Origin of the sequence: Sphingobacterium bovistauri, assembly GCF_020295405.1 — a bacterium.
Lineage (GTDB): Bacteria > Bacteroidota > Bacteroidia > Sphingobacteriales > Sphingobacteriaceae > Sphingobacterium > Sphingobacterium bovistauri.
In genome coordinates this window covers 1-57,671 of the sequence record NZ_JADEYP010000007.1, presented here as the reverse complement: position 1 = coordinate 57,671, position 57,671 = coordinate 1, and the positions used below count along the sequence as shown (strand labels likewise).

43 protein-coding genes (1 of these 43 running past the window's edge) are annotated in these 57,671 nt (G+C 35.6%); 17 read left to right on the top strand and 26 right to left on the bottom strand.

All coding sequences use genetic code 11. From position 1 onward, the window contains the following. From IPZ78_RS05580 to IPZ78_RS05520, 13 genes are all read left to right on the top strand, one after another. Positions 1-348, top strand: the end of a protein-coding gene (locus tag IPZ78_RS05580) for a RagB/SusD family nutrient uptake outer membrane protein (protein ID WP_225552008.1). The gene continues 1,587 nt to the left of window position 1, outside the view; only the last 348 of its 1,935 coding nucleotides appear in the window; its start codon lies beyond the left edge, outside the window; its stop codon occupies positions 346-348. Positions 349-367: 19 nt separating this feature from the next. Continuing rightward, positions 368-3,223: a SusC/RagA family TonB-linked outer membrane protein gene (locus IPZ78_RS05575; RefSeq protein ID WP_225552007.1), complete on the top strand. Its 2,856-nt coding sequence runs from the start codon at positions 368-370 to the stop codon at positions 3,221-3,223. Positions 3,224-3,245: 22 nt separating this feature from the next. After that, entirely contained in the window at positions 3,246-5,015 is a 1,770-nt protein-coding gene (locus tag IPZ78_RS05570) for a RagB/SusD family nutrient uptake outer membrane protein (protein WP_225552006.1), read from the top strand. Positions 5,016-5,049: 34 nt separating this feature from the next. Continuing rightward, entirely contained in the window at positions 5,050-6,063 is a 1,014-nt protein-coding gene (locus IPZ78_RS05565; RefSeq protein WP_225552005.1) for a DUF5627 domain-containing protein, read from the top strand. Between the two features lie 15 nt (positions 6,064-6,078). Further along, complete coding sequence (locus IPZ78_RS05560) at positions 6,079-7,803, top strand: endo-1,4-beta-xylanase (RefSeq protein ID WP_225552004.1); 1,725 nt, start codon at positions 6,079-6,081, stop codon at positions 7,801-7,803. Positions 7,804-8,358: 555 nt separating this feature from the next. After that, complete coding sequence (locus IPZ78_RS05555) at positions 8,359-11,526, top strand: SusC/RagA family TonB-linked outer membrane protein (RefSeq protein WP_225552003.1); 3,168 nt, start codon at positions 8,359-8,361, stop codon at positions 11,524-11,526. An 11-nt stretch (positions 11,527-11,537) separates the two neighbouring features. Beyond that, entirely contained in the window at positions 11,538-13,445 is a 1,908-nt protein-coding gene (locus IPZ78_RS05550) for a RagB/SusD family nutrient uptake outer membrane protein (protein WP_225552002.1), read from the top strand. 26 nt (positions 13,446-13,471) lie between these two features. After that, positions 13,472-16,345 (top strand): SusC/RagA family TonB-linked outer membrane protein, encoded by a 2,874-nt coding sequence (locus IPZ78_RS05545; RefSeq protein ID WP_225552001.1) that lies wholly within the window; start codon positions 13,472-13,474, stop codon positions 16,343-16,345. Positions 16,346-16,366: 21 nt separating this feature from the next. Further along, on the top strand, positions 16,367-18,133 hold the full coding sequence (locus IPZ78_RS05540) for a RagB/SusD family nutrient uptake outer membrane protein (RefSeq protein WP_225552000.1): 1,767 nt from the start codon (positions 16,367-16,369) through the stop codon (positions 18,131-18,133). A 19-nt stretch (positions 18,134-18,152) separates the two neighbouring features. Further along, the gene (locus tag IPZ78_RS05535) at positions 18,153-19,187 is read left to right on the top strand and encodes a DUF5627 domain-containing protein (RefSeq protein ID WP_225551999.1); all 1,035 of its coding nucleotides are present in this window, start codon (positions 18,153-18,155) and stop codon (positions 19,185-19,187) included. Between the two features lie 33 nt (positions 19,188-19,220). Then, on the top strand, positions 19,221-21,395 hold the full coding sequence (locus IPZ78_RS05530; RefSeq protein WP_225551998.1) for an endo-1,4-beta-xylanase: 2,175 nt from the start codon (positions 19,221-19,223) through the stop codon (positions 21,393-21,395). Positions 21,396-21,497: 102 nt separating this feature from the next. Beyond that, positions 21,498-22,328, top strand: a complete 831-nt coding sequence (locus tag IPZ78_RS05525; RefSeq protein ID WP_225551997.1) for a sialate O-acetylesterase — start codon at positions 21,498-21,500, stop codon at positions 22,326-22,328. Between the two features lie 87 nt (positions 22,329-22,415). After that, on the top strand, positions 22,416-22,781 hold the full coding sequence (locus IPZ78_RS05520) for a winged helix-turn-helix transcriptional regulator (protein WP_225551996.1): 366 nt from the start codon (positions 22,416-22,418) through the stop codon (positions 22,779-22,781). 53 nt (positions 22,782-22,834) lie between these two features. Here the strand turns inward: IPZ78_RS05520 and IPZ78_RS05515 are convergent, their stop codons facing one another. The 4 genes from IPZ78_RS05515 to IPZ78_RS05500 all read right to left on the bottom strand — a co-directional run bounded on the left by IPZ78_RS05515 (position 22,835) and on the right by IPZ78_RS05500 (position 28,104). Beyond that, a complete protein-coding gene (locus IPZ78_RS05515; RefSeq protein ID WP_225551995.1) occupies positions 22,835-23,464 on the bottom strand; it encodes a YceI family protein in 630 nt (209 codons plus the stop codon). Between the two features lie 101 nt (positions 23,465-23,565). After that, complete coding sequence (gene murA / locus IPZ78_RS05510) at positions 23,566-24,891, bottom strand: UDP-N-acetylglucosamine 1-carboxyvinyltransferase (protein ID WP_225551994.1); 1,326 nt, start codon at positions 24,889-24,891, stop codon at positions 23,566-23,568. Positions 24,892-24,981: 90 nt separating this feature from the next. Then, entirely contained in the window at positions 24,982-25,764 is a 783-nt protein-coding gene (locus tag IPZ78_RS05505) for a DUF4290 domain-containing protein (RefSeq protein ID WP_225551993.1), read from the bottom strand. 63 nt (positions 25,765-25,827) lie between these two features. After that, positions 25,828-28,104 (bottom strand): ATP-dependent helicase, encoded by a 2,277-nt coding sequence (locus IPZ78_RS05500; RefSeq protein WP_225551992.1) that lies wholly within the window; start codon positions 28,102-28,104, stop codon positions 25,828-25,830. A gap of 122 nt (positions 28,105-28,226) precedes the next feature. On the opposite strand from IPZ78_RS05500, the gene IPZ78_RS05495 reads away from it, so the two are divergent. After that, positions 28,227-28,904, top strand: coding sequence for a M15 family metallopeptidase (locus tag IPZ78_RS05495; protein ID WP_225551991.1), 678 nt, complete (start codon positions 28,227-28,229; stop codon positions 28,902-28,904). A 12-nt stretch (positions 28,905-28,916) separates the two neighbouring features. Here the strand turns inward: IPZ78_RS05495 and IPZ78_RS05490 are convergent, their stop codons facing one another. From IPZ78_RS05490 to IPZ78_RS05410, 17 genes are all read right to left on the bottom strand, one after another. Further along, a complete protein-coding gene (locus IPZ78_RS05490; RefSeq protein WP_225551990.1) occupies positions 28,917-30,428 on the bottom strand; it encodes a M14 family zinc carboxypeptidase in 1,512 nt (503 codons plus the stop codon). Next, positions 30,425-31,477 (bottom strand): S66 peptidase family protein, encoded by a 1,053-nt coding sequence (locus IPZ78_RS05485; protein WP_225551989.1) that lies wholly within the window; start codon positions 31,475-31,477, stop codon positions 30,425-30,427. The genes IPZ78_RS05490 and IPZ78_RS05485 overlap by 4 nt, the downstream gene beginning before the upstream one ends. Then, the gene (locus tag IPZ78_RS05480; RefSeq protein WP_225551988.1) at positions 31,477-32,811 is read right to left on the bottom strand and encodes a dihydroorotase; all 1,335 of its coding nucleotides are present in this window, start codon (positions 32,809-32,811) and stop codon (positions 31,477-31,479) included. The genes IPZ78_RS05485 and IPZ78_RS05480 overlap by 1 nt, the downstream gene beginning before the upstream one ends. Before the next feature lie 132 nt (positions 32,812-32,943). Further along, positions 32,944-33,576: a gluconate 2-dehydrogenase subunit 3 family protein gene (locus tag IPZ78_RS05475; protein ID WP_225551987.1), complete on the bottom strand. Its 633-nt coding sequence runs from the start codon at positions 33,574-33,576 to the stop codon at positions 32,944-32,946. An 11-nt stretch (positions 33,577-33,587) separates the two neighbouring features. Further along, positions 33,588-35,012 (bottom strand): Gfo/Idh/MocA family protein, encoded by a 1,425-nt coding sequence (locus tag IPZ78_RS05470; RefSeq protein ID WP_225551986.1) that lies wholly within the window; start codon positions 35,010-35,012, stop codon positions 33,588-33,590. A gap of 16 nt (positions 35,013-35,028) precedes the next feature. After that, positions 35,029-36,720: a GMC oxidoreductase gene (locus tag IPZ78_RS05465; RefSeq protein WP_225551985.1), complete on the bottom strand. Its 1,692-nt coding sequence runs from the start codon at positions 36,718-36,720 to the stop codon at positions 35,029-35,031. A gap of 33 nt (positions 36,721-36,753) precedes the next feature. Further along, the gene (locus tag IPZ78_RS05460; protein ID WP_225551984.1) at positions 36,754-37,989 is read right to left on the bottom strand and encodes an MFS transporter; all 1,236 of its coding nucleotides are present in this window, start codon (positions 37,987-37,989) and stop codon (positions 36,754-36,756) included. Positions 37,990-38,009: 20 nt separating this feature from the next. Further along, positions 38,010-38,930 carry a hydroxypyruvate isomerase family protein gene (locus IPZ78_RS05455; RefSeq protein WP_225551983.1) on the bottom strand — a complete coding sequence of 307 codons (921 nt, stop codon included), beginning with the start codon at positions 38,928-38,930 and terminating at the stop codon, positions 38,010-38,012. Positions 38,931-38,958: 28 nt separating this feature from the next. Further along, positions 38,959-39,951 (bottom strand): FAD:protein FMN transferase, encoded by a 993-nt coding sequence (locus IPZ78_RS05450; protein ID WP_225551982.1) that lies wholly within the window; start codon positions 39,949-39,951, stop codon positions 38,959-38,961. Between the two features lie 3 nt (positions 39,952-39,954). Next, positions 39,955-41,268 (bottom strand): Gfo/Idh/MocA family protein, encoded by a 1,314-nt coding sequence (locus IPZ78_RS05445; protein ID WP_225551981.1) that lies wholly within the window; start codon positions 41,266-41,268, stop codon positions 39,955-39,957. 35 nt (positions 41,269-41,303) lie between these two features. Beyond that, complete coding sequence (locus IPZ78_RS05440) at positions 41,304-42,299, bottom strand: formylglycine-generating enzyme family protein (RefSeq protein ID WP_225551980.1); 996 nt, start codon at positions 42,297-42,299, stop codon at positions 41,304-41,306. Between the two features lie 94 nt (positions 42,300-42,393). Beyond that, a complete protein-coding gene (locus IPZ78_RS05435; protein ID WP_225551979.1) occupies positions 42,394-43,308 on the bottom strand; it encodes an AEC family transporter in 915 nt (304 codons plus the stop codon). A gap of 130 nt (positions 43,309-43,438) precedes the next feature. Further along, positions 43,439-44,059, bottom strand: a complete 621-nt coding sequence (locus IPZ78_RS05430) for a lipoprotein (protein ID WP_225551978.1) — start codon at positions 44,057-44,059, stop codon at positions 43,439-43,441. 9 nt (positions 44,060-44,068) lie between these two features. Beyond that, a complete protein-coding gene (locus IPZ78_RS05425) occupies positions 44,069-44,710 on the bottom strand; it encodes a hypothetical protein (protein ID WP_225551977.1) in 642 nt (213 codons plus the stop codon). 280 nt (positions 44,711-44,990) lie between these two features. Beyond that, positions 44,991-47,135 (bottom strand): TlpA family protein disulfide reductase, encoded by a 2,145-nt coding sequence (locus IPZ78_RS05420; RefSeq protein WP_225551976.1) that lies wholly within the window; start codon positions 47,133-47,135, stop codon positions 44,991-44,993. Between the two features lie 361 nt (positions 47,136-47,496). Then, positions 47,497-48,375: an OmpA/MotB family protein gene (locus IPZ78_RS05415; RefSeq protein ID WP_225551975.1), complete on the bottom strand. Its 879-nt coding sequence runs from the start codon at positions 48,373-48,375 to the stop codon at positions 47,497-47,499. 229 nt (positions 48,376-48,604) lie between these two features. Continuing rightward, positions 48,605-49,636, bottom strand: coding sequence for a quinone-dependent dihydroorotate dehydrogenase (locus tag IPZ78_RS05410; RefSeq protein ID WP_225551974.1), 1,032 nt, complete (start codon positions 49,634-49,636; stop codon positions 48,605-48,607). A 103-nt stretch (positions 49,637-49,739) separates the two neighbouring features. Between IPZ78_RS05410 and IPZ78_RS05405 the strand changes: the two genes are divergently transcribed. Further along, positions 49,740-51,653, top strand: a complete 1,914-nt coding sequence (locus tag IPZ78_RS05405; protein ID WP_225552057.1) for an ABC-F family ATP-binding cassette domain-containing protein — start codon at positions 49,740-49,742, stop codon at positions 51,651-51,653. Positions 51,654-51,706: 53 nt separating this feature from the next. Then, positions 51,707-52,216 carry a hypothetical protein gene (locus IPZ78_RS05400; RefSeq protein ID WP_225551973.1) on the top strand — a complete coding sequence of 170 codons (510 nt, stop codon included), beginning with the start codon at positions 51,707-51,709 and terminating at the stop codon, positions 52,214-52,216. Positions 52,217-52,232: 16 nt separating this feature from the next. On the opposite strand, the gene IPZ78_RS05395 is transcribed toward IPZ78_RS05400, so the two are convergent. The 5 genes from IPZ78_RS05395 to ubiE all read right to left on the bottom strand — a co-directional run bounded on the left by IPZ78_RS05395 (position 52,233) and on the right by ubiE (position 55,486). Further along, entirely contained in the window at positions 52,233-52,595 is a 363-nt protein-coding gene (locus IPZ78_RS05395; protein WP_225552056.1) for a GNAT family N-acetyltransferase, read from the bottom strand. Between the two features lie 94 nt (positions 52,596-52,689). Beyond that, positions 52,690-53,139 (bottom strand): GatB/YqeY domain-containing protein, encoded by a 450-nt coding sequence (locus tag IPZ78_RS05390; RefSeq protein ID WP_225551972.1) that lies wholly within the window; start codon positions 53,137-53,139, stop codon positions 52,690-52,692. Between the two features lie 7 nt (positions 53,140-53,146). Continuing rightward, positions 53,147-53,908 (bottom strand): SDR family NAD(P)-dependent oxidoreductase, encoded by a 762-nt coding sequence (locus IPZ78_RS05385; RefSeq protein WP_225551971.1) that lies wholly within the window; start codon positions 53,906-53,908, stop codon positions 53,147-53,149. 1 nt (position 53,909) lies between these two features. Continuing rightward, positions 53,910-54,749 carry a hypothetical protein gene (locus IPZ78_RS05380; RefSeq protein ID WP_225551970.1) on the bottom strand — a complete coding sequence of 280 codons (840 nt, stop codon included), beginning with the start codon at positions 54,747-54,749 and terminating at the stop codon, positions 53,910-53,912. Then, on the bottom strand, positions 54,746-55,486 hold the full coding sequence (ubiE, locus tag IPZ78_RS05375) for a bifunctional demethylmenaquinone methyltransferase/2-methoxy-6-polyprenyl-1,4-benzoquinol methylase UbiE (protein WP_225551969.1): 741 nt from the start codon (positions 55,484-55,486) through the stop codon (positions 54,746-54,748). Before ubiE ends, IPZ78_RS05380 begins: the two co-directional genes overlap by 4 nt. Positions 55,487-55,896: 410 nt before the next feature. On the opposite strand from ubiE, the gene dnaB reads away from it, so the two are divergent. Further along, positions 55,897-57,489: a replicative DNA helicase gene (gene dnaB, locus IPZ78_RS05370; protein ID WP_225551968.1), complete on the top strand. Its 1,593-nt coding sequence runs from the start codon at positions 55,897-55,899 to the stop codon at positions 57,487-57,489. The last annotated feature ends 182 nt before the right edge of the window (positions 57,490-57,671 follow it).

The window sequence follows — 57,671 nt, the reverse complement described above, 5'->3', positions numbered from 1 at the left end:
TTAAATGTAGGACATGTTGCTTCTAAATTTTTAGCATCTCAAACTGCTTTCCGCTCAGAATATAGAAGAGAGCGCGCTGTTGAACTTTCATTCGAAGGACATCGGTTTAATGACTTAAGACGTTGGTTACTATTGTCAGAAAAACCTTATGTATATAAAAAAGGAATCGACTTTGACAGAGGTATGCCTAATGATCAAGTATATGCAGACCCTATCAACGCGAGAGTCTTAAATTTCAGACAGTATACCATTTTCGAAAGAAAATATGAAAAGAGACATTACTGGTTTCCTTTCCTAGTGTCGGATGTCAATATCTATGAAGGTTTTTCGCAGAATCCTGGATGGTAAAATTTTAAATATTGGTAAAATGATAAAAAATAATATAAAAGTTTGTTGGATTCTCTTAGCTCTTACAGTAAATCTATCGGTTTCCAATGGACAAGAAAATTCATCACAGATTCCAAATGCTTCTGGAGATAGTATTATAAATGTAGCCTTCGGAAGTATTAAGAAAAAAGATGTTATTGGAGCGATCTCAAGTATTAATGTTAAGGAACTAATCGAAAAAAGTTTTGGTACATATAGCCTTGATAACTTGCAAAGCTTTATAGGAGGTTACACAGGCAATATCTGGGGACAAAGTCCACTAATACTTGTAGATGGTGTTGAACGCCGTGCATCCGACGTTCGCTTAAACGAGATTGAGACAATATCTATTATTAAAGATGCAAGTAGCCTAGCCCTATACGGTTCCGCTGGCTCTAGAGGAGTTGTATTAATAAAAACAAAACGTGGTGAAATAAAACCATTAGGCGTTGATATTAGGCTCAATACAGGTGTATTTGTTCCAAAAATATATCCATCTTATTTGAATGCATCTGAATACATGACATTGTACAATGAAGCTCTTCGCAACGATGGATTAACAGAAAAATATTCGAATGAAGAAATATACAATACTTCAATTGGAACAAACAAATACAAATATCCTGATCTCAATTTATATTCAGATGAGTACTTGCGTAAATTGAGTTATAAAACTGATTTGACAACAGAAATCAGTGGAGGTAACGATCGTACGACATACTATACCAATATTGGTATGGCGTACAACAATAATATTGTAAAATATGGCGTAGCTAATAAAAACAATGATTTCTCATTAAATATACGTTCCAATGTCGATATGAAATTGACAGACTGGCTAAGAGCATCGACAGATGCTGTTGCTGTGATGACTGATCAATATTATGCACGAGGAGATTTTTGGGGAATGGCAAGTAGTTTTCGTCCTAATAACGACTGGTTTCATCCTATGGTGCCTATCGATATGCTGGATCCTGATAATGAAGAATTACAAATCCTGGTCAAAAACTCTAATAATATAATCGATGGAAAATACTTATTAGGTGGACTTTCTACAATTCAGACCAATCAGTTGTCCCAAATGATAGCTTCTGGTTATATTAAAAACAAACATAGAACTTTCATGTTCAATGTGGGTGCTGAGGCTGATCTAACAGCTATTACACCTGGTTTGAAATTGAAATCCCAGTTTAGTATGGATTATACCTCTAGGTATACTGAAGGCTATACTGTACCTTATGCGACATATCAACCAGAGTGGGTGACTATTGATGGTAAAGACATCATAAAAAGTCTTCAAAAATTCGGTAATGATGGAAACAGTACGAATGAATTCATCGGAACATCATTGTATGATCAAACATTAACATCTATTACCCAACTTGATTACCAAAGGACCTTTAGCGATAAGCACAATGTTAGTGGTAAATTAGTTGGATTTGGTTACATATCGCAGTTTTCAAGTGATCCTGACACAGATGGAGGAAGTCAATATCATCCATACCGAAATACGAACCTAGGAATACATGCAGGCTATAATTACAGTCACAAATATTATTTTAATTTCAATGGAAATATTGTCCATTCTTCTAAACTACCTGAACACAATAGAAAAGGGTTTTCACCTACTGGAACTATTGGATGGAGAGTTAATGAAGAAAACTTTATTAAAGACAATGTTTCTTTTATTAATGATTTAAAATTAACGGGTAGTTACGCTTCATTAAAGCAAGATTTGGATATTAATGGTCATTACTTATACTCAGGAAACTTTGGAAACCAAGATGGTCTGGGAGGATGGTTTACATGGCGAGATGGGGCAAGTGGAGGCTACACAACAATGTCAGGTAGAGGTGCTAACCATGATCTTTCATTTGTAACTCGTGATGAAATTCGAGCTGGATTTGAGTCTTCACTGTTCAACAATAGCTTAATAATAAGTGCAAATTATTTCAAACAAAACATCAAGGGTTTATTATCTAGAGGATCCACATTATTTCCATCGTATTTTACCGGTCAAGGCGATTTTCTACCAAATTTCAACTTTGGTGAAGAAATGCGCAAAGGCTTTGATTTTTCCGTGAATCTTAATCAAAAGATCAATGACTTCTCGTACAATTTAGGTTTTGTAGGAATGATATATAATTCTGAAGTAATACGCAGAGAAGAAAATTATGAATATGCTTATCAAAATCGCGTTAGTAGACCATTAGATGCATACTTCGGATACATAACGGAAGGATTTTTTCAATCTCAGGATGAAATTGACAACCATGCTAGACAAACATTTGGTGGCACCTTAAAACTTGGAGACATCAAATATAGAGATGTCAATGAGGATGGGCTGGTAGATGGAAGAGATCAAGTTGATTTAGGTCATAATGGTTGGGCAGCAAACCCCTTTAGCTATGGTATCAACTTAACACTTAAGTATAAAAATCTAACATTCTTTGCTATGGGATCTGGTATTCATGGTGCCATAGGCTTTAAAAACAATTCCTATTACTGGGTCAGAGGGCTTAACAAATATTCAGATGTTGTATTGGATAGATGGACAGAGCAAACGGCTACCACAGCGACCTACCCACGATTGACAAGTACAAGTAGTGCCAATAATTTTCAAAATTCTACATTTTGGATGTACGACAATAACCGTTTCAACCTAACAAGAGTTCAATTCACTTATGATTTGCGGGAGCAGCTTTTCAAAAACTCTTCAACTATTAAGAAAATGGGGATTTACGTTAATGGTGATAATTTACTTGTCATATCTAAAGAGCGAAAAATGATGGAAACAAATTTTGGTTCGGCTCCTCAAAATCGCTTTTACAATTTAGGTTTAGTTGCATCATTTTAGGAATCATTAAAATTTAGATAACATGAAAATCAAAATATTTATTTTAGGATTGTGTGCCCTTTCTTTCATGAGTTGTAAAAAGTGGTTTGAGCCCGATCCTGAAAATTTAAAATCAGAGGATCAAATGTATAACGATCCACGGTTTGCACAGGGCTTCTTGAATACGACATATAGGACTATTCCAGCTTATTATAACAATAGTGACATAGCAACAGATGATGCTGTAACCAACGTGAGGACAAACGACTACCTACAGGTAGCAACAGGATCCTGGACAGCAAGTTACAACCCAATCAATTTTTGGAACACAGGATATGGATCGCTATTATATTTAAACCTTTTCTTAGCTAATTCTGAAAAAGTAAGTTGGGCAAACGAGCCAGAAGTAGCTAAATTGTTTAATATGCGGCTACGCGGTGAAGCGTTCGGACTTCGTGCGCTGTATATGTATTATTTAGTACGTAATCATGCTGGCTTGTCTAACGGTGGAGAATTACTAGGTGTACCATTGGTAACAGCATATCAAACTTCATCAAGTGACTTCAATATTCCACGTGCTAGTTTTAAGGATTGTATCCAACAAATACTAACAGATTTAGATAGTGCTGAGTTTTACTTACCTATGGAATACAACGATATTAGTAATGCAAATCAAATTCCAGAAAAATTCAGAAGTATCACCACTAATGTAGGTACATACAGTAGAGTGATGGGTACACATAGTCGCCAATTGTTCAATGCACTGATTGCCAAATCATTCAGAGCACGCACAACGTTATTAGCTGCTAGTCCTGCATTTCAACATGCTACTAATACATTCTCATGGGATGCTGCAGCCAATGTAGCCGCAGAGATAATTAACTTTAAAGGAGGTGCAAATGCTTTACCCGCAAATGGTCATACATTCTATAATAATCAAGGTGAAATTGATGGTCTTTCTCAAGGTTTAAACCCTCCTGAAATCATCTGGAGAGAGAACATTCAGACAAATAATGGAGATCAAGAAGCACAGAATCTCCCTCCTAGTCTATTTGGTAATGGATTTATAAATCCAACCCAAAATCTAGTTGATGCATTTCCAATGACTAATGGCTACCCTATCAATCATCCAAGCAGTGGCTTTAATGCGATAACCCCTTATGCAAATAGAGATCCTAGATTGACTCACTATATTGTCTATAATGGAGCTCCTGTTGGAATAAGCAACACAGCCATATTTACGACTAGCGAATCCGGCACAGTGGATGCATTGAATAATAGAGAGACTTCCACAAGAACTGGCTATTATATGAAGAAAAGATTGAGAATGGATGTCAACAGAAATCCAAATAGCACACTGAATAAAAGCCGCTACCTACCACGTATTAGGTATACCGAGATGTACTTAACATACGCTGAAGCAGCCAACGAAGCATGGGGTCCAACAGGTACAGGTCAACACGCCTTCTCAGCATATGATATTATAAAATCAATTCGAAGAAGAGCTGGTATAGGTCTAACGAATAATGATGCCTATTTAGAAGAGTGCAAAATCGATAAAGATAAAATGAGAGAATTAATCAGAAATGAAAGAAGATTAGAATTATCTTTTGAGAGTTTTCGCTTTTGGGACCTGCGACGTTGGAAACTAAATCTTAATGAGACTGCAAATGGCATTGATTTGATCGGCGGAAATTACAGTCAAATAACTGTGGAAACACGCTCATATCAAGATTACATGCTGTACGCTCCTATACCTCAATCAGAGATACTTAAATATAATCTGATTCAGCAAAATCAGGGATGGGAATAATTCAATATTGTATTCACTCAATATTTAAACAAATATGAAAAGTAAAAAATCTATACTAAAACTTCTAGTATTATCTATTATAGCCATGACTTCTTCTTGTAAGAATTCAGAAATAGTTCATCCTGATTTTGACTATCAATCAGTTTATTTTGCAAATCAATATCCTATACGAACCATAGTCTTAGGTGAGGATAATAATTTTGACAATACACTTGATAATGAACGTAAGGTTGAGATAAAAGCTACATTAGGAGGAACTAGGGATAATACAAAAGATATAATAATAAATTACTCTGTTGATAATAATTTATTATCGAATTTATATTTTGCTTCTAATGGACCAAAACTAACACCACTACCAACTAATTTCTACTCATTACTATCACAGGATATAGTAATTCCAAAAGGAGAAATTATGGGCGGTGTACAAGTTCAATTAACAGATGCCTTTTTTAATGATCCATTAGCTATTTCAAATTACTATGTGTTACCGATTAAGATTAATAACGTAAGTAATGCAGACACAGTACTTGAAGATAAGAATTTTGTATTCTACGCTTTAAAGTTTATTAACCCATGGCATGGAAACTACCTACGTAGAGGTATTGATAATATGAGTGGTAGTGTGTCTAGAAATGTCATTCGTCACAAGGCTTTCGTAGAAAATGACGAAGTCAACATATTAAGAACAAAAGCATTAAATCAAGTAGAGTTTCCTGTTCAATTTAGAGATGCAGATAACGGTAATATTTTCAATTGTACATTACTCCTAACATTTAATGAAAACGGGAATTGCACCATTACTTCTTCATCTAATGGATACACAGCAACAGGTACTGGACAATACACAACAAAAAGTGAAAAGAACAGTTGGGGAAACAAAGATCGAAGCGCTTTATACCTAAACTATGAAATTAATTACACAAATATTAATATTGGAAGTGGGGCGAATGCACGTCAAATTAGTGGAAAAATAGTTACCCAAGACACATTAGTTGCTAGAGACCGTGCGGTAGTCCCTGAATATTTCAACCCAGTACAGAAATAATAAATCTAAACAACTATGAAAACAAATATAAAATTTCATAAAAGCTTTACGTTAGCTATTGCAACACTGGGTATTTTAAATTCCTGTGCTGAATTTGAGAATAGAGAGATGTTTGTTGATAAACCTCAAAGTATCATAGATCAAGAAACCAGAGACAGTTATGAAGTATTAAAAAAATATATTGATTACAGTACTCAACCGAACTTTAAACTAGGGGCTGAGATTAATATAGCAGATATACAAAATAACACATTACTCTACAGATTACTAAATACACATTTTAATGAATACAGCATTACATTAGGTGCGCTAAATCATAATACAAATGTATTGACTGACGGAACAATAAATACAGAAGCAATTGACAATGCATTATCCAAAAATGACACTACGCCAAGATTTATTCATGCGGGGCACTTAGTATGGCATGAAAATCAACAGGATGGTTACTTAAATAAATTGATAGCAAATGTAATATTGCCCGGAATTTCTGGTATTGATAATGTTGTTGATTTTGAAAAAGATGCAGTCGGTACATCCTACCCTACTAATGTTAATAACGCAACGGCCAAAGTAGCCCTTGATCCGATCGCGACAGGTAACAGTGGTAAAGTATTACACATTTTGAAAAATCCATCGACAGTCTTCCCTCAATTTAAGATTACGCTTCCAGCGGGTAGAAAATTAGCTTACTATAAAAATGTGACTATCGATTTTAAAGGTGATGGATGTTGTGGATTTTATGGTTCTGGAATGCGAATGGCCATTACAGAAAATTACGGCAATCCCAATTTGACGGGTTACGGATCTCCGCAAAGTTTTGGCATTCCAATTAATGCTTGGGGAAGAGGAATGATGATTTTGCCGATAGCAAATCTCAATTTGACCCCTGCACAAAAAGAGTTAAATACATTTGTCTTAACTATTGGTTCTCAAACAGGTGCACCTGACTACATGATTGACAATATAAAAATGAATTGGGAAATCCCAGGTCAAACAATCGTAAAAACACCAGAAGAGAAAAAAGAAATTATTACCAATGAAATGGACAAATGGTTAAAATCGATTGGAGAAACTGGCAAAAATAGAATTAATTCATGGAGTGTTGTATACCAGCCTATGGACAATAATAACCCTTCACTATTAAGAGGAAATCCATCTGGAGCAGCCTTGCCTGCAAATACATTTTATTGGCAGGACTTTCTAGGTAAAGATTATGCTGCGATTGCCATTAATAAGATTAAACAATATTCAAATCAATCAGACAAAATTTATATAACTGAAACTAATTTGGATGAATATCCTGATAAAATAGATGGTCTGAAAGATTTTATTGCCTATACAGAACAAAAAGGTGCCAAAGTAGACGGAATTGCTACAGAATTTGCATTAAGCTTTGATTCTGACAAATCAAAAGTAGAAAATGCATTATCAAAATTGGCTAGTACAGGAAAACTTATAAAAATTTCTGCATTAGACATTGGTATTGGTGTCAATATAACTTCTGCAACACCTTCATTCTATGTTCAACAGGCTGAAATGTACAAATGGTTTGTAAAAGTTTATAATTCAAATATTCCAGCTAATCAAAGAGGTGGTATTACGTTTAGAAGTCCCGTAGATCAATTAACATCGTCTACATGGAGACCAAACGAACCTATAGGTATATTTACAAATAGGAATGGATACCAAAGAAAACCAGCATATATTGGCGTAATTGAAGCCTTCCAAAATAAATAAAAACACCATTTTACTATATTATAATAGGGTTCGATTTTCTTTATTCGAACCCTATTTGCATTTCTAATTATTCATAAAATAAATCATATATTATGCCTATTCTGTAATATTATGATGCTACAAAATTACTTGTAGTACATCACTGAATTGAAAAATATTTTTTTATTTCCGACCAATCTTAAAAAAAGGTAAAACCATATAAACCTCCTAATGATATGCTTTTAGACATTATTATCATTCATTTTGACATTCTTACTCTCTCTTAAAACCAACATATCATATTTTTGATATAACAATTATAAACTACAAGGAGAGGTGAAATTCTTTTCATTATACATGAAGTAAGCCTTCTGTGCATTAATAAATGCAATTACACGGAAGTTTATAATTCTATATAGCCATTATAATAACTTATACTTATGAAAAACAAACATGGACCTTGTGTTCTATGTGGTGCACCTTCACTCTGACTATAACAGAGTAGTGGAAACCAGTAGAGAATAATAGAACTTATCTATAATTAATAACCAATTAATTTTAAACTTAAAGAATGCTATGATGATAACATCTACCATCTCGCTCATTATGCATTGGAGGAGTTTTTTAGGAAAAATAATTTCCTACTTATTTATCTTCCTTCTACTATTGAGTATTTCTGTCACGAGTTGGGCGCAAAGCACTAAAAGAGTCCAAGGAACTGTGCTAGATCAGAACAATGGAGCCGTTAGTGGGGCTTCAATTTTAGTCAAAGGATCTAATGTTCAAGTCATCACAGATGACGGTGGAAAATTTTCCATTCAAGTGTCCCAAAACAATAACATCCTAGTTATAAGAAAGGTTGGCCACGAAACAGTGGAAGTAAATGTACAAAACCAAACAAATATTGAAGTACTTCTGAAATCAATTGAAATTGAAATCGAAGAAACAGTTGTTGTTGGATATGGAACACAGAAAAAAGAAACAGTTGTCGGCGCTGTAGCGCAAACATCTGGAAAAGTTTTAGAACGTGCAGGAGGTGTCTCAAGTGTAGGTGCTGCTTTGACAGGTAATGTACCAGGGGTAGTTACAACTGCTAGTTCTGGTATGCCCGGAGAAGAAGATCCTCGTATTGTAATCCGTGGTCGCAGTACATGGAACAATACCGAACCCTTGATTATGGTGGATGGTGTAGAACGTCCGATGTCAAGCGTTGATATTGGTTCAATTGAAACAGTTTCTGTATTAAAAGATGCTTCTGCCACCGCAATTTATGGTGTACGTGGTGCAAATGGTGTAATCCTCATTACAACCAAAAGAGGTCGCGAAGGAAGAGCTTCAGTGCGCGGTACAGTTAACAATATTGTAAAGACAGTATCTCAATTGCCTGGTAAAATGGATTCTTATGATGCGATGATGTTACGTAATCGAGCAATTGAAGCCGAATTAGCCTTATCACCAGACAGTTGGTCATATTATCAGCCACAAAACATAATTGACAAATATCGCTTCCCGGCGAATATTGAAGAAAAAGAACGTTATGTAAATACCAACTGGGCCGAAGAATTATTCAAAGGATATGCTCTCTCACAGAATAGTAATGTTAACATCGCAGGAGGTACAGACAAAGTGAAATATTTTGCTAGTGCAGATTATTTATATGAAGGAGATATGTTCCGCCTAAATGATAATAATCGTGGATATGACGCAGGTTACAATTTTAACCGTATAAACGTCAGATCTAATCTTGATTTTCAATTAACACCTACTACAAAATTCTCTACAAACTTAGCCGGTTCTCATGGCACACGTAAAAGTCCTTGGGGTGGTGGTAACCAATATTCGTACTGGATTGCAGCCTATACAGTTGCTCCTGATGTAATTTACCCACGTTATTCGGATGGCACATGGGGTTTTTATCCACCTGATACGCAAGCGGGTATCAACTCAGCTCAAGTATTAGCACTTTCAGGTGTAGAACTAACTACTACCAATCGCATTACCTCTGACTTCATGTTGGAACAGAAACTTGACATGTTTGTGAATGGATTGACTGCTAGAGGAACATTATCCTTAGATAATACATTCGTAGAAGCTGGTAGAGGTGTAAATGATTTATATAACAATGCGCAATCGAAATGGATTGATCCAACGACTGGTTTGGCTACATACGGTCAAAATATTGACGGAAGTCGTTTTGAATTTGCGGAAGGTATTAACTGGGCACAGCAATCTGGTTCTGTAAATAATGGCCAGACCTATCGCCGAATATTTTACCAAATGCAGTTGGATTATAACAAAAAAATTGCTGAACACCACAACTTCACTGCCATGGGATTATTCAATCGTAATGAATATGCAACAGGAAGTATGCAGCCTTACTTTCGCGAAGACTGGGTATTCCGTACGACATACAATTTCAAGAATAAGTATATGATTGAGTACAATGGAGCGTATACAGGTTCGGAAAAGTTTGCTCCAGAATATCGTTTTGGATTCTTTAATTCGGGGGGTATAGGTTGGTTAGTGTCTGAGGAGAACTTTCTTAAAGGCAATTCGGTATTAAATATGCTAAAACTGAGAGCATCCTTAGGTGATATTGGTGATGACAACGTCGCTGGAAGATGGCTCTATTTGACGCAGTGGGCAATGGGTGGCAACTCCCATATGGGTGTTATTGGTGAATCGCCAGAAAGAAGCTCTTACGTATGGTTCAAAGAGAATGTATTAGGCAATCCAAATGTACGTTGGGAGAAAGTAAGAAAATTGAATTTCGGAGCTGATTTTGGGCTTTTCAATAATTTGTTAACGGGGCAAGTAAATATTTTCAAAGATAAAAGAACCGATGTACTTATTCCTGGTAGTGGTCGTGCAATTCCTGATTATTTTGGTGTGGCTGCTCCCGTTGCCAATTTGGGGATTGTAGAAAACCAAGGATATGAGGTAGAAATAAAAGCCAATAAATCTTTAAACCAGGATTGGAGACTATGGGGGGATTTGAATTTCACCCATGCTAAAGACAAAGTAATTGAAGGGGACAGTCCTATGCTATTACCTGAATACCAAAAAATTGAAGATAAACAAATTAGCCAAACGTATACGCATGTAAGCGCTGGCTATTACAATACTTGGGATGAATTATATTCCAGCACACCACATGATAACAACGATGCAACAAAAATCCCAGGAAACTATCACATTGTAGATTTTAATGGCGATGGTATAATAGATACTAAGGATAATATACCTTATGCATTTCCTTCCGTTCCGCAAAACACGTATAACCTTACTTTAGGTTTTGATTTCAAAAACTTCAGTCTAATGACACAGTGGTATGGGGTTAACAATGTAACTCGACAAGTAGTATTTGATAGCTTTGGACGTCAACGTAATTTGGCTTATGAGGAAGGGAGCTATTGGTCTCGTGACAATACCAATGCAGATGTTCCTATGCCACGTTGGTTATCCATCGCAAGCAGCTATTCTCCTGCGGATAGATTTATGCATGACGGATCCTACGTACGTCTAAAAACTGCAGAATTAGCATACAATCTAACTACTGAGCACAATTTCATCCGCAGAATGGGTCTACAGCATATACGTGTATTCTTAAATGGTCATAACCTCTTGTTTTGGTCAAAAATGCCAGATGATAGGGAGTCAAATTATGCGGGCACAGGATGGGCTTCACAAGGAGCATACCCTACTGTAAAGCGTTTTAATTTGGGTGCTAACATTACATTCTAATCGCAATTATTATGAAATATTCTAAATATATAAAAATCCTTATTTCCTGTGGTATTCTGGGCACTACCGCTCTCGTATCATGCGAGAAATATTTAGACAAAGAAGAAGAATCTATATTATCTCCAGATGATGCTTTCAAAAATTTCGTGAATTTCCAAGGGTATACAGAAGAGCTCTACCATTGTGTTGTAAATTTCAGTAATAATTACTGGACAAATTCATGGAACTGGGGGGAAGATGAAATCACTACAACAGCTGGAGATTATCACTTTATCCACAAGATTGACAATGGAAACTTTTGGGGATGGCAATCGCAACACGATGGATGGGGATCTGGATGGATGGAGCAGGGTGACTTTAGCTCCACTATGGGAGGTGATCGTGCCAGCAAAGATCTATGGAATGCCGCTTGGTTTGGTCTGCGTAAGATTAGTATTGCTCTAGAAAACATGGACAAAATGACCGAGGCTACGCAAGAAGAACGTGACCTTATTAAAGGTCAGTTATTATTTTTTAGAGGCTGGTTTCACCACCGTTTAATGGAGTATTTTGGTGGAATGCCATATATTAATTATGCATTACCCAGCGATGAAAAATTGACATTGCCTCGTCTTAATTATCACGAGTGCGCAGACTTAGCAGCAGCAGATTTTCGGGAAGCAGCTGATTTACTACCCATCAATTGGGACAATACTGCTGCTGGCAGACGCACACTTGGTAAAAACCAATTGCGTATCAACAAAATCATGGCTCTTGCTTACCTAGGAAAGAATTACCTATGGGCAGGAAGTCCTTTAATGAACCAAACAGTAACGGGTAATAGTAATTATCATGCGGACTATTGTAAAAAAGCAGCTGAAGCTTTCGGTGAATTGCTTTCACTAACCGAAAGTGGACAAACTCCATATCAATTAGTAACCTTTGATAAATACTATACTAATTTCTATACCACAAGTGAAAACTGGGCTTTACCAGGCGGTACGGAAGCTATTTTTAGAGGTCCATACAATGCTGCCAATCAAACACATTATGGCTTAAGTAAGCAATATTTCCCACAATTAATTTCTGACGGTGATGCTATAAAATTCAATCCTACGGCGAACTATATACATGCTAACTACGGTATGGCAAATGGTTTACCTATAAAAGATATCACTAAAACCGACCCAGAATCTGGATATGACCCTAATTACCCATGGAAAGGAAGAGATCCTAGATTTTATAACGATATACTTTTTGACGGTGTAAAAGTGATTAGAGGTACAATTACCAATGTTGATGTAACTGAAGATCAAGCGAGATATGCGCAACTATACACAGGTGGAACCTATAGAAATATTCAAAATGGAAGCCGTACAGGATATACATTACGCAAATTCATTCCTTTGTCGACTAATAAATTTGATAGAGCTTATGATTGGGGAACCAATATGCACATTTACATACCATATATGCGATTAGCAGATGTCTACTTAATGTATGCTGAGGCGGCGTTAATGGGAAATAATAGTATCAGTGGTAAATCATCTAACTTTTCAAAAACAGCATTGGATGCGGTAAATGTCATTCGTGAGCGTGCTGATGTATCTCCTATACATCAAAACTTCCAAGTCTCAGTAAATGCTTTCTTGGGTGAATTGAGACGTGAACGTGCTGTGGAATTAGCCTACGAAGGACATCGTTTTAATGACCTCAGAAGATGGTTATTATTAATCGAAAGACCATATACCCTAAAAACATCAGTAGAATTTGATCGTGTAGGTGCATTTGATCCTGAAGATCCAACGAAAAATCGTATTGTGAATATACGTGAAAATGTAATCTTGGAACGTAAACTTTCAGCAAAACATTATTGGTTGCCTTTAAAAGTAAATGATGTGAGTTTATATCCTGAATTTTATCAGAATCCAGGTTGGTAATCTATATATGATCAATTCATTAAATTATGAAGACAATGAAGTATAAAAACCTAAAACTAGCAATGTGCTTAAGTGCGGTTACTTTCTTGGGAAACCAAACCTCGAATGCCCACTTAATAACACATTCGCCAAATCATATATCTTATTTACATAGCGGACAATTACAAGATAGCTCTTTATCAGATAGTACTGATCTCATACAGGTAGCTTTCCGTAAAGTAAAAAGACAAGATTTAATGGGCGAAGTAAACGCTGTTAATCTTAATAACCTTTTAAATAAAAATTATACCACCTACAGTTTGGATAATCTAGATGCTTTGATTTCCGGATACAATGGAAACATATGGGGGACAGGAGGTTACCTATTACTGATTGATGGATTTCCAAGAGATGCCAATAATGTAATGCCTACGGAGATCGAACAAATCTCGGTAATGAAAGGCATAAACGCAGTAGCATTATACGGTAGTAGAGCATCTAAAGGTGTAATTTACATTACAACTAAGCGTGGAACTTCGGACAACCAAAAAATTAACATCCGTACGAATGCGGGTATCAATACTCCAATTAGTTACCCTAAATATTTGGGATCTGCAGAATATATGACGCTTTATAATGAGGCGCGTAGAAATGATGGATTGCCAAATCTATATAGCGAAAAGTCTATATACCATCATGCAGCAGGAATAAACCCATATCGCTATCCTAATGTTGATTATTTTTCATCTGATTACATCAAAAATAGCTTCAATAGATATGATGCTACAGCTGAAGTTTCTGGAGGTAGCGATAGAACCAAATACTATACGAATTTTGGGTATTGGTCAGCGGGATCGTTATTAAATTTTGGAGAAGCAAGAGAAAATAATACTTCTAATAGATTTAATATGCGCGGTAATATTGATGTGAAACTCAACAATATTATGTCACTAAATGTGAATGCAGCAGCGAGCTTCTATACACAAAAAGGCGTAAACACCGATTATTGGGCAGCATCTGCAACGGGAAGACCGCATCGCTTTTCCCCTCTTATTCCCATCAATATGCTGGAAGAAAGTGATGAAAATTCGTGGATATATGTAAATAACAGTAACTTCTTGGTAAATGGACAATATCTATTAGGAGGAAGTCAACTGGATCAATCTAATGCTTTTGCAAGTATTTATTCTGGAGGGAACAGCCGACACATGAATAGACAATTTCAATTCAATACGGGATTAGATTTTGATTTGAAAGGTATTACAGAAGGTTTGTCCTTTGAGACTGCATTAGCAATTGATTACCAAAATCAATACAACCAATCCTACAATAATACATATGCTGTTTACCAAGCTGGGTGGAACAATTACAATGGCGAAGATTTGATAAGTGGCTTAACAAAGTATGGTGAGGATCGTAGAAGTGGTGTTCAGAATATTGGTGGTAGCTCTTATCGTCAAACATTAGGATTTACTGCTCAACTGAACTATTTCCGTACATATAATGACAACCATAACGTATCAGCAATCTTACTTGCCAATGCTTTCCAAATTGGTAGATCAGCAGATTACCATAAGCAAAGTAATGCGAACTTAGGCTTACATATAGGTTATAATTTTGCAAACAAATATTACGTTGATTTTAGCGGTGCTTTGCCTCATTCAGCAAAATTGCCAGAGGGTAAACGAAAGGCTTTCTCCCCTACGCTCTCTTTAGCGTGGCGATTAAGTGAAGAAGAATTTATGAAAGGAGGCATTTTCTCTGACCTTAGACTAAAAGCTTCTGCCGGTATAGTAAATACGGATTTAGATATAGAACAATTCTATATGTACCAAGGCTATTATACTTTTAACAACGCGGCTTGGTATAGCTGGAGAGATGGTGAATTAATAAGAACTTTTGATCGTTTCCGTGGCGAAAATATGAATATGCGCTATCCGCAAAGACGAGAATTTAATTTTGGCTTTGAAGCAAGTATGTTTAATAACTTAATTAGCTACAATGCATCTTATTTCTACAACCAAATGAATGGACTTTTAGTACAACCAAGTACCTTATATCCGATGTATTTTATGTCATATTGGCCAGTTTATTCAGATATGCCTTTTGTAAATTATAATATCGATGAGCGTAAAGGAGTAGACTTTGGATTGAACATCAATAAATCGTTCAATAATAGCAGTATATCCTTTGGTGTTACTGGATTGTATTACGATACAAAAGCTTCGAAACGTGACGAATTATATGAATTCGACTATCAAAACCGCACAGGAAAACCATTAGATGCCATGTGGGGGCTTCAAAGCAATGGATTCTATAATGATCAAGCTGATATAGAAACGTCGGCTGTAAGTACTTTTGGAGAAGTAAGACCTGGAGACATTAAATACATAGATCAAAACGGCGATGGTACAATTGATAATCGCGATGAAGTCTATTTAGGTAAAGGTGGATGGGCTGGTGCGCCATTCTCGTTAGGTTTCAATTTGACTGCAAAATGGAAAAACTTAACACTATTTGCAGTAGCGACAAGTCGTCATGGATCTTACGCGATGCGTAATAATTCTTATTTCTGGGTAGATGGTGAAGATAAATACTCTATTACAGTACGCGATCGATGGACACCTGAGACGAGTTCAACGGCCACTTATCCAAGGCTTACAACTAATAATAGTGACAATAACTTTAGAAGTTCAGATTTCTGGATGTATAAAACCAATCGTTTCGATTTAAGCAAAGTGCAGATATCCTATGATTTTCCAAAATCAATTTTAGGAAAAGGAATTGTTAAAGAATTGGGAACATATGTAAACGGCTTTAACCTGTTGACATTGGCGCAAGAAAAAGAGACCATGCAACTATCGGTTGGCTCTGCACCACAGTCCAGATTTTTCAACTTTGGCGTTAAGGCTTTATTCTAGGACAAGACTAAAAGATAAGACATGAAAAAATTACTATTCATATTAGGTGTTACATCGACTATCACATTCACGTCTTGTGAAGATATGTTTACACCTGCTATTGAGAATATTCTAGACATTGAGACCGCATACGAAAGACCATTGTATGCACAAGGTTTATTACTCAATGGTTATAATCGCGTACCTACAAACAGTTGGTCTTTCAATGATGTAGCAACAGATGATGCGGTAACAAACGATCGTGCCAGCAACTTTTTAAAAATCGCAACGGGTCAATGGACCGCCATGAATAATCCATTAGAGCAATGGCGAAATAGTCGATCGGCAATTCAATATTTAAATAATTTCCTATCGATCAATGACAAAGTAGCTTGGGCTTCATCGCCCGCCGTTACTACAATGTTCAACGATCGAATGAAAGGAGAAGCACATGGATTACGTGCGTTGTTTATGTATCATCTACTGCAAACTCATGGTGGAAAAACGAGTAGTGGCGAAATATTGGGTATTCCAATCGTATTAGAACATGAGACATTGGATTCCGATTTTAATAAACCTAGAGCAACTTTCGAGGAATCATTACAGCAGATCTATTCGGATTTACAGAAAGCGGAAGAATATTTACCGTTAGATTTTGAGGATATTACTAATGCATCTCAAATTCCAACAAAATATCAATCTTTAAACATCACATTGACGGATTATAATCGTGTATTCGGTGAACATTTTAGATTGCGTATTTCAAAACGCATTACACAAGCTATTCGCGCAAAAGTAGCATTACTAGCTGCAAGTCCCGCGTTTAATTCGGGCAATGCAGCAAAATGGGAGGAAGCAGCAAATTTTGCAGGATTGGTTATTCAACAAAAAGGTGGAGCAACAGGCATTGATGCACAGGGTGCCTTATTCTATCAATCGGGTAGTGTCAATCAAATGACCGAAGGTAAAAATACGTCTGAAATACTATGGCGTGTAGACAGAGGTGATGTATCTTCTTCATTAGAAGCGGATCACTTTCCCCCTACACTTTTTGGACGTGGACGTATTAACCCAACGCAGAATTTAGTAGAAGCATTTCCGATGTCAAATGGTTACCCTATTCATGCTGAAAACAGTGGATTTAATACAAACAATCCTTATGAAAATCGTGATCCAAGATTGAAAAACTACATTCTAGTCAATGGTGGTACTGCAGGTGTAAATAATACAGCAATTAATACTGCATTGAATAGTCCTACTAATGATGGGTTAAATAAAGTCGAAACATCTACACGTACAGGTTTTTACATGCGTAAACTATTGCGTCAAGATGTCAATCTTAACCCATCATCTGTATCTGGTCAATATCATATCACACCTCGCCTGCGTATGACCGAAATTTATTTAGCTTATGCAGAAGCCGCTAATGAAGCTTGGGGACCAACAGGAAGAGGTTCATTCACTTTTTCAGCGTATGATATCATCAAAGCTATTCGAATGCGCGCAGGTGTAGGTACTACTAACGGAGACCCATATTTAGAACAAGTAAAAAATGACAAAGATCAAATGCGTCAACTAATTCGTAATGAACGAAGGTTAGAGCTATGCTTTGAAGGGTTTAGATTCTGGGATCTTCGTAGATGGAATGAAAACTTCACTCTCCCTGCACAAGGCATTAGTATAGAAAACAATACGCATAATATTATCACAGTAGAAAACAGAGTATTTGAACCATATATGCAGTACGGACCCATTCCATATAGTGAAATATTGAAGTATTCTAATCTTCAACAAAATAATGGCTGGTAACATTTTCAACATTGAACATATGAAAAGAAAACATATATTTTCAGCTATACTTCTTATAGCTTTAAGCTCTTGTAAAAATCAAGAGTGGGAATTTCCTGATTATGAATATCAGACGGTCTATTTCGCTTACCAATATCCTATACGCACGATTACAATGGGCGAAGATATATTTGACACAAGTTTAGACAATCAAGGAAAGATTAATGTAATGGCTACCACAGGTGGCGTATATAGCTCAAAAGAAGAGGTAAAAGTTGATTTCGTAGTAGATAATGCAATGACACAAAATATGGTATATAGCTCAGGAGGAACTGATATCGTTCCTTTGCCAGCCAATTACTATACATTAGCATCAAATCAAATGATAATTCCAATGGGAAAACCTGCAGGAGGTGTAGAAGTCCAATTTACAGATGCATTTTTCGCCGATCCTAAATCCATTAGCACTACTTATGTATTACCCCTACGTATTACAAGCGTAACCAATGCAGATTCTGTTCTCTCAGGAGTACCTAAGATTGGAAGTCTCCAACGTAGAGCGGTAGCAGATGATTGGGATGTGCAACCAAAAGATTACACTTTCTACGCTGTTAAATATGTCAATACATGGCATGGTAATTACCTAAGAAGGGGGCAAGATGTTATTGTTGGAAAAAACAATAATACATCATTGAACAAAACTCAAAACAGAAGAAATGCATATGTGGAGAAAGATGAAGTTAAAAACATAATAACTGCATCTCGTCAAAATGCGAAACTACCCTTAACTTTTAAAGATGTAGATGGTACGAATATAAATATCGAATTAGTACTAGCTTTCGATAATAATAACAATTGCACAATTAGCTCTGGTTCCTCCGGTGTGACGGCTACAGGAAGAGGAACTTTTGTAAAAAAAGGAGAAAAAAATAGTTGGGGTAATACAGATAGAGATGGTTTGTATCTCGAATACCAGATTGAAATGTCTCAAATGAGCGTATCCACAAAAGATACCTTGGTGATGCGGGATAGAGGTGTGAAAATGGAAACATTCACTGTAGCACTGAAACCTTAAAATATATTCTAACATTATTAATCAATTAGAATTATGAAACGTTTACATACAAAATTAGGTTATGGATTAATAGTAAGTCTCTTACTCTTCTCTTGTGCAAAACAAGAGTTTCTCGACTTTTATGCTGAAAAACCAGAAAGTGTAATCGCACAAGAAGATATTAATTCCTATGAACCCTTAATATCATATATAGATCAAAACATACATCCGAATTTCAAACTGGGTGTGGCTCTCAATATCGATGATTATATCAACAAAGGTGTCATGTATCGATTAGTGAATCGCAACTTTAACGAAATGGTCATGGGCTATGAGATGAAGCATGCTTCCATAGTAAAAGATGATGGAACTATGGATTTGGCACGCGTAGAAAAACTAATCGAGACTGCGAAAGAAAATAATATTGCTTTATTTGGTCATACCTTGACTTGGCACACGGGACAAAATGCTGTGTATTTGAATAAATTAATAGCACCTGTGAAAGTACCAGGCGCCGGAGGTCCTACTTGGGATGCGATTACATCTAATAATTTTGAGTCAGCCAACAATAGCAATTATGAATTCAATACGAATGCAGTCGTATCTTTCACTGCAAATGGTGGGGGAGAAAATGGTGAAGGGCGTGCGCTAAAATTAGTAAATGCTCAAGTAAGAGCAAATGATTGGGATGTACAATTGTTTATCAAGTTTCCAACGGCGACAAAAGTAGGAGAAAAATACAAATTCACAATGTATGCGAAATCAGATGCACCAGCTGAATTCGGATCCCAAGCACATACTGTTCCATACTCCTACAAACACTATGATTTCTTTGGTTCATTCAAAACTACCAATGAATGGGTAAAATTCGAAAAAGAGGTGATCATTTCCGATCAAACAGAAAACTGTACAACCATAGCTTTCAATTTGGGTAAAGCAGCAACAACATTTTATTTTGACAATTTCAAAATAGAAAAATACAATGAAGATGGAGGTGGCGGTAGTACCCCTATTGAAAAAGGATTTGCACTAAAGATGACTAATCCTTCTGCTGTAAACACATGGGAAGCGCAAACAGCGTATGACATTACTGCAACTGACAATAATACTGAATATATTTTGACATTAGCAGCCAAAGGAAGTAAAGCAGGGTCAATAGGTGCTGATCTACAAAAAACTGCAAACTACTCAGGAAATTCATTTGGTTCCATAGCTCTAACAACAGAATACAAAGAATACGAATTAAAACTTACGACTACTGATAATCGTAACCGTTTTCTTTTCAATTTTGGGCAATATGACGGTACTGTATTTGTCGATAATGTCAAATTGGTAAAAGCCGGCAGTACTACAAACCTAATAGGGAATAATACCTTTGAAACAGGAATTGATGGATGGATCGGATGGGGTAATAATTCATCACGTAGCCAGTCAGCTGATGGCCAAGGTTTTGGCGGATTAGGTGGAAACACTATTGAAAAAACACCTGAAGAGAAAAAAGAAATCTTAACCAATGCGCTTGAAGAATTTATTGCTGGTATGATGTCTGTTTCTAAAGATTATGTAAAAGCTTGGGACGTGGTAAATGAACCAATGTCCGACTGGCCTGATCAATATGCGCTAAAAACAGGAGTTGGTAAAACCGAAATGGCAGCTGATGAATTCTACTGGCAAGACTATATGGGTAAAGACTATGCTGTGAAAGCAATAGAATTTGCCCGTAAACACGGTAACTCAAATGACATTTTATTCATCAATGATTACGGTCTAGAAGGTGGCGGAAATAAGTGTAAAGGATTGATTGCCTACGTCGAATATGTGGAGAGCAAAGGGGCAAAAGTTGACGGAATTGGAACGCAAATGCACATTGACATCAATGCCAATAAAGATAACATTGTAAATATGTTCCAACTTTTGGCTGCTACTGGCAAATTAATTAAAGTATCAGAGCTAGATATTGGTATGGGTAGTGGTATTAAAACACCTCAAGCAACGGCAGAAATGTATGCAAGACAAGCAGACATGTATAAGTTTGTATTTGAGAAGTATTTCGAAATTATCCCAAAAGCACAACAATATGGTATTACAGTTTGGAGTCCTTTAGATAGTCCAGACAACGAATATTCATTCTGGAGAAGAGGTGAGCCAATTGGTGTATGGACAGAAGGTTTCGTCAGAAAACCAGCTTACAAAGCTATATCAGAAGCATTAGAAAAACAAAAAAAATAACTTGTGATAAATATAATGACAGATCTAGGTCATTAGGAAGGGAGGCAGCTGATTACTCCTCCCTTTTGCTAATTTTTATAATTATTTATAAGATTTAAATCGATGATAAGTAAAAAAAATATTCTGCTCCTATTAGCGATCCTAACCTGTGGAATTTGTGTTGCCCAAGATCCAAATTTCCACATCTACCTTTGTTTTGGTCAGTCCAATATGGAGGGGCATGGTAAGTTTGAACCTCAAGATACGGTTACAAACAAAAGGGTCGTGCTATTACAAAGTATAGATTGTCCAGATCTCAACCGCAAAAAAGGTGAATGGTATACAGCCCAATCTCCTCTTACACGTTGCCACACAGGATTGACTCCTGCTGATTATTTTGCAAAAACTTTAGCTGAAAACACCAAAGAAAATGTACGTATAGGAATTATTAATGTATCGGTGGGAGGTTGTCATATCCAATTATTTGATAAAGATAGTACAGCAAATTATGTAACGAGAGCCCCTAATTGGATGAAAGGCATACTGTCCGCATACGATGATAATCCCTACCTAAGACTAATCGAAATGGCAAAAATTGCACAAAAATCTGGTGTAATTAAAGGTATTTTGTTACATCAAGGAGAATCGAATACAGGCGATAAAGATTGGCCAAATAAAGTAAACAAAGTGTATACTAATTTATTAAATGATCTATCACTTAATTCCAATAAAGTTCCAATTCTTGCTGGAGAATTACTATCTGCAGAACAGGGAGGTAAATGTGCAAGCATGAATGCAATAATTAAAAAATTACCTCAAACTATACCAAATGCTCATGTAGTATCATCCAAAGATTGTGAAGGTATTCCTGATGGTCTTCATTTTAGTCCTGCTGGATATCGACAATTGGGCAAAAATTTTGCAAAAACTATTCTTAATTTATATCAAAATTAGTTTGCTAAAATGTGGTCTAACAGACCACATTTTTTATTAATAGTCAATTACTCTACGTACTTGGATTTAGATTTTGTAAATTGAAATATGATTGCAAAACCTCTTTCCGACCCTCCTGCTTGTGCTACAGATATTTTAGCATTACAGGATACTTTAGAAATTATCGGCGGCAAATGGACTTTATTAATTGTACATTATCTGCTAAGCCGTAGGCAAGAAATCAATACTTTTACAAAGATAGAGCAGGATATTCCGGGATTGTCAGCAAAGGTTCTTTCAAAAGAATTAAAAATATTAGAACTCAATAAGCTAATCATTAGAGAAGCATTTCGAACCAAACCTGTAACCGTCAAATATGCAATATCAGAATACGGTAAAAGTCTTGAATCCATAATTTCGATGCTTGTAAACTGGGGTCAAGAGCATCGTAATGTAATTTTTGGTAAAAAATAAGAGGTTTACAAAACACTGCAAACCTCTTATTTAATTACTTGAAGTAGTAATTATTACTTATTAGCTACAATAGTAACTTTGAAATTAATCTCTTTTGAAATTAAATCGTCTTTCTTACCTTCATAAGTTACACCCCAATCCTCACGTTTAATATTGAAGTCTGCTGTGTATTTAGCAACTGCGTCCGTCACTTCGCCTACTTTAGCATCAAAAGTGATATTTTTTGAAAGACCTTTGATAGTTAAGTTTCCAGAGATAACAACATCTGCAGCAGTAGCTCCAGCTTTTACTTCTGTAATTTCGAAAGAAGCTTCAGGGAAATTAGCTACAGCAAAGAAATCGTCCGCTTTCAAGTGACCATCTAATTTATCTTTGTATTCGCCTTCTAAGTCAGTACTGTTTATTGTATTCATATCCAATACAAAGTTACCACCAGAGATAGTACCGTTATCTACATTCAATGAACCCGACTTAATTGTAACAGTACCTGTATGAGCACCTGTCACTTTTGTACCTGTCCATACTAATTGTGATTGCGTAGTATCAACTGTATAAGATGTACCCGTTGTAGCTTGAGCTACTGCTACTGAATCTTTAGTTTCAGCTTTTTTACCATCTGGATTTCCAGCACATGAAGCTAATACAAGAGAAGCTACAGCTGCGAATAGAACTAATTTTTTCATGCCTAAATAGAGTGTTTTTTTAATAGTTAATATACAAAAGTAGTATTCTTAGAGTTAATAGAAAGTCATTTATGCATTATTAACATTTAAACGACAATTCATTAATGTCCGAGTGGCTGTGCCTCCACACGTTTGATATCTGCCCCTAATGCTTTCAGACGTTCTTCAATATTTTGATAGCCACGTTCAATCTGTTCAATATTGAAAATCGTTGATTTTCCTTGAGCCGATAATGCGGCAATTAATAACGATACACCCGCACGGATATCTGGAGACGACATTGGAATACCTCTCAACTTATTCTGTTTATTCAGCCCAATAACTGTTGCACGATGTGGATCACATAATATAATCTGAGCACCCATATCGATCAATTTATCGACAAAGAACAATCTACTTTCGAACATCTTTTGGTGAATCAATACATTACCTTTAGCTTGGATAGCTGTTACCAAAACAATACTTAATAAGTCTGGTGTAAATCCTGGCCATGGAGCATCCGAAATAGTTAAAATCGAACCATCAATAAAAGTATCTATCTCGTACGAATCTTGTGCCGGAATAAAAATATCATCACCACGTAATTCCATCTTTATACCTAAACGTTGGAATACCGAAGGAATAATACCTAGCTCTGGATAAGACACATCTTTAATCGTAATTTCAGAACCTGTCATTGCAGCCAAACCTATGAAAGAACCAATTTCGATCATATCTGGTAACATACGATGTTCGGTACCCCCTAGTCTTTCAACACCTTCAATTGTCAACAAATTAGACCCAATACCAGATATTTTCGCTCCCATGCGATTCAACATCTTACATAATTGTTGTAAATATGGTTCACAAGCGGCATTGTAGATAGTCGTAGTACCCTTTGCCAATACTGCTGCCATTACGATGTTTGCTGTTCCTGTCACTGATGCTTCGTCCAACAAGATATATGCACCTTGTAACTGTGTGGCATCTACATTAAAAAATTCATTTTCAACATCGTAAATAAATTTAGCACCTAATTTTTCAAAACCTAAAAAGTGAGTATCTAAACGACGACGACCAATTTTATCACCTCCAGGTTTGGGAATTGCGGCTTTACCAAAGCGAGCTAATAGTGGCCCCACGATCATAATCGAACCACGAAGACCTCCACCTTTCTGTTTGAATTCTTCAGAGGTAAAATAATCAATATTAATATTTTTAGCCTCGAATTCGTAAGTGTCTTTATTTAATTTATTCACTGAAACACCTAAAGACCCCAATAAATCGATTAATTTATTGACATCTTTAATATCAGGAATATTACTTATTGTCATTTTTTCTTCTGTCAATAATACAGCTGACAAAATTTGTAAAGCTTCGTTCTTAGCACCTTGAGGAATAATTTCACCCTTCAAAGGCTTTCCACCATGTATTTCAAATGCGTTCATATATACTATAAAGGATATTTCATTAAATAAAATAAGTAACTAATAGCTTTATCAGTTACTTATCGTAAAATATAAATAATCTATGAAAGATTATTTTTTGTAGTTGCTATTGCTATTATTGTTGCTTTGGTAGCTTTTTTTGTAACCACCTCCCCCACTGTTATTATTATTGTTGCTGTAAGATTTTCTCTTATCACCTTGGTTATTACTTCCTCTATTATTATTGTTACTTGGTCTCTTACTGTTAAACTGTGTAGTTTTTTGATTATTGTTGCTAGATGAAGTTTGATTCGTTTTTGCTCTATTTCCAGGAGGCGGTGTACGGAAATCAAGTTTCGTCAATACCGTATCTGCAGGTAATGATAATTGTCCATTTGAAAGTTCTTTCAAATCTTCTAATATCTGCAAATCACTTACCGAATCTTTATTCCACGTGGAATAAGCCATTTTCATAAAATTAGCTACACCCAATGTCAATTTAGATCTAGTGTCTTCATTCGTGACAGAGATAGCCTTTTTAATCATATCTTCTACGATGTGACCATAATGTTTGAAACGAATCTTATGCTGTGGATAAGGTAAGGTTTCTGGCTTATGGTAAATATCTTCACGCTTTGGAATAGGAAACGGTGAATCTACATCAATTTTAAAATCCGAAATTATATATAAGTGATCCCAAAGCTTATGCTTGAAATCAGAGACATCACGCAAATGCGGATTAAGCACTCCCATCATATCAATAACCACCTGAGCTAACCTGTTACGCTCCTCTCTTTCAGGCACTGTACAAATATAGTCAACCATATTTTGCACATTCCTACCATATTCGGCCAATATTAATTTGGAACGAGTACTATTATAATCAAAATTCATATTGTGAAATTAAACGTCTTTAAAGTAACGTTATTATTTTTAATCAAGTAAAGATAATTGTTCTTACTGAACTATCCTAAGTTTTGCAAATTTAAGCAACAATTGTTTCTGTCCCAACTCTTTGAAGAAAATAGTTGCTTTTATATCAGGTTTATTTCCTTCTAGATTCACAACCTTACCAAACCCGAAACGTTCATGCTCTACTTCCATTCCTACTTGTAGATTGTTTGTATCAGAAGGAGCAAATCCTTCAGAAGGAACGTGCGCCTTAGGCAATATGGACGTCGTCTTTACAACCTTTGGCTTCGGCTTAGAAAATGTATCTTTTTCCTTTGCTTGCCATGCTACGCGATCAGACTTAAAACCTCCATCTGAAGCCCCATTTGTATTTCTTGGATTAAAATCTAAATCCAGATAACTCGGATTCAATTCATCTAGAAAACGACTAGGTTCGCAATTATTCAATGTACCCCAACGGTAACGTGATGTAGCATATGAAAGGTGCAATTTCGTCTCTGCACGTGTCACCGCTACATAGAATAACCGTCTCTCCTCTTCTAGTTCGCTTCGCGAATTTAAGGATAATTGTGAAGGAAATAAATTTTCTTCTAATCCCACGATGAATACGACTGGAAACTCTAATCCCTTTGATGCATGAATCGTCATTAAAGAAACTGTATCTGCATTCGGATCTTTATCGTTATCGTCGTTTGTCAACAACGCTACATCTTGTAAAAAGATATCTAAAGTCTTTTGTTCAATATCTTCACGCTCCGAAAACTCCTTGATACCATTCAACAATTCTTGAATATTCTCATATCGAGCCAAACCTTCTACCGACTTATCCTCGTACAAATCTTTCAGAATACCTGAATGTTGGGCAATATGCATCGCTGTATCAAAAGCGTTAGAATTGTTTCCTACTGCTTGGAAGCTTTGAATCATCGTTCCAAAATTACCAACTGATGTCGCACTGCGACCGTCTAAAAACATATGTGCATTGACGACTACATCCCACAATCGGTATTGATTTTTGTCAGCAGCTACAATAATTTTCTCCACTGTAGTATCACCTATTCCACGACGTGGATAATTGATAACACGCTTAAGTGCCTCTTCATCATTCGGATTGTACGTCAATCTAAAATAAGAAATTAAATCCTTAATCTCTTTGCGTTGATAAAATGAAGTGCCTCCATATAACTTATATGGAACATTTAGCTTACGCAAAGATTCCTCCATTGCACGTGATTGTGCATTAGTACGGTATAGGATAGCAAAACCTTTATAAGGAAGTGACTTCAGCGTTTTCTCTTGAATGATCGCCTCGGCAACAATCTTACCTTCTTCATTATCCGAAAAAGCACGTGCTACTTTAATTTTATCACCTTCTTCATTGTCAGAGAACACATTTTTCTCCAACTGATTTTTATTGTTGGCTATAATACTGTTGGCAGCATTTACAATCGTTTTCGTCGAACGGTAATTTTGTTCCAACTTGAAAATTTTCACATCTGGATAATCCTTTTGGAAATTCAAGATGTTCTGAATATTCGCACCGCGAAAAGCATAGATACTTTGGGCATCATCCCCTACCACACATATATTTTCACTTACGGCAGCCAATCTTTTTACGATTAGGTATTGCGAAAAGTTGGTATCTTGGTACTCATCAACCATCAGATATTTAAACTGATGTTGGTATTTGTGTAATACTTCAGGATGTTTATTCAACAAAACGTTGGTCTTGAACAACAAGTCATCAAAATCCATAGCTCCCGCACGGTAACAGCGCTGCGCATATGTCATGTAAATCTGTCCCATCTGCGGACGACCATTTTCACGATCTTCAGCCAGCAGGGCTTCATTTTTATTATACTCTTGAGGAGATATCAAGTTGTTTTTTGCGGACGAAATCCGACCATATACATGATTCACATTATACAATTTGTCATCAAGATTCATTTCTTTCAATATGGATCTCAACAAACTTTTCGTATCATCTGTATCGTAAATCGTAAAATTCTTTGGATAACCGATCAGCTCCGCCTCCACACGTAAAATACGCGCAAAAATAGAGTGAAATGTGCCCATCCAAATATTCTTAGCTTCTGAACCTACAACCTTTATGATACGCTCACGCATTTCCTTAGCCGCTTTATTCGTAAACGTAAGTACTAAAATATTAAAGGGGTCTACTCTTTTTTGAATAAGGTGAGCAACTCTATATGTAATTACACGTGTCTTTCCCGAACCTGCTCCCGCTACGATCATTACTGGTCCCTCGGTTTGTTCTGCAGCAGCACGTTGATTGGGATTTAATCCTGCTAAAAAATCCAAAATATTATTCGTTATTTTTGCGTTAGAAATAGACTGTAAAGTTAGGAATTTTGATTCAATGTACCATACCCTTACTAGGATTATTAGCAATTTATTACCTTTATGACTTAAACCTTACAACCATGAAAAAACTTATATTTTTTCTTTTCTTATCGATTAGCCAAATTACTTTTGCACAACAAAAATCAACTCTTCCTAAAGGACTCGTCTATCTTACTGATTATATACCACATATAGCCTTAGATTTAAAATATTTCACGAATCACAATTTTGTTGGAAAACAAATTGATGGTTATAAGGCGAATAAAGTTATACTAACCCAAAGAGCAACTCTAGCGATACAAAAAATTGAAAAAGAACTTAATAAAGAAGGTTTAGGATTAAAAGTATTCGATGCATACCGACCACAAACCGCTGTCAATCATTTCAAAAGATGGGCTAAAGACGTCAAAGACACATTGATGCGACAAGAATTTTATCCACAAGTGGATAAACGCGATTTATTCAAAAAAGGATTTATTGCATCCAAATCTGGACATAGTCGTGGCAGTACCATTGATCTAACCATTATTGATTTAAAAACAAAGAAAGAATTGGATATGGGAGTAGCTTTTGATTTCTTTGGTGAAGAATCTGGCCATGGTTATCAAAAGCTACATACTACGCAAAAGCAAAATCGAATCAAACTCAAGAAAATAATGGAGAAATACGGTTTTAGAGCATATAGCAAAGAATGGTGGCATTACACTTTAAATAACGAACCATTCAAAGACAAATATTTTGATTTCCATATAAATTAAAAAACAGAGTGCTTAATGCACTCTGTTTTTTAATTGTATTGAGGAATTATCTATTTCTTCACTCAAACCTATGAGATAACCATTTAGTATAGCATATTTAAGATTTCCATTACTATCACCAATATAGAAATTCGCCATTCCACCAAAATCTGCTGTAATAGGCATATAAAATCTAGACTGGGTAAATAGATGTACTGGAAATGTATGTAATGATTTTTCTTTGGTCTCGCCTACTTCTTTGATTTTTACAGCCATTACACCATTTTTCAGTAAATCGTATGCTTGAGCAGTAGTCAAGTCGTTTATTGACTTAATACCTAACGAATCTACCTTTCCAGCGATTAATTTTAAACCATCAGCATCTACTTCATCATATCCAAAAGACTCTTTCAAATCACCAATATCTTCAACTTTACCCCTGACGAAATAATCACGTCCAACAGTCATTTCATTTCGTCTAATCGCTAAGTCTGTTTTGAACGAATTCGAGTCAGTTCCAACAGTGATATTACGAATTACAACATCGTGCAGTTGAGATGCATTGAATGGAATATCTTCATATTGTTGTTTATTAAACTGCGCATAACTGCCTTCGGCTATTTGAATCAACGAATTTAAGATGATAATAAAATTCAGTTTACGAATCTGTTGTTTTTCAGGATCACCTTTCATCCCTCCTGATTCTATTAATACGGTGCTCGCATCCCAAGATTGGAAATTATCTCCAAAACCTCTAGGCGTATAAGTATCGTCATATTTAGCTACAGCATCAGGAATATATTTCTGCAAAATATCATTCATTCCAGCTGCAATTTTCATAGCATTCTCTCGAACAGGATTTATCTCCCGAGACTCATTAAATGCAGGTGCTAACAAGGAAATGGACACTGGATTTTTAGTTCCAGGAACATTGTAATAAATATTTTGATCGTGCAAATTGAATCCATATTGCGGATTAATTACCCGCGCACGCGCACGTAATAGCGCCCCTTCCACAGTATGACCAGCTCGAGCATCACGATTCATATCTATACCCTGCGCAGTACGACGTTGGTAGCGTTCGGCCCCATCCGGATTTAACATAGGAATAAAATGAATATTCAATTTTGATTTCAATAAGTCACGAATAGTATCGTGTCCATCTTGACTACCTTCCAAAAAGTTAAACAAATCAAATAAGGCCATAGTTGCCGTTGGTTCATCACCATGCATTTGAGACCACAACATTACTCTCTTACTTCCATTGCCATAAGATGCTTCATAGATTGCTCTTCCTTCAAAAGATTTACCAATTTGAACAATATCTAAAACTGCTTTTTGTTTATGCAATTGAAGTAAAGAATCTACATCCTTAGGCTTGAATCGTCTATGCTGAAGTGCTGGCTCTTTATATTGGGAATAGATCGTATTAAAAGTAGTAGTATCGATTTTCATAGCATTTGAATAACCCACAGTTGTATCATGACTTTGGTCGCAAGCATGTAAAGAGCCCATTATACTTAGTAACAATATTAACTTTTTCATACTAAAGACTTTTCTAAATATTCAATTTTTCCAGTTGATGCATCCATACGAGCTTTTACCCCCACAGGCATTAAAAACTGATCAGAAATATGGCCTATCATAGCCCCACTAAAAGCTGGAATCCCCAGGGGCTTGATATAATCATTAAGCATTTGTTCCAACGTCAACGAACCATATCCACCTGTAGGTCCACAATTTGAACATTTGCCAAAAATAAACCCAGAAATCTGCGAAAGAATACCTGCATTCATCAATTGGCAAAACATGCGATCCAATCGTTCGGATTTTTCATCAATTTCTTCCAAAAACAAGATAGCTCCCTTAAAATCTGGCAAATATGGCGTACCACATAAACCCGATAACAAGGTTAAGTTTCCTCCTATTATTGTTCCTTCAGCTATTCCCGGTGTGATGGTTTGAATTCTATCCTTATATTGAATAATTTGACTATCGGATTTGGTTGGGTTTTCATACACAGCCAACTTATTTTCTAGAAATTGTTCCTTAAATAATTTAGCTACATAATTACTCCATGTACTGCTTCCCACCACTCCGTGAAAGGATACCAAGCCTGCTTTAGCGTAAAATGCTAATATCAATGCAGTAATATCACTATAACCTAACAAGACTTTAGGATTATTTCGGATCAACTCGTAATCTATTCGAGGGAGTAATCGCGATGCACCATTGCCGCCACGAATACAGAGTATGCCCTGCACAGTCTTGTCTCCAAACATAGCATGCAAATCACTTAAGCGTTCTTCATCTGTTCCTGCCAAATTACCATATCGGTAGCGAATGAATTTCCCTTCTTTTACCTTAAAACCAAAATAAGCCAAGACTTCTTTGGTCATGGTGATAGTCTCTTCGTCGGATAAAGCGCCTGCGGGTGTGATGATACCTATAGTATCACCTTCCTTTAAAACCTTCGCTTTTAATAATGATTTGACAGCACCCGTAGCTTCTGAAACAGCCTTCACTGTTTGATCAGAAATCGCTAAGCCCCCCAAACCCAGTCCAATCGATTTTAAAAACGTTCGTTTGTCCATTATCGGTTAAATAATAATCGATGCCCTGAGCCTACCTCCAATATCTGTCCATTAGAATATGCTAAGTTGCCAGATACGATTGTATGTTCTATAGTTGATGTAAATGTATGATTTTCAAAAGGTGACCAACCACATTTTGAAAGTATATTTTGACGTGTTACCTGATAAGGTTTATTTAAATCAACCAAAACCAAATCTGCCCAATAGCCCTCTCTAATAAAACCACGTTGCTCAATCTGAAAACATCTAGCTGTATTGTGCGCCGTTTTTTGTACAAGCTGCTCTAGCGTCAGTTTCCCTTGATGAACCATATCCAAAAGGGCTATCAATGCGTGTTGTACCAAGGGGCCTCCAGATGGTGCTTGCAAATAAGACTGCTCTTTCTCTTCAATCGTATGCGGTGCATGATCTGTAGCGATCACATCAATATGCCCATCCAACACAGCCTTTAATATTTGATCTCTGTCTGTCGATGTTTTAACGGCAGGATTCCACTTGATGTAATTCCCTTTTGTTTTATAATCTTCGTCCGAAAACCAAAGGTGATGTACGCATGCTTCTGCCGTTATTCTTTTTTGTTCTAAAGGAATTGTATTGTCAAACAACATCGTTTCTCTACCTGTCGATATATGTAGAATATGCAAACGAGTATTGTTCTTTTTCGCTAATTCAACAGCTTTAGATGAAGACAAATAACAAGCTTCAGCCGAACGAATTAAAGGATGCATATCAATTGTAATCGCATCTCCATATTTATCTTTATATGTTGCTAAATTAGCTTTAATCGTAGCTTCATCCTCACAATGTGTTGCAATTAGAGTTGGTGAATTTCTAAAAATGTTCTCCAATGCAGTTTCGTTATCTACCAACATATTACCCGTTGAAGAGCCCATAAAAACTTTCACACCACATACATCACGTGGATTCGTTTTTAAGACTTCGTCAATATTATCATTCGCTGCTCCCATGAAAAACGAATAGTTAGCCAAAGAAGTATCTTGACCAATATCATATTTGTCTTGAAGCAATTTCTGCGTCAATGTGTTGGGTACAGTATTGGGCATCTCCATAAAGGATGTCGTACCTCCCGCTACTGCAGCACGACTTTCAGTAAAAATATTCGCTTTATAGGTTAATCCAGGTTCTCTAAAATGCACTTGATCATCAATTAAACCAGGAAGAAGGTGTAATCCCTCTGCATTAATTTCTTGATCGGCTTGGATATCAAGTTGAGGAGCGAGCTTCTCAATTCTACCATTTTTGATATATACGTCTAGTACTTGAGTTGTACTTTCGTTAACCACCTGCGCATTTTTAATGAGTATTGATGACATTTTTTATTTTTTGATAAGAATGTAACTAGTATACAAACATAACAAATTGACATCTAATATTCAGTTCAAAATTCAATTCATAAGGTATGATATAATGAAAAAGGTGAGACTATTCATCTCACCTTTTCATTATTAATAGAATGCTTTATCGCCTTTTTTATATGGATAATCTCCGTCATATTTCCCAGGAATCTTAACATAGCGCAATGCTTTTGTCAACCCTAATTCAGAATTGAAGAATCCTGTCAATGTCATTTGTCTAAACATATAAAACCAATGCTCTGGTTCGTAATCAACATCAGACTTCACTAACTCGTTTTGAGCAGTTCTATTTTTCTCTACCTCATCTTTGATTCTTTCCCAACGTTTTCCGTTATATTCTTCGGCTTCTTTGTATAGTTTATCAGCTATTTCAGTTCGTTCATCGATAGTCAAGCTAGCAAAATCTTTACCCTTTACTTCTTTGCTCGTTTTATCTAATGTAGCTAACCCATCCACTATAGCCTTTTGTTGTTTTTCTGTATAACAATCTCTCACATATACAGGTATAAAACTACCTACACCAGCCTCTTTAGCTCCTGGTGTAGAAGTCGGAGGTAAAATGGCGTCTGCCAAATCACCAATTATATTAATCATTTTTTCATCAAATAATCCTTCTACAGTTTTCGTTGCAGAACGAGTACATCCTTCTAAAAATAAATTAGCGCCTACTATTGAACCTCCTAGTATCATAGCTACGCGTTGCAATGCTTCTCTTCTATTCATCTTTCAGTCTATTAAAATGTATAGTTAACTTCCCAGCCTGGGCGATAGGTACGTTTCACAAATTGATTTACTTCATCAAAATTTGTCACACGCATCTTATCATTATCCCAAACTAATTTTTTACTACGGCCAGGGTATTTGTCCCCAACTTTTAAATCTACCCCACGAATAGCTAAATTAGCCATCAGTAGTGCTTCTGTCAACGGACCTGCAATTTCAAATGGTGATGACATTTCCATATTGCCATATCCAGCAATACATCCTTCAACCCATTGTGCCCAGTGTCCATTAGCTCCATTCGGAACTCTATCATATTTTTCTTTTACTGTACGGTAGGTCTTACTCGTAGGCAATAATCTAGGTTTAGCGGCATAAGTATCAGCTAAGATTTTACCTTTTTTACCTATTAATAATATCCCATTACCGCCATCTCCAAAAATTTCATCTGGCCCTAATTCTTCAGGTCTTGGAGGTTGAATACCTCCATCCATCCAATGCACTTTCACATCACCTTTTGTTTTAGATGTCTTTGGAAAAGTCATCGTTACAGAACTAGATGGAGGACAAGACTCAGGGAAATAACCACGTTTGAATTCATCCACATATACAGAACCTACGCTAGCCTGTACATCTTTCACGTATTGTAAGCCATAAATACTAAATGGTGCTTCCAGATTATGACATCCCATATCACCTAAAGCTCCTGTACCATATGGCCACCAACCGCGCCAGTTGAAAGGAACTAACTTGTCAAAATATTCTGTGTAAGGTGCGGTACCTAGCCATCTATCCCAATCTAATGTTGAAGGAACTCTAGATTTGACAGCCGGCCATTGAATACCTTGAGGCCACACAGGTCTATCTGTCCATGCGTAGATTTCAACAAGATCACCTATTAATCCTGCGTCTACCCATTCTCGCATTTGACGAACACCATCACCTGACGCACCTTGATTACCCATTTGAGTGACTACTTTATATTTCTTAGCAGCATGTGTCAATGCACGCGCTTCCCAGACATCATGTGCTAATGGCTTTTGAACATAGACATGTTTGCCTAATTGCATAGCTGCCAATGCTTGAATAGCATGATTATGATCTGGAGTAGAAACAGATACCCCATCGATATGCTTATGCTCTTTATCAAGCATTTCTCTAAAATCAGTATAGAACTTAGCTTTAGGAAATTTTGAAACCGATCCCTTAGCTCTCGCTTTATCTACATCACACAAGAAAGCTATGTTTGCTTTACCACTACCAAAGATATTATTTACATCAGATCCTCCCATCCCACCAACGCCAATTGAAGCGACTTGTAGCATATCACTTGGTGCACGAAACCCTGTACCACCTAGCACATGTCTAGGTACTATTGTTATCGCAGCTGCACCAACTGATGCCATCTTAATGAAATCTCTTCGACTTTTACTTTCCATAAATTCAATTTAAAAGTTAAAGATTACCTTTCTTCAATTCACTAACAGCAAAATCGACAGCTCTAGCTGTTAACGCCATATAAGTCAACGATGGATTCACACATCCCGAAGAAGTCATTGCTGCACCATCAGTAACAAAGACATTTAGAGCATCCCATACTTGATTATTTCCATTAAGTACAGATGTTTTAGGATCTCTACCCATACGGGCTGTACCCATTTCATGAATACCTTGACCTAGACCGTATACGTTATTCCAAATATTAACATCTTTTACACCAATACTCTCTAACATCTCCTTCATTTCGTATTGCATATCATGACGCATTTTTATCTCGTTTTCTTTGATCTCTGCATCAAATGCTAAAACTGGCAAGCCCCATTTGTCTTTTTTGTCTTTATCCAACTTTACATGATTTTCATGGTATGGTAAGATCTCACCAAAACCACCGAAGCCGAAACTCCAATCTCCTGGCTCACAAATCGCATCTTTGAATGTACCTCCTACGAATTTTTCTTCTTCGGAACGCCAAGCTCTTCCTCTTCCGGCACCTCCTTGATAACCAAAACCACGTACATAATCACGTTTTTTTGTATCATCTGATACATTCACAAATCGTGGAACATAAATACCATTTGCACGACGACCATAAATAGTTTTATCTAAATATCCTTCCACACGCCCTGAAGCACCAACGCCCAAATGATGGTCCATCAAATTATTTCCCAATTCCCCACTACTAGATCCCAAACCACCTTCCCACACATCAGTCGCGGAATTCATTAATACCCAGGTAGAATTTAATGCTGAAGCACAAACGAAAACTACTTTTGCATAGAATTCATATGTTTGATTTGTTTCTGCATCAATTATTTCAACACCTTTAGCTTTTTTAGTATCCTTGTCGTATAATATTTTAGTAACTATAGAAAATGGTCGAACTGTTAAGTTACCCGTTTTTACTGCCGCTGGTAATGTTGCTGATTGGGTACTGAAATAAGCTCCAAAATTACAACCTTCCCAACATCTGTTTTGATATTGGCAATTCACACGACCATTATGTGGAACAGTAATATTCGCTGTTCTTCCCATGATAAAATGGCGCTTACCTCCAAATTGAGATTTTTTCAATCTTTCGGCATAGTCCTTTTCAACAACATTCATTGGCATTGGTGGCATAAATTCACCGTCGGGCAATACAGACAAACCATCTTTATTACCAGATATACCAGCAAATTTCTCTACATAGGAATACCATGGTGCTATATCATTATAACGAATAGGCCAGTCTACACCAAAACCATCTTTCGCATTTGCTTCAAAATCCAAATCACCTAAACGATAAGATTGACGTCCCCACATCAATGAGCGACCACCAACGTGATACCCTCTGTACCAATCAAATCGTTTAATTTCTGTATATGGACTTTCTTTCTCATTTACCCAATAGCCTAGATTCTTTTCATTCAACGGATAATCACGCTTTAAGACAGGATAATCCTGAATCATTTGTTGCGTACGTCCTCCTGCATGAGGGAATTCCCAAGGATCTTTAGTTGGAGAAGTATAATCTTTAATATGTTCGATGTTTCTCCCTCTCTCCAACATTATTGTTTTAAGTCCTTTCTCAGTCAATTCCTTAGCGGCCCATCCCCCGCTAATTCCTGATCCAATTACAATTGCATCATAAGTATTATTCTCTCCCATTTGATTTTATTTTAATACTTTAACTATTTAATACTACTCCTCAGTCTTCACTTTTTCATCTTTGAAGAAAATGAAGAAAATTATCATTACTACGAAAGCAATACCTGCAGGCACGACCCATGTTTGTTGCCAAAAAGCTGCTAAATCAGTATCTTTTAATGATTTGTATTTATCACCAATTAAACTAGCTACCCAAAAACCTATCAATTGACCTACACCATATGTAGCTAATGTAATCAGACCTTGCGCTGCTGACTTATATTTCTCACCAGCTTTGCTATCTGTATAAATTTGACCTGAAACAAAAAAGAAATCGTAACAAATACCATGTAATGCTATACCAGTAATCAACATGAATGTTAATTCACCTGCATCACCATAAGCAAACAATAGATAACGTACGGCCCAAGCCAACATACCTACAAGTATTGTCTTCTTAAACCCGAATCTTGAAAAGAATACAGGAAGTAACAATAAGAATAATACCTCAGAAATTTGTCCTATAGTCATTTTCCCTGTAGGGTTTTCTAAGCCAATTTCTGTTAGAAATAAATTCGCATTTTGGTAGTAAAATGCTAATGGAATACAGATTAATACAGAAGATATAAAGAATATAAAGAAGTTTCTATCTTTCAACAACTTAATAGCATCTAAACCAATTATTGATGAAAATGAAGGTTTTTCTCCAGATTCTGCTTTAATTGGAGGTGTACTTGGTAATATAAATGAAAATAAACCCAAGACTGCTGACGCAATAGTGGCCATTAAAAATGTATTCTTCAATGCTCCTTCTTCTGCTGACGCATCCCACTTAAACAAATAACTAATAGACAAACCTGCAACGATCCAGCCTATTGTTCCCCAAATGCGAATAGCAGAAAATTCCTTTTCAGGGTTTTTCAATTGTCTAAAAGATATTGAGCTGGCTAATGCTAAAGTCGGCATATATAATATCATATATGTCAATACATACGGGTAAAAACCTCCAATATCAGAAGCTTGATACATTTGATATAACAAAAACGCACCTAATAGATGTAAAATTGCTAATACTTTTTCTGCATTGAAGAACCGATCTGCAATCATCCCCACAATGAAAGGAGCTATAATAGCACCTAAAGATTGTGTAGAGAAGACATTCGCAATCTCAAAATCATTGGCTTTTAAATTTTGACTCAAGAACGTTCCCAATGTAACGAACCATGCTCCCCAAATAAAAAATTCAAGGAACATCATAAATGATAGTTTAGTTTTTATAATTGAATTCATATTGTATTTAGTTATATCAATTAAAAGTTATCAGCTTCTCTATATGCTGCTACAAGAATATCTTCGCCCTCTTTACCTGACTTAGACATTCCGTGTTCCATACCAACAATACCCTTATACCCCTTATTATGAAGCCATTTAAATACGTTTTTATAATTAACCTCTCCCGTATAAGGTTCCTTTCTACCAGGGTTGTCACCTATTTGTATATAAGCAATCTCCGACCAACACATATCCATAAAGCTAATTAAATTACCCTCGTTCTTTTGTTGATGGTATGCATCATACAATATCTTACATGAAGGACTATTTACCGCTTTACAAATTTCATATGCTTGATCTGTATAGCGTAAAAATAAGTTAGGAGAATCGCTCAACGGCTCTAGTACCATTGTGATGCCATGAGGCTCAAAAATTTCAGCTCCGCGACGTAATGCCTCGATAACGTTTGCGGTCTGAACTCCTATAGGTAAATTTCTTTGATAATCTCCTGGAACAACAGTTACCCACTTTGCATTTACTCGCTTTGCTACCTCAACAGAGTCACGACATCCCTTTAAAAAGATATCAATATGCTCTTGTTTATTAGCCGCCAATGTGTTTTGTCCATTACCTCCTTTAGGCACTACAAAAACCCCCATTCGCATACCTAATTTAGCTAATAGTTCCCCAACTTTCGTTTGTTCCTCTGTAGAACGACCAGTCATTCCGTTATCTTCTATACTACGGAAACCCAAATCGTGCATATAGCGGATTTCATCTAAAAAGTTTTTACCAGCACTTGCCGAAAACATACCTTGATGAGGAGCATAATCTAGTTTAAAGGTGGGAGATTTAATCATTTCTTTATTTAGGTTTAAAAATTCTGATGATTTATTACTTGACAAGAAAGCACCTGTAAATAGCAGTGTTGAGCTTTTGATAAAATCATTTCTTTTCATGTCGTTTATAATGGTTGATTATTGTTGATTAGTAAATATAATTATTAAATCCTGAGCTTTGCAATTCTTTTAACGTATTATTTTCTGAATATATAATATAAGCCTCACAATCTGTCTTTTTTTCAATAAAATTGATTGCTGCACTTGGTTCCAAATACATTAAATAGTTATCCAAAGCGTCTGCTTCCATTGCAGTATTTGCTATGATTGTAACTGAAAGCGTATTGTTCATTAAAGGCCTACCTGTATGTGGGTCGATATGATGTGAAATTCGATTCCCTTCTAATATTCTAAATTTTTCATAACTTCCAGAAGTCGTAATAGCCTTATTTTGTAGCTCCAAACGATATGGAGCTATTTGTTGAGAATACGGTCGTTGAATTTCAATTTTATAGCGTTCTCCACTTGGCTTGATGCCATGTGCGTAAATCTCACCTCCCACCTCGACAATGAAAGAATCAACTCCACGACTTTTTATAAATTGCGACAATACATCTACTGTATACCCCTGTGCTATTCCATTTAAATCTATAGATACATACTTATCGCGTTTCTTGAGGTAGTCTTTACGAAGCTTAATTTTATCGAGACCAACTGTTTTTCTAACACTATCAATTTGTGATTCGGAAGGATTAAAGCGAAACCCCTCTGGACCGAATCCCCATAATTTTAATAATGGAAAAATAGTTATATCAAAATAACCCTTTGTCATTTTGTAATATTGAAAACTTGCTTTAACGACATTGTACATATGTGCATCAAGTTTTACACCTTTTACATCTCTGGAATTAAATTGATTGATTAAAGAATTAGGCTTATACAAGGACATAGACTCATCGATTACTCTAAAAATACTATCTACTTCTGACTTGCTAATAACCTGATCAGATGCGTAATATTTTATATCATAAGTAGTTCCTTGTGCAGTACCACGAATAGTATGTGGAGATTTAAATGTAGGATATTCTGCTGTAGCAGAATATCCTACAAGAATATATGATATAAGAATGAAAAAATTCAAGTACTAAATAAATAGGTTTGTATTTATTCCAGGTACAGCAACTGGATATAATCCGTTTGCATCAGGCAATAATTTTGGATTTGCATCCCATGCTAATCTTTCTGGAAATAAATCAATCGGAGAATTAAGTGCGTCTTCCCATTTAATAACTTTACCTGTATAACATGCAATTCTACCAATAATTCCTGCTAATGAGCTATACGCTCCGTATTCTGCATCGTTGAATTTATATTCACCTTTAGCGATTGCTTCAAATAACTCAACATGCTCACGTTGATAAGGGTTGGGATTACCTTTTGGATCATGGCGATAAATTTCATTTCCTTTTGCATCCCACAATATAGCCCTACCTCCAGCGGATAAGTAAACACGACCTTTGGTACCCTGGAATGTCTCATCTACGCGATTATGAGAACCTTCGAAATGGCAACATTGACTAAACACTACTGTTCCATCATCGTAAGTCATCTCAATTGAAAAATTATCATAGATCTCTCCATATTCTTTACCAGTACGATGCGCTCTAGAGCCTACACCTTGAATAGATACAGGATATTTTCCTTTGATCCAATTGGCAATATCGATGTTATGCACATGTTGCTCTACAATATGATCACCACACAACCAATTGAAATAGTACCAGTTGCGCATTTGATATTCCATTTCTGTTTGCCCTGGCTTGCGAGGTCTCACCCATACACCACCACTATTCCAATACACCTGACCCGATACGATATCTCCAATAGCTCCCTCGTGTACACGCTTGATCCCTTCACGATAATTATATTGATAACGTCTTTGTAACCCTACAACAACATTTAATTTTTTTTGCTGTGCAATCTTAGCAGCCGCCAATATTCTACGAACACCTACTGCATCGACTGCAACAGATTTTTCCATGAAGACATGCTTACCCTGCTTTACCGCTTCTTCAAAATGATCTGGTCTGAATCCAGGAGGCGTAACTAAAAGCACCACATCGGCATCTTTAATTGCTTGTTTGTATCCATCAAAACCAACATATTTTCTTGACTCAGGAATATCCATTTTATCAGCATATCGTTTTGATAGGTTATTATATGCAGCATCTAGATTATCTCTGAATGCATCTGCTAATGCAACAAGCTTAACATTTTGCCCTGAATTCAAAGCATCTGCTGCTGCCCCAGTTCCACGACCGCCACAACCGATCAAAGCAACTTTTATAACATCTGATCCAGATGCAAATACAGATGAAATCGTTGATGCATTCATGGCAACTCCCCCCGTTACCACGGCAGAAGCTTTTATAAAATCTCTTCTTTTAATATTTTCCATTATTTATTTTTGGTTATAGATTGTTTATAATTTGGTTAAAAATCTTCTATTGGCGCTTTATCATAATACGCCATTATTTCATTATGTGATGGTGGATTTAGCGGACGTACAACTCGTAAACCAACAAAAGGAGCTTCAGGAAACCACCAATTTGATTTAGGCATTTGGGGATCTAACTGTTTCCAAATAGGATCTGACGCACCACGAGCTGCAGATCGCAAGTCGGAAGCTGAACTTGAAAATGCTCCCCCACGAACAGCGTGAGGATACAGCTCTGTAGGAACAGCTACTGGATTCTTAACTGTTTTACCCTCGAATTGTTTATAATAATCTGCATGATACTGATCATAGGTCCATTCTGACACATTACCTAATATATCATATAGTCCGAATGCATTAGGTTTTTTCTTTCCTACGGTATTTGTTTTTTGATCACTATTGGACTCATACCAAGCATATTCTCCTAATTTTGAAACATCATTTCCAAAAAAATACGTATCCGTAGATCCTGCGCGACAAGCGTATTCCCATTCCGCTTCGGTAGGTAATCTATAAAACACTCCTGTACGTACATACAACCATTTACAGTATTGAATAGCATTGTAATGTGTCATTGCCAATGCGGGAAACCCTTCCTTTCCGAAACCAAAGGTCATATCCAAATAAGGTTTTGTAGGTCTTGTAACTGCGTCAACTTCTGCTGGGATAGCACCTTCTGTTTGCTTTGATTTCTCGTAGTCTTTATAAAGAAAAGATTGAAATAAATCCCAAGTTACTTCATGTGTACCCATCCAAAAAGCATCTATTTCCACTTTGTGAGCAGGCTTTTCATTTTCATTTGCAGAATTATTATCGCCCATCGAGTATACCCCTGCAGGTATAGGCTCCATAGAAAAGGATAACGATGTTCCCTTTATATCCTGAACATATTTTTCGTGCTTTTGAGGTTTAGCTACTGATTTTTTGTTTTGAGCTTCCGCACAAAAAATTACTCCTAAAAAGAATAATGAATATAAGATGCTGTATTTCACAATTAATAAAATATTTAAAATGTTATAATAGTTATCTGATTCTAAAATAAGTTAAAAACAATTTAATAAACCAACAAAACCAGTAACAATTAAATTACAAGAGTGTATTTATAACACTATACCACACATAAGACATCAACAAGCCTACAATGATACTTATACCTATTAAAGTATTGGCAAACTTCACATTAAGACCAAACTTTTCGACAACAATACTTGAAGCAACTAAGCATGGCATCGCCATTTCAAATACAGAAACACGAAAGAAAGTACCATTCAGCCCTAGAAAATAAATTACTAAAAGAGCTGTAATGGGAATTAATAATAGTTTTACAATAATGCCAACGGATAAAGCCAGAATTTCACGTGAAATTCGTTTAAAATTCAATTGTAATCCAACAGAAAATAAAGCCATTGGGCTAACAGTAGCTGCAAAAGACGATACTACTTGATTGAAATTTTCACTTTTTAGATAATCAGAAAATAATAATGCGATCAGACAGGCTATTAAGGGCGGAAAAGTAATTATACGTATCAATATATATTGATACTTTTCATTATTGCTAGTGAAGGCATTTTTAACACTCGCTGCGACTAAAACACCTATTGAAGAAAGGATAAAAAAAGTGATTTGATCGCTTACGATAGCAACTTTTAAGAACTCCTCTGCGTAATAACTACTGACTAATGGGAATCCAATAAATGATGTATTGGATAATCCTGATATTATTATTAATGTATATAATGTTCTTTTGGAGAAATGAAGCCATTTATTTGCTACTGACAAAGCAACAAACGACACTCCAAAAGCAAGAAATGGTAATAGCCCAGTATATATATAATTAATGCTCCAATTTATTTGCGGAATAAATTTCAATGCCACAGCAGGTAAACCGACATAAATAACCCATGTATTGATAGCGAGGTGTCCTCCTTTCTTCACCAATTTCAAATACCTAAATAAGTAACCAAGTAAGAGGCAAAGGAATATAACCACAAAGTTTGACATAATTTACAAAATAATCTTAGACATTATCTGCAAATTAACGATTCATAATTAGGGTATCAAAATGAAATCGAAAGAATAAAAAAGGGGATAAATTTTCATTTATCCCCTTTTTTATTCTTTATAGTATATATTACTTGATACGATCAATACCTTTAGTTACTGATCTGGAAATAGACTTACCAAAATCTTTATCTACGGTAATATAACCAGGATAGAAATAATTTTTACCTCCGATTTTTATTGAAGGCTTAATTTTTAATGCTAAAAAAGCATCACTCTTACGAGTTAAAATATCACTCAACACATTTTCAATACCTCGCTCTTTAGCCACACCAAATAAATTAGCTCTAAAACTCAATGGAACGACCATGCTTTGCCCCTGAGCAAGATTTATATTTTCGTTGACGGAACCTTCAAATAAGGGTTTTCCTCCCATTTCAATCAGATACTTAAACTCATTAATTTTTGTAAGTGTAGAAGTCGGATTTGACAATTGCAAATTTACAGTAGCCTCCAAGGGTAAGTCTTTGGTCAATAAAGCCATAGCGATGCCAGGCAAACTATTTAATGACACGCCGCCACCATCAGTTTCAAAAGAATTGATATCTCGGCCTGCTACACGCATATTTTGAACGGAAGTCACATCATAATTAAATTTTCCCAATGCCTCAATTTGCGCTCTTTGATTCAGTGCACAGCCACTTAATATAAATACAGTAGTAGCTACGAATAATAATCCTATTCTTTTCATATGTAAATTTTATTTTCCAAATGTATAAACTAATCCTAAAGTAAACACAGAATTTCCTGCTTTTAAATACTCATTAGAATTTAAACCAATATTAAAGCCATTAGTATATTGAATTTGTAATCCATTCAATAATTCCATACGAGTAAAAAACAATGGTTCTATAAAATAATTTTCCTCAGTAGGTGAAACCATTTCATTCAACCAAAACTCTTTCATCCCTACTCTACTTAGACGAATTGCTGTACCATAGTTTAATTCCTTTTTATCTCCAAAAATATTTATCTTCTTTTTGCGTGTAGATGAGTAATTTACTTGCAAAAATATTTTATCAAAATTCATTTCTCTCGCTTCGACTAGCTCGTATCCATAGACTGAAGCTCTTTGTTCATGATCTTTACTACTACCAACACCATAACCGGCATACATTTCTAAAACTTGCCTTTTTTCTTTCCCTATAGTAGTGAAATAACCTATTCCTCCCTCTGCTAACCATTGACGAAAATAATCATTGCTATTTGCCCCAGTATTAACTGATGAACCATTTGCTATTACAGCAATATGATCAGATACAGCTGCCCCCAAATTTGCAGAAATATTACCTTTCGCATTAAAGTGTCCTCCTACATATACCTCACCTGCTTTCTTAAACATAGGGGTAGATGGAACATTAGGCATATAAATCGAGCTACAGCTTGACAAAAAACAAGCTAGCACAATACAATATATTAGATGAATATTTTTGATTTTTAACATAACTTCTTGATTCGAACAATCATGCCAAATTAACACAAAAAGACCTCGATTGGCATGTCGAGGTCTTAATTTTATATTATTTAACGAAATACCACATCGTCAATTTCCAGTTAACAACCTAAACATACATCTGTAACAACATAGTTTTGACATATTTCAACCATTTTTCTAATACATATTATAGGTTTGCCAATTGAGTAACGAAACTTTTCCAATCGAAGCCAAATTCAATAGGAATTAATTTACCTTCAGGAGTCACGATATATTTACTCGGGTATCCTCGTACTTTGTACGCCTTTTCAACCACATTATCTGACATCAACACTGGGATTTCATAATTATTCTCCGTTAAGAAGTGTTGTACATTATCCTTCGTATCGTGACATGCAATCGTCATGAAGTCTATTTTACTCTTTTCATCATTCTTTAACCCAATATAAAATTTATTTAGCTCAGGCATTTCTTGAACACAAGATTTGCACCAGGTTCCCCAAAAATCCACTACAGTCCATTTACCTTTAAACTTTTCAGATGAATATTCACGGTCTTGCAAGTCTTTAAGCAAAAACACAGGTGCATCCTGAAGTTGAGGAAAAACTTCATTTTTAAGAAACACACTAAAGTTTGTAGCATCATAGTTATCTCGATAAAAAGTAGCTAATGCTTGAAAGGCAGTTCCGGGATTATTCAAAAACTCCTGAACATAATTTTGAAGAGCGACATCTTTCTTTCCTCGCTTGTTTAACTCGTTAAAATAATCTTCACTATAATTTTCCTTTGATTTTAACAATACTCGATCATAAAAACTACCGTGCGCTTTTTCAGCAGCACTTTTCGGTGAATAATAAGCAGCCTTCTCTAAATAGGAACGAGATTTTTCTTCTTGATCACTTGCAAATTGATGAGCCAAATAATAGGCATATGCAAGATGTGCTTTCTGTACGAATCTCCTCTCATTTGTCTCATCTTCATATAATGGCAATATACTATCAATAGCCTGATGTAACAAAGGCAAATTGCTAATTCCTTTTTTGAAAAGAAGCTGTTGGACTAACAAAACATAACGACCTGCATTACCTTGGTCGTAATACGCTTTATCCAAATGTAAGATATCTGCCAATCGAAACTTTAGGCTATCTACATTATCAGTTTGTAATGCACGTGCCCATATGAACATCGGATAAGCGGAAATTTTCTCTCTTTCGCTAAAGTGAAAAGTAATTTGCTCTAGCTTCTGCATAGCATCACTATTATTTGTCGAAATATGTTGACTTAGCGAATGCTGTAGATACTCGTAGAGTTGTCTATCATCCAATAACGGAATTGCTTCTCGGAATTGATCTGCGGGCAAATTTCCCTCATTGAACTTATTACTTAAATGATGACTGTTTGCAAGCAAAATGGGAGATACAGTCCTTAATATTTTGTAATACTCATCATATTTGTTTAGCCGTTGTAAATAAGTTAATTTAGCAGTGATGTAAAAACGGTCCTTAGCGTATTTAGGTTCATACATCGCTACAAATTGTGAAAATTTAACACTATCAACTTTTTTAGCCACAACTATAGCCGAACTCCAATAACTTATCTTAGCAAGCATATCATAATAATCACTTGAAATTGGCTCACCGAGATACTTTTCTCCCCGATAAACAGCAATATGATTTTCACTAGTCATTTTCTCACCGTTATTCATAAAAAACGATTTACTCTTGGCATCTCCAACCTTTACGATTAGATTTTTGGTATCGAATAAAGCATTTCCCTCTAATGATGATAAACTATCCAATTTCTCATAATGAACATTTATATCGGATTTGACTCGCTTGAGGATATGATAAGTTATACCGTTCTTGATTATTTTATCTTTCTTTAATTCCTTCGCATCTAATGATGCTAAATCCGAAAAATACAGCGCATGGATTAAGTTTGTTATCTCGTTGAATGAGGTAGCTACAGCATTATTTAATAGATTTTCTTGAATGTCCCAATCACGAAGTTGTTCTTGGATCTCAGATCTCAGTTTTAACGTGTCAATATTTACTATCCCCTTATTGAGGGTAAATCGTATCGGTGCTTTTAAAAAATAGAGTTCTGAAATTACTGCTGAAGAATTTAGAAAATTTTTACTTTTATTCGGTGCCAGAGTAGAAAATTCTCGATTGGGTCTATTCGTATCCACCAAATCCAATCCTACTACTTTAAGCTCCATTAGTCGACTCTTATTTGGTAATGACTTTATATATTGTAATGTGGCATAATAAGTCTTTTCTATATTTGACATTCCTGAACTGTTATTGATTTTCACAGTGTAGTCGTACATTGTTTTCTTCTGTGCAAAACAGATCTGAATAAGAAGAAATGGAAATAGGAGCAAATATTTCATTGATTCAATTGAATAGTTAACGACTAAGATAGTTATTCAACACTTAAAATTAAGTTAATTATTAAATTATTGTTGTTAAAAGAATAAAAACAACACATATTAGATTCCAAATTAGTTGCTAACATTGTTACTTACTATTCATCATAATGAACAAATCATCGCTAAATTAAAGGTAAAACAAATCCCAGCCTCTTATCAAATTCTATTTTATCACTGCTACTAAACACCTTACTATCAAAATAAAAATCTCAGATGTTTCCATCTGAGATTTTTATTCTATGTTTTTCAATAAACTAAACTAATTAATCGAGCTCTGCTCTGCATCAGGTGCTTTATCAATTAACTCCATAAATTGATCTAACTTAGGGGTTATAATAATTTGTGTACGACGATTTCTAGCTTTTCCCGAAAGAGTAGAATTATCAGCCAAAGGATTATATTCACCTCTACCACCTGCTGTTAAACGCTTAGGATCTACGCCGTAAGTATTTTGTAAAGCTTGAACGACTGATGAAGCGCGTAATGCAGACAAGTCCCAATTGTTACGAATATTTGGTTTTGATATAGGATCTGAATCGGTATTACCCTCAATCAAAACTTCGTAATCTTTGTAATCTTGAATAATCTTAGCAATTTTACTCAATGTCTCTCCAGCTTTCTCAGACACTTCATAACTACCCGAATTATACAACATATTATCAGCCAAAGAGATATAAACTACTCCTTTTAGCACTTGTACATTAACATCTTTCAATTCTTCGCGACTTAATGATCGAGTTAAATTATTCGTCAATACCACATTCAATGAATCCGATTTATTCTTGGTATTTACCAAATGCTGGATATACTTATTAGAAGCATTTATTTCATCTACCAGTTTGGCAATATTGACATTTCCTTGAGAATTTTGAGATATACTCTTGTCTAGAGTGCCTTGTAATTTAGCATAAGCTTCTTTCAACGAAGCATTATTTTTACGTTCATATTCCAATTGATCTTCCAAACTTTTCACTTTAGCACGACTTTCCGTCAACTCCATTTGGCTTTTTTGATAAGCTTCGCCAAGAGTTCGGTATTGCGAATCCAAAGCCGTGTATTTTTTATTACTTACACAACTTGTCATCACAAGCCCCCCTAACAATATCGTAATTGGTAAAATCCTTTTTAATGTAATCATAATCAATTTGTTTTATTAGTTTGAAATTTAACAATAATAATATTCAAATACAATATTTTATTGTTAAATAACAAAAAAAAATCCTTCAATCGGGGAGATTGAAGGATTTTTTAACTAACCAATTATTAACCTAAATTATGAATTACTAAACTACATTCAATACTTATGCCAAACTACGTTATGTCAGTTTTATATTAACATATTTTAACAAAAAAGATTACTAAAACGATTATTTATTTTTCAAAATACCTTTACAAATGTTGCTTATCAAAGCAGGACCTTCGTAAATGAAACCTGTATATATCTGTACTAAAGCAGCGCCAGCGTTCAATTTTTCAATTGCATCTTCTGCTGTGTGAATACCCCCTACCCCAATGATAGGAAAAGAACCATTAGATTTAGTATGGATGTATTTAATAACTTCAGTAGAACGTTTTGTTAATGGCTTACCACTTACACCACCCATTTCCTTCACCAAATTTGGATCAGACTTCAATCCTTCTCTCGAAATAGTCGTATTTGTAGCGATCAATCCTGCAATTTTTGTTTCGGTTACGATTTCTACGATATCATCCAATTGCGAATCTGTCAAATCTGGTGCAATTTTTAATAAGATTGGTTTTGCAACTGGCTTCTGTGCATTCAAATCCTGTAAAGTATTCAAAATATGCATCAAAGGCCCCTTTTCTTGTAGATCACGCAAACCTGGAGTATTCGGAGAACTTACATTCACCACAAAATAATCCACATAATCATATAATGAATGAAAACAGTAGATATAATCATTTACAGCTTCTTCGTTTGGAGTAACTTTATTTTTACCAATATTTCCACCTATAATGACGCCTTCACGACTTTTCAAATGCGATAAACGCCCCGCTGCTACATCTGCGCCTTGGTTGTTGAATCCCATACGATTAATCAACGCTTCATCGTTTACCAAACGAAACATACGCGGTTTATCATTTCCAGGTTGTGGTTTTGGAGTAACGGTTCCAATTTCGATAAAACCAAAACCGAAATTTGCCATATCCTCAATGTACTCTGCATTTTTATCAAATCCAGCAGCCAATCCAACAGGATTTTTGAACTTCAAGCCAAAAACTTCTCTTTCCAAACGAGGATCTTCTACTTTGTACAGTGATTTTAAAATGGATTTTGCACCCCAAATTTTGGTAAAAGTTTGCAATCCGTTCGTCACGGTGTGATGGGCTTTTTCAGGCGCCATCGAAAAGAAAATTGGTTTTATTAGTTTGTACATCGTCAAATATGAATCTAAAATCAATTATGCAGTGGATATATTCCTTTTGCTTAGCTACAAAGGTAGGAAAGAAGCAGAAATATTCACTACTTTTGCAGTCGAAATGATATCTATAAATAACTTAACATTTGAAATAGGCTCAAGAGCCTTGTACGACGAAGCAAACTGGCACATCAAACCAGGTGACAAAGTAGGATTAATCGGTGCAAATGGCACAGGAAAATCAACCTTACTTCGTCTGATAGTGGGGCAATACACGCCTACCTCGGGTACCATTTCAATGGCTAAAGACTTAAAAATTGGTTACTTAAACCAAGATTTATTGTCTTACCATTCTGAAAAAAGCATTTTGCATGTGGCGATGGAAGCTTTCGAGCGTCAAAATCAGTTGCATACTGAAATAGAAAATCTGTTAAAGAAATTAGAAACTGACTATTCGGACGATATTCTCAATAAGCTTAGCGATAAGCAAATGGAATTCGAAGCGTTGGATGGATATAATATAGAATTTCGTGCACACGAAATATTAGCTGGTCTAGGTTTTTCGGAAGATGAGCAAAAAAGACCTTTAGCGACATTCTCTGGAGGTTGGCGTATGCGTGTGATGTTAGCTAGAATTTTATTGCAAACTCCAGACATCCTGCTATTGGATGAACCGACCAACCACATGGATTTACCTTCCATCAAATGGTTGGAAAATTACTTACAAGCTTTCGAAGGTGCCATTGTAATTGTATCGCACGATAGATATTTCCTAGATCGTATTATCAAAAAAACAGTGGAATCTCGTAAGGGTAAATTAACCCTATATGCGGGAAATTACAGCTTCTATTTGGAAGAAAAGGCCATGCGTAATGAAATCCAAGCAGGTCAGTTCAAAAATCAGCAAGCGAAGATAAAACAGGAAGAAAAGTTAATTGAGCGTTTCCGCGCAAAAGCATCAAAAGCAAAAATGGCACAGTCTCGTATCAAAGCATTGGAACGTATGGACCGTGTAGACGATGTGGATGACGATAATCCAGAGGTAAACTTCAGCTTTAAATTCTCGAAACCTTCAGGACGTCATGTGGTGACATTGGAAAATATTTCAAAATCATATCCAAACCTAGAAATTTTACGCAATACGAATGGATTGATTGAAAAAGGTGATAAAATAGCGTTGATTGGTGCCAATGGTAAAGGTAAATCTACACTATTACGTATTGTAGCTGAAGACGATCTTAATTTTGAAGGCAAGGGTATCAAAGGTCACAATGTTTCGCAGACCTTCTTTGCACAGCATCAATTAGAGGCTTTGCATTTAGAAAATTCTATCATTGCCGAGATGCAAGCTTTCGCACCTAAACATACCGAGACTGAATTACGTTCGATTTTAGGTTGTTTCTTATTTACAGGTGATGATGCTTTCAAAAAGATTAAAGTCCTGTCGGGGGGTGAGAAATCGCGTGTGGCTTTGGCTAAAGCCTTGACTGCGGATGCCAACTTTTTGGTTCTTGATGAGCCGACCAACCACTTGGATATGGCTTCAGTGAATATTTTGATTCAGGCTTTACAACAATATGAAGGAACTGTTATTGTGGTTTCTCACGACCGTTATTTCTTAGATAATATCGCTAATAAAATATGGTTTATTGAGAATAAAGAAATCAAAGAATACCCCGGAACGTATCAAGAATACGAAGAATGGAATTCAAAAAGAGTCATCAAACCCGAGGTAAAAGAGGAGAAAAAGGTTGTTAAAGAAGAGCCTAAAAAGCAGAAACAAGCTCCTACAGAAGATTCTAAACGTATACTCTTAAAGAAAAATAAAGAGTTGGCTCAATTGGAAGAACAAATTGCGACAAAAGAAGTTGAAGTAAACCAATTAGAAGCTCATTTGGCTTCGGAAGAAGTTTATTCGGATGCTGTCAAATTGCAAGAAGCGACTAGAAATTACAATTCTGCAAAAGCTGAATATGACCAGTTACAACAAAATTGGGAAGTGCTAGCAGAAGAAATAATGGAATTGGAAGGATGATTTTGAAATTAAACTAATTAACCTTATGTTTAATTATTCATCATTTTATAAATATGGGTAAATACACCTACGAAGATAATGTTCTCACAATATGGGATAAACAACCTAATATATTTGCAAGAATAGTATTATATTTTTTAACAGCTGTATTTTTTATAATTGCCATTTGCACTATTCTTTTTCCTTTATTCTCTGGGATGGGATTACATATAGGAAATATATTAGGTTTAGGATTTTTTGGATATTTAACTTATATATTATTGAAAATGTCTCTATGGAATACTAAGGGTAAAGAAACTATAGTAATAACGAACAATGAACTAAAATATTCTGCTCATTATTACTTATTTAAAGGAAATAGTAAAATTATTGAACTTGATGACATCTTCTTCGATATTTATAAAGAATATCCTGATGATAATTTCGGAGCATTAAAAATTATAGATATTTCCAATAATTCAATTGAAACTGCTTCAAAATTAGACATAGAAACGTTGAATGAGTTAATAGTCATCCTAAATACTAGACTCAACTTATTAAATAAAAAGTCAAATTCAGTTTAAGAATTTGACTTTTTATTTATTTTAACTCCATTTCTACATGGGGAATATTATCTTCTAAATAAGGTTCTTCACTAACTCGTACAAACCCCACATTTTCATAAAAACCTTGCAGATGTGCTTGTGCACTAATTCGAATAATCTCAGAAGGGAAATCCTTACGCACACTCGAAATCGCCTCTCGCATAAGTACCGTTCCCAATTTCAAATGACGGGAGTTTGGATTTACCACGACCCTTCCGATGGAAGCATCCACATAAGAAATATTCGGAGGAAGTAATCTGGCATAGGCAACGACATTTCCATCGATCAGTCCCATCAAATGTTTTCCTTTCAAATCTTTATTATCGCATTCGTCATATAAGCATTCTTGCTCTAACATAAAAACGTTGATACGAAGCTGTAAAATTTGATAAAGCTCTAGACTTGACAATTCAGAAAAAGGCCGAACTACCCAAGAAACATTTGCCATAAAATTATGCCAAACTTGATTTTACGATTTCAGAAATAGTTTTACCATCAGCCTTACCAGCCAACTGTGCATTAGCAGCTCCCATTACTTTACCCATATCTTTCATTCCAGCAGCACCAGTCTCTGTTATGATACTTTTGATGGCAGCCTCAATGTCTTCACGAGATAATTGCTTTGGCAGATATTGCTCGATTACTTCTTGCTCTTCAAATTCTATTTGGAATAAATCCTCACGACCTTGAGTTTTGTAGATTTCTCCAGATTCTTTACGTTGTTTTACTAATTTTTGTAAAACCTTGATTTCAGCATCTTCTGACAATACCTCTACACCTGCTTTTTCAGTTTTAGCTAATAAAATAGCTGATTTTACAGCACGTAAGCCTCTTAGACGCACAGCGTCTTTAGCGATCATCGCCGCTTTGATATCCTGATTTATAGTTTGTTCTAATGACATAATATTTTTATTTTCTATTTACTACTGTTCCATTTGCTTGTGCCGTTGGCATGATTAGCAAATCATTAATATTTACATGTGCTGGACGAGATAAAACAAAAGAAATAGTCTCTGCTATATCTTTTCCACTTAACGGTGTCAAACCATCATATACCGTTTTTGCTCGTTCTTTATCTCCTTTAAAACGTACTTCCGAGAATTCTGTTTCCACCATTCCTGGATTAATAGCAGTCACCTTAATTCCAAAAGGTAACATATCTATACGCATCGCTTTATTCAATGCATCGACTGCGTGTTTTGTCGCACAATACACATTGCCATTTGGATAAACTTCCTTTCCTGCTATAGAACCCAAATTCACAATATGTGCATTAACACTCTGTTTAAGCAATGGTGCCACAGCTTTCGTTACATAAAGAAGCCCTTTGACATTGGTATCAATCATTCGATCCCAATCATCCAAACTACCGTCTTGAATAGGATCTAAACCTTGACTCAAACCAGCATTATTGATCAAAATATCAATATTTCTCCATGCTGTTGGTAGTTTTTCAATCGCAGCAAAAACATCTTCACGATTACGTACATCTAATACAAAAGTATATACTTCTAAATTAGGATAATCGTTTAATAATTCATTTTTCAATTCTTCTAATCGCTCTTCACGTCGTGCACATAACAACAAACGGTATATACCCTCACTTGCCAATACTTTAGCACACGCAGCACCAATTCCAGAACTAGCGCCTGTTATTAAAACTGTTCTCATTTTATTGAAATATTAGGCTAAAATAGATATTGCGAATTACCCCGCGATCTATCGGTGCCATAAATTTATTACTCAAAGATAAAACATGATGAGTACTAAATACATTACTCAAACTTTGGTTAAATCTCACTTCAGGTGAAACTTTAAAATGCGTTAAATAAAAATCAAAACCGGCCCCAACGTCCCATGACATATATTCAGGTTTCAATATTAAACCTTCAGGTATAGGTCGATTATTATTTTGCTCTATCTCAAGATTACGATAATTAGTAATTAGCCCTGACCAACGCGTTAAGCGAAACCCTCCAACAAAATATGCTCTAAACTTAGACTCCGAATTAAATAGCCTTTTCTCCTCAGATTTGAATTTCAACCCAAATGGAAACTCAAATGAGTTAAAATTATCTCCTCTTGTATCTCCTAACATATGCTTTGATTTTCGATCAAGAGCATTAAGTTCACTATCCATTGGAACATATGAAATTTGATGAGAATTAAGAATATTAAATGATGGATTAACATTAATAAAAACCCTATCATTCAGCTTAAAATCTACAGGTATACCAATGGAAAAGCCATTTGAGGATTTGGAATAAATAGCTTTTAAGTCCCCCAAATACGTAATATCAGTCATGTCTGTATCCATATCTTCGAACAATTGGTTCCACTTATCTTTGAGTTTCAATTGGTAATTTTGATTAATAAAATTGTATTGAAAACCAATATTAATCGTAGCGTCTTCGTCATACCCACTAAAAGGAAAAGAGACGAAACTTTGAGCTACCAAAATTTTAACAGAAAATAAGATCGAAAACAACAGTATAGATACGTATTTAATCATTTCGATGCTTCATAAATCGTACAAAAACCAAAAGTCTGTGGCATAACCTTAGTCGATGAAAAACCAACTTTATCAGTTATCTTTGCAAAACGTTGGCCATCAGGAAATTTAGCTACAGATTCCGGAAGATAAGAATATGCACTTGAATCTTTTGAAATTAAACGACCAAAAGCAGGAACCATTTTATGGAAATAAAAGCTGTAGAATTGCTTAATTGGGAAAGCAGTAGGATTAGATAATTCCAAAATTATAGCTTTTCCACCAGGCTTCAATACACGATAAATCTCAGCCAAACCTTGTTCCAAATTTTCAAAATTACGTACACCAAAGGCTACTGTTACTGCATCGAAAGACTGGTCTTCAAATTGAAGATTTTCGGAATCTCCTAATTGTACTTCAAATACATCCTGCAAGCCCTTTTTAGCAATTTTTTCTTTTGCTACGTCCAACATTCCTTGCGAGATATCAACACCTACAATTTTTTTAGGTTTTAATATTTGAATAGATTCAATAGCAAAATCACCCGTCCCAGTTGCAACATCCAGTATCCGCTGTGGTTGAATGGCTTGCAACAATTTGATAGCCTTTTTTCGCCATATCACATCAATACGCATGGTCATCAGACGATTTAATAGATCATATTTTTTAGATATATTATTAAACATATCTGCGACTTGTTCTTTCTTGCCACCGTCCTTTGACTTATAGGGTTTTAATGTTGATGCTTCGTTTGACATACAACAAAGATAATATATATTTTATGTAGTATAAAGAACAAATATTCACCATTATAGACAGCAACTACTCTTAAATCACTGATAATGAAAACTTAATGCGCAACACACTCATCAAGCAATTCACACGACAACCTTTTTACAGTTATCAACATCGGAAAGAGTTTTCCACATTTAAATAAAAAACTGATTATCAATAACATTACAAAACAATTCACATTTAACCCACAATATATGTTAATAATAACTCGTTATTTCATAGGACAAAATGCACTATAAATTTTTAGATCACAACGGCATGTGAACAACTATAAATCTTTATGGATAGTATTTTTATTACTTTTGTTTAACAATGGTTTTACATTCTAAATCACAGAAGTGAATCTATTGAAAAACAAAAAATCAAAGGGACAATGGAGCAAGAATTTTCGGGTCAAAACACAAACTTTAATAGAGCTAATCTTAACAAAAAACGTACAAATCTAAACAACATGATAAGTGGTTTAGGTAAGCTACCTCCTCAAGCAATTGATTTAGAGGAAGCTGTACTTGGTGCGCTAATGTTAGAGAAAAATGCACTAAGTGAGGTTATTGATATTTTGAAGCCTGATTCATTCTACAAAGAATCGCATCAAAAAATATTTGAAGCTATTTTTTCTTTGTTTCAAAAAACCTCCCCTATTGATATTTTAACTGTAACTGCTGAATTGCGCAAATTAGGCGCATTAGAAATGGTCGGTGGAGCTTACTACATCACTCAATTGACAGATAGGGTTGTTTCTGCGGCAAATATTGAATACCACGCACGTATCATTTCTCAAAAATATATCCAGCGTGAGCTAATAAAAGTCTCCACTGAGATTATTAATTCATCCTATGATGAGACTGCTGATATTTTCGATCTATTGGATCATGCAGAGAAGAGTCTATTTGATATCGCACAAAACAATTTAAGAAGAGACTCACGTAAAATGGACGACATTATGCGTGAAGCCATTAATAATTTAGAATTGTTGCGTGATCGTACAGATGGTCTTACGGGAATACCTTCAGGATTGACAGCCCTAGATAGAATGACATCAGGATGGCAACCATCAGATTTGGTTATCATTGCAGCTCGTCCTGCGATGGGTAAAACTGCCTTCGTACTTTCAGTAGCACGTAATGCTGCAGTAGATCACCAACGTCCAGTAGTTGTATTTTCATTAGAGATGTCTTCCGTACAATTAGTAAATCGTCTTATTGCTGGTGAAACTGAAATAGAACAAGAAAAATTAAAAAAGGGAAATCTTGCTGATCATGAATGGCAACAATTACATTCTAGAATTGGAAGGTTAACAGAAGCTCCCCTTATTATTGATGATACTCCGGCATTGAACGTATTTGAATTCCGTGCAAAATGTAGACGTCTAAAAGCGCAACACGATATTCAAATGGTAATCGTCGATTACTTGCAGTTGATGCATGGTAAATCAGAAGGTAAAGGTGGTGGTAACCGTGAGCAAGAAATTGGTAGTATCTCACGTGCACTGAAATCTGTGGCTAAGGAATTGAACGTACCTGTATTAGCCTTGTCACAGTTGAGTCGAGCTGTAGAATCTCGTCCTGGAAATAGTAAGCGTCCAATGTTATCCGATTTACGTGAATCAGGTTCAATTGAGCAGGATGCCGATATGGTGTTGTTCTTGTACCGCCCAGAATATTATGGATTGACAGAAGATGAAGAAGGTCGTTCGACTGCAGGTGTAGGAGAAGTTATTATTGCAAAACACCGTAACGGTGAAACAGGTATAGTTCCATTGAAATTCGTGGGTAAATACGTGAAGTTTACGGATTTGGAAGAAGACTTTGGCGGAATGGGTGTTGATTCATTCAGTGCAGGTAAAGATTCTCCTTTTAGCGGATCTGCAATGTCTCCATCTGCCTCATTTGATGATTTCATTGGAGGAAGTGGTATCACAATGCCATCACGTATGAATGATATGCCGGATGATTCTCCGTTTTAGATCCTTAATAAATCATAATATTTGAAGAAGCTGTCCAAAAAGGGCAGCTTCTTTGTTTTATTTCGATTTTTAAGAAAACTTCTAATTGTTAAGCTGCATACTTGGATACAGAGGATATTTTGGATATTTTGTAATTATTGACAGTTTTGGATTCTGTTTTATTGCTAATAGAAGAGTTTATA

Excerpts from the sequence above, each read along its gene's own strand:
- IPZ78_RS05550 (WP_225552002.1), top strand. The coding sequence starts at position 11,538 with ATGAAATATTCTAAATATATAAAAATCCTTATTTCCTGTGGTATTCTG.
- IPZ78_RS05535 (WP_225551999.1), top strand. The coding sequence starts at position 18,153 with ATGAAAAGAAAACATATATTTTCAGCTATACTTCTTATAGCTTTAAGC.
- IPZ78_RS05525 (WP_225551997.1), top strand. The coding sequence starts at position 21,498 with ATGATAAGTAAAAAAAATATTCTGCTCCTATTAGCGATCCTAACCTGT.
- IPZ78_RS05570 (WP_225552006.1), top strand. The coding sequence starts at position 3,246 with ATGAAAATCAAAATATTTATTTTAGGATTGTGTGCCCTTTCTTTCATG.
- ubiE (WP_225551969.1), bottom strand. The coding sequence starts at position 55,486 with ATGTCAAACGAAGCATCAACATTAAAACCCTATAAGTCAAAGGACGGT.
- IPZ78_RS05445 (WP_225551981.1), bottom strand. The coding sequence starts at position 41,268 with ATGGAAAATATTAAAAGAAGAGATTTTATAAAAGCTTCTGCCGTGGTA.
- IPZ78_RS05465 (WP_225551985.1), bottom strand. The coding sequence starts at position 36,720 with ATGGGAGAGAATAATACTTATGATGCAATTGTAATTGGATCAGGAATT.
- IPZ78_RS05540 (WP_225552000.1), top strand. The coding sequence starts at position 16,367 with ATGAAAAAATTACTATTCATATTAGGTGTTACATCGACTATCACATTC.
- IPZ78_RS05400 (WP_225551973.1), top strand. The coding sequence starts at position 51,707 with ATGGGTAAATACACCTACGAAGATAATGTTCTCACAATATGGGATAAA.
- IPZ78_RS05485 (WP_225551989.1), bottom strand. The coding sequence starts at position 31,477 with ATGGACAAACGAACGTTTTTAAAATCGATTGGACTGGGTTTGGGGGGC.
- IPZ78_RS05390 (WP_225551972.1), bottom strand. The coding sequence starts at position 53,139 with ATGTCATTAGAACAAACTATAAATCAGGATATCAAAGCGGCGATGATC.
- IPZ78_RS05495 (WP_225551991.1), top strand. The coding sequence starts at position 28,227 with ATGAAAAAACTTATATTTTTTCTTTTCTTATCGATTAGCCAAATTACT.
- IPZ78_RS05425 (WP_225551977.1), bottom strand. The coding sequence starts at position 44,710 with ATGTTTAAGAAAGCAGGTGAGGTATATGTAGGAGGACACTTTAATGCG.
- IPZ78_RS05560 (WP_225552004.1), top strand. The coding sequence starts at position 6,079 with ATGAAAACAAATATAAAATTTCATAAAAGCTTTACGTTAGCTATTGCA.
- IPZ78_RS05490 (WP_225551990.1), bottom strand. The coding sequence starts at position 30,428 with ATGAAAAAGTTAATATTGTTACTAAGTATAATGGGCTCTTTACATGCT.
- IPZ78_RS05410 (WP_225551974.1), bottom strand. The coding sequence starts at position 49,636 with ATGTACAAACTAATAAAACCAATTTTCTTTTCGATGGCGCCTGAAAAA.
- IPZ78_RS05575 (WP_225552007.1), top strand. The coding sequence starts at position 368 with ATGATAAAAAATAATATAAAAGTTTGTTGGATTCTCTTAGCTCTTACA.
- IPZ78_RS05515 (WP_225551995.1), bottom strand. The coding sequence starts at position 23,464 with ATGAAAAAATTAGTTCTATTCGCAGCTGTAGCTTCTCTTGTATTAGCT.
- IPZ78_RS05455 (WP_225551983.1), bottom strand. The coding sequence starts at position 38,930 with ATGAAAAGAAATGATTTTATCAAAAGCTCAACACTGCTATTTACAGGT.
- IPZ78_RS05395 (WP_225552056.1), bottom strand. The coding sequence starts at position 52,595 with ATGTTAGAGCAAGAATGCTTATATGACGAATGCGATAATAAAGATTTG.
- IPZ78_RS05480 (WP_225551988.1), bottom strand. The coding sequence starts at position 32,811 with ATGTCATCAATACTCATTAAAAATGCGCAGGTGGTTAACGAAAGTACA.
- IPZ78_RS05545 (WP_225552001.1), top strand. The coding sequence starts at position 13,472 with ATGAAGACAATGAAGTATAAAAACCTAAAACTAGCAATGTGCTTAAGT.
- IPZ78_RS05405 (WP_225552057.1), top strand. The coding sequence starts at position 49,740 with ATGATATCTATAAATAACTTAACATTTGAAATAGGCTCAAGAGCCTTG.
- IPZ78_RS05420 (WP_225551976.1), bottom strand. The coding sequence starts at position 47,135 with ATGTACGACTACACTGTGAAAATCAATAACAGTTCAGGAATGTCAAAT.
- IPZ78_RS05475 (WP_225551987.1), bottom strand. The coding sequence starts at position 33,576 with ATGAATAGAAGAGAAGCATTGCAACGCGTAGCTATGATACTAGGAGGT.
- IPZ78_RS05505 (WP_225551993.1), bottom strand. The coding sequence starts at position 25,764 with ATGAATTTTGATTATAATAGTACTCGTTCCAAATTAATATTGGCCGAA.
- IPZ78_RS05415 (WP_225551975.1), bottom strand. The coding sequence starts at position 48,375 with ATGATTACATTAAAAAGGATTTTACCAATTACGATATTGTTAGGGGGG.
- IPZ78_RS05530 (WP_225551998.1), top strand. The coding sequence starts at position 19,221 with ATGAAACGTTTACATACAAAATTAGGTTATGGATTAATAGTAAGTCTC.
- IPZ78_RS05555 (WP_225552003.1), top strand. The coding sequence starts at position 8,359 with ATGATGATAACATCTACCATCTCGCTCATTATGCATTGGAGGAGTTTT.
- IPZ78_RS05460 (WP_225551984.1), bottom strand. The coding sequence starts at position 37,989 with ATGAATTCAATTATAAAAACTAAACTATCATTTATGATGTTCCTTGAA.
- IPZ78_RS05435 (WP_225551979.1), bottom strand. The coding sequence starts at position 43,308 with ATGTCAAACTTTGTGGTTATATTCCTTTGCCTCTTACTTGGTTACTTA.
- IPZ78_RS05430 (WP_225551978.1), bottom strand. The coding sequence starts at position 44,059 with ATGAAAAGAATAGGATTATTATTCGTAGCTACTACTGTATTTATATTA.
- IPZ78_RS05470 (WP_225551986.1), bottom strand. The coding sequence starts at position 35,012 with ATGGAAAGTAAAAGTCGAAGAGATTTCATTAAGATGGCATCAGTTGGT.
- IPZ78_RS05385 (WP_225551971.1), bottom strand. The coding sequence starts at position 53,908 with ATGAGAACAGTTTTAATAACAGGCGCTAGTTCTGGAATTGGTGCTGCG.
- dnaB (WP_225551968.1), top strand. The coding sequence starts at position 55,897 with ATGGAGCAAGAATTTTCGGGTCAAAACACAAACTTTAATAGAGCTAAT.
- IPZ78_RS05380 (WP_225551970.1), bottom strand. The coding sequence starts at position 54,749 with ATGATTAAATACGTATCTATACTGTTGTTTTCGATCTTATTTTCTGTT.
- IPZ78_RS05520 (WP_225551996.1), top strand. The coding sequence starts at position 22,416 with ATGATTGCAAAACCTCTTTCCGACCCTCCTGCTTGTGCTACAGATATT.
- IPZ78_RS05565 (WP_225552005.1), top strand. The coding sequence starts at position 5,050 with ATGAAAAGTAAAAAATCTATACTAAAACTTCTAGTATTATCTATTATA.
- murA (WP_225551994.1), bottom strand. The coding sequence starts at position 24,891 with ATGAACGCATTTGAAATACATGGTGGAAAGCCTTTGAAGGGTGAAATT.